Source organism: Stenotrophomonas sp. 1337 (assembly GCF_031455455.1).
In the GTDB taxonomy this organism is placed as follows: Bacteria; Pseudomonadota; Gammaproteobacteria; order Xanthomonadales; family Xanthomonadaceae; genus Stenotrophomonas; species Stenotrophomonas indicatrix.
Genome location: NZ_JAVDSR010000005.1, coordinates 168,105 through 224,048, shown reverse-complemented (window position 1 = coordinate 224,048; position 55,944 = coordinate 168,105). Strand labels below are relative to the sequence as shown.

General features: G+C 66.4%; 54 protein-coding genes and 1 tRNA gene (2 of these 55 running past the window's edge). 32 read left to right on the top strand and 23 right to left on the bottom strand.

Annotated features, from left to right (window positions below):
* Positions 1-305: the final stretch of a cell division protein ZipA gene (gene zipA, locus J2X70_RS09955; protein ID WP_025876911.1), read on the top strand. Its footprint begins 433 nt before the window's first position; only the last 305 of its 738 coding nucleotides appear in the window; the start codon falls outside the window, past its left edge; the stop codon is at positions 303-305.
* Between the two features lie 129 nt (positions 306-434).
* On the opposite strand, the gene J2X70_RS09950 is transcribed toward zipA, so the two are convergent.
* Positions 435-1,559, bottom strand: a complete 1,125-nt coding sequence (locus J2X70_RS09950) for a pyridoxal phosphate-dependent aminotransferase (RefSeq protein WP_309910168.1) — start codon at positions 1,557-1,559, stop codon at positions 435-437.
* A gap of 180 nt (positions 1,560-1,739) precedes the next feature.
* Here J2X70_RS09950 and ligA point away from each other — a divergent pair, with 180 nt between their 5' ends.
* From ligA to J2X70_RS09900, 10 genes are all read left to right on the top strand, one after another.
* Complete coding sequence (gene ligA, locus J2X70_RS09945) at positions 1,740-4,211, top strand: NAD-dependent DNA ligase LigA (RefSeq protein ID WP_025876915.1); 2,472 nt, start codon at positions 1,740-1,742, stop codon at positions 4,209-4,211.
* A gap of 51 nt (positions 4,212-4,262) precedes the next feature.
* Positions 4,263-4,748, top strand: a complete 486-nt coding sequence (locus J2X70_RS09940; protein ID WP_025876917.1) for a GNAT family N-acetyltransferase — start codon at positions 4,263-4,265, stop codon at positions 4,746-4,748.
* On the top strand, positions 4,745-5,701 hold the full coding sequence (gene epmA, locus J2X70_RS09935) for an EF-P lysine aminoacylase EpmA (protein WP_025876919.1): 957 nt from the start codon (positions 4,745-4,747) through the stop codon (positions 5,699-5,701). Before J2X70_RS09940 ends, epmA begins: the two co-directional genes overlap by 4 nt.
* Positions 5,702-5,835: 134 nt before the next feature.
* The gene (locus tag J2X70_RS09930; protein ID WP_105165029.1) at positions 5,836-6,567 is read left to right on the top strand and encodes a DUF3011 domain-containing protein; all 732 of its coding nucleotides are present in this window, start codon (positions 5,836-5,838) and stop codon (positions 6,565-6,567) included.
* Positions 6,568-6,614: 47 nt separating this feature from the next.
* Positions 6,615-7,679, top strand: a complete 1,065-nt coding sequence (gene mtnA, locus J2X70_RS09925) for an S-methyl-5-thioribose-1-phosphate isomerase (protein WP_059064602.1) — start codon at positions 6,615-6,617, stop codon at positions 7,677-7,679.
* A gap of 233 nt (positions 7,680-7,912) precedes the next feature.
* Positions 7,913-10,627, top strand: coding sequence for a DNA gyrase subunit A (gyrA, locus tag J2X70_RS09920; protein WP_309910165.1), 2,715 nt, complete (start codon positions 7,913-7,915; stop codon positions 10,625-10,627).
* A 130-nt stretch (positions 10,628-10,757) separates the two neighbouring features.
* Positions 10,758-13,283 (top strand): membrane-bound PQQ-dependent dehydrogenase, glucose/quinate/shikimate family, encoded by a 2,526-nt coding sequence (locus J2X70_RS09915; protein WP_309910164.1) that lies wholly within the window; start codon positions 10,758-10,760, stop codon positions 13,281-13,283.
* A gap of 13 nt (positions 13,284-13,296) precedes the next feature.
* Complete coding sequence (locus tag J2X70_RS09910; RefSeq protein WP_309910162.1) at positions 13,297-14,796, top strand: serine hydrolase domain-containing protein; 1,500 nt, start codon at positions 13,297-13,299, stop codon at positions 14,794-14,796.
* 77 nt (positions 14,797-14,873) lie between these two features.
* A complete protein-coding gene (locus J2X70_RS09905) occupies positions 14,874-15,329 on the top strand; it encodes a DUF4952 domain-containing protein (protein ID WP_309910160.1) in 456 nt (151 codons plus the stop codon).
* 46 nt (positions 15,330-15,375) lie between these two features.
* A complete protein-coding gene (locus J2X70_RS09900; RefSeq protein WP_032976288.1) occupies positions 15,376-15,759 on the top strand; it encodes an energy transducer TonB in 384 nt (127 codons plus the stop codon).
* A 4-nt stretch (positions 15,760-15,763) separates the two neighbouring features.
* On the opposite strand, the gene J2X70_RS09895 is transcribed toward J2X70_RS09900, so the two are convergent.
* From J2X70_RS09895 to J2X70_RS09880, 4 genes are all read right to left on the bottom strand, one after another.
* The gene (locus tag J2X70_RS09895; protein WP_263929197.1) at positions 15,764-16,156 is read right to left on the bottom strand and encodes a DUF3037 domain-containing protein; all 393 of its coding nucleotides are present in this window, start codon (positions 16,154-16,156) and stop codon (positions 15,764-15,766) included.
* On the bottom strand, positions 16,134-16,910 hold the full coding sequence (locus J2X70_RS09890; protein WP_032976287.1) for a HipA family kinase: 777 nt from the start codon (positions 16,908-16,910) through the stop codon (positions 16,134-16,136). Before J2X70_RS09890 ends, J2X70_RS09895 begins: the two co-directional genes overlap by 23 nt.
* 64 nt (positions 16,911-16,974) lie before the next feature.
* Positions 16,975-18,405: an XVIPCD domain-containing protein gene (locus tag J2X70_RS09885; RefSeq protein WP_309910156.1), complete on the bottom strand. Its 1,431-nt coding sequence runs from the start codon at positions 18,403-18,405 to the stop codon at positions 16,975-16,977.
* A gap of 13 nt (positions 18,406-18,418) precedes the next feature.
* A complete protein-coding gene (locus tag J2X70_RS09880) occupies positions 18,419-18,925 on the bottom strand; it encodes a hypothetical protein (protein ID WP_240332269.1) in 507 nt (168 codons plus the stop codon).
* Between the two features lie 760 nt (positions 18,926-19,685).
* Between J2X70_RS09880 and J2X70_RS09875 the strand changes: the two genes are divergently transcribed.
* The 3 genes from J2X70_RS09875 to J2X70_RS09865 all read left to right on the top strand — a co-directional run bounded on the left by J2X70_RS09875 (position 19,686) and on the right by J2X70_RS09865 (position 23,131).
* A complete protein-coding gene (locus J2X70_RS09875; protein WP_025876944.1) occupies positions 19,686-20,021 on the top strand; it encodes a hypothetical protein in 336 nt (111 codons plus the stop codon).
* Positions 20,022-20,176: 155 nt separating this feature from the next.
* A complete protein-coding gene (locus J2X70_RS09870; protein ID WP_032976283.1) occupies positions 20,177-22,639 on the top strand; it encodes a prolyl oligopeptidase family serine peptidase in 2,463 nt (820 codons plus the stop codon).
* Between the two features lie 168 nt (positions 22,640-22,807).
* On the top strand, positions 22,808-23,131 hold the full coding sequence (locus tag J2X70_RS09865; protein WP_279209063.1) for a hypothetical protein: 324 nt from the start codon (positions 22,808-22,810) through the stop codon (positions 23,129-23,131).
* Positions 23,132-23,144: 13 nt separating this feature from the next.
* Here the strand turns inward: J2X70_RS09865 and J2X70_RS09860 are convergent, their stop codons facing one another.
* Positions 23,145-24,128, bottom strand: a complete 984-nt coding sequence (locus J2X70_RS09860) for a hypothetical protein (protein ID WP_309910152.1) — start codon at positions 24,126-24,128, stop codon at positions 23,145-23,147.
* Between the two features lie 140 nt (positions 24,129-24,268).
* On the opposite strand from J2X70_RS09860, the gene J2X70_RS09855 reads away from it, so the two are divergent.
* The 3 genes from J2X70_RS09855 to J2X70_RS09845 all read left to right on the top strand — a co-directional run bounded on the left by J2X70_RS09855 (position 24,269) and on the right by J2X70_RS09845 (position 27,000).
* A complete protein-coding gene (locus J2X70_RS09855) occupies positions 24,269-25,237 on the top strand; it encodes a DUF2268 domain-containing putative Zn-dependent protease (protein WP_059064593.1) in 969 nt (322 codons plus the stop codon).
* A gap of 94 nt (positions 25,238-25,331) precedes the next feature.
* A complete protein-coding gene (locus J2X70_RS09850) occupies positions 25,332-26,078 on the top strand; it encodes an SGNH/GDSL hydrolase family protein (RefSeq protein WP_309910203.1) in 747 nt (248 codons plus the stop codon).
* A gap of 202 nt (positions 26,079-26,280) precedes the next feature.
* Positions 26,281-27,000: a hypothetical protein gene (locus J2X70_RS09845; protein ID WP_223482891.1), complete on the top strand. Its 720-nt coding sequence runs from the start codon at positions 26,281-26,283 to the stop codon at positions 26,998-27,000.
* 15 nt (positions 27,001-27,015) lie between these two features.
* On the opposite strand, the gene J2X70_RS09840 is transcribed toward J2X70_RS09845, so the two are convergent.
* On the bottom strand, positions 27,016-27,561 hold the full coding sequence (locus J2X70_RS09840; RefSeq protein WP_127563592.1) for a thioesterase family protein: 546 nt from the start codon (positions 27,559-27,561) through the stop codon (positions 27,016-27,018).
* Between the two features lie 69 nt (positions 27,562-27,630).
* Between J2X70_RS09840 and J2X70_RS09835 the strand changes: the two genes are divergently transcribed.
* Positions 27,631-28,209, top strand: a complete 579-nt coding sequence (locus tag J2X70_RS09835) for a TetR/AcrR family transcriptional regulator (protein WP_032976272.1) — start codon at positions 27,631-27,633, stop codon at positions 28,207-28,209.
* A gap of 12 nt (positions 28,210-28,221) precedes the next feature.
* Here J2X70_RS09835 and J2X70_RS09830 read toward each other — a convergent pair whose 3' ends face one another.
* Complete coding sequence (locus tag J2X70_RS09830) at positions 28,222-28,530, bottom strand: hypothetical protein (RefSeq protein ID WP_223482893.1); 309 nt, start codon at positions 28,528-28,530, stop codon at positions 28,222-28,224.
* 166 nt (positions 28,531-28,696) lie between these two features.
* Here J2X70_RS09830 and J2X70_RS09825 point away from each other — a divergent pair, with 166 nt between their 5' ends.
* From J2X70_RS09825 to J2X70_RS09815, 3 genes are read left to right on the top strand one after another with little or no spacing between them, the layout of a single operon-like run.
* Positions 28,697-29,074 carry a VOC family protein gene (locus J2X70_RS09825; protein WP_059064590.1) on the top strand — a complete coding sequence of 126 codons (378 nt, stop codon included), beginning with the start codon at positions 28,697-28,699 and terminating at the stop codon, positions 29,072-29,074.
* Positions 29,071-29,820 (top strand): hypothetical protein, encoded by a 750-nt coding sequence (locus J2X70_RS09820; protein WP_218787718.1) that lies wholly within the window; start codon positions 29,071-29,073, stop codon positions 29,818-29,820. Before J2X70_RS09825 ends, J2X70_RS09820 begins: the two co-directional genes overlap by 4 nt.
* Before the next feature lie 48 nt (positions 29,821-29,868).
* On the top strand, positions 29,869-30,384 hold the full coding sequence (locus J2X70_RS09815; protein WP_223482895.1) for a hypothetical protein: 516 nt from the start codon (positions 29,869-29,871) through the stop codon (positions 30,382-30,384).
* A 41-nt stretch (positions 30,385-30,425) separates the two neighbouring features.
* On the opposite strand, the gene J2X70_RS09810 is transcribed toward J2X70_RS09815, so the two are convergent.
* The 6 genes from J2X70_RS09810 to hutI form a co-directional block, all read right to left on the bottom strand.
* The gene (locus J2X70_RS09810) at positions 30,426-32,534 is read right to left on the bottom strand and encodes a TonB-dependent receptor (protein ID WP_309910144.1); all 2,109 of its coding nucleotides are present in this window, start codon (positions 32,532-32,534) and stop codon (positions 30,426-30,428) included.
* Between the two features lie 116 nt (positions 32,535-32,650).
* Entirely contained in the window at positions 32,651-34,087 is a 1,437-nt protein-coding gene (locus J2X70_RS09805; RefSeq protein WP_309910142.1) for a serine hydrolase domain-containing protein, read from the bottom strand.
* 151 nt (positions 34,088-34,238) lie between these two features.
* Positions 34,239-35,906, bottom strand: coding sequence for a urocanate hydratase (hutU, locus tag J2X70_RS09800; RefSeq protein WP_033831466.1), 1,668 nt, complete (start codon positions 35,904-35,906; stop codon positions 34,239-34,241).
* Positions 35,903-36,757: an N-formylglutamate deformylase gene (hutG, locus tag J2X70_RS09795; RefSeq protein ID WP_080148481.1), complete on the bottom strand. Its 855-nt coding sequence runs from the start codon at positions 36,755-36,757 to the stop codon at positions 35,903-35,905. Before hutG ends, hutU begins: the two co-directional genes overlap by 4 nt.
* Positions 36,754-38,295 (bottom strand): histidine ammonia-lyase, encoded by a 1,542-nt coding sequence (gene hutH / locus J2X70_RS09790; RefSeq protein WP_025876974.1) that lies wholly within the window; start codon positions 38,293-38,295, stop codon positions 36,754-36,756. The genes hutG and hutH overlap by 4 nt, the downstream gene beginning before the upstream one ends.
* Positions 38,292-39,515, bottom strand: coding sequence for an imidazolonepropionase (gene hutI / locus J2X70_RS09785; protein ID WP_309910139.1), 1,224 nt, complete (start codon positions 39,513-39,515; stop codon positions 38,292-38,294). Before hutI ends, hutH begins: the two co-directional genes overlap by 4 nt.
* A 67-nt stretch (positions 39,516-39,582) precedes the next feature.
* Between hutI and J2X70_RS09780 the strand changes: the two genes are divergently transcribed.
* The 4 genes from J2X70_RS09780 to J2X70_RS09765 all read left to right on the top strand — a co-directional run bounded on the left by J2X70_RS09780 (position 39,583) and on the right by J2X70_RS09765 (position 42,381).
* Entirely contained in the window at positions 39,583-40,953 is a 1,371-nt protein-coding gene (locus tag J2X70_RS09780; protein ID WP_309910137.1) for a formimidoylglutamate deiminase, read from the top strand.
* Between the two features lie 28 nt (positions 40,954-40,981).
* The gene (gene hutC / locus J2X70_RS09775) at positions 40,982-41,710 is read left to right on the top strand and encodes a histidine utilization repressor (protein ID WP_059064582.1); all 729 of its coding nucleotides are present in this window, start codon (positions 40,982-40,984) and stop codon (positions 41,708-41,710) included.
* 86 nt (positions 41,711-41,796) lie between these two features.
* Positions 41,797-41,979: a type II toxin-antitoxin system HicA family toxin gene (locus tag J2X70_RS09770; protein ID WP_080278327.1), complete on the top strand. Its 183-nt coding sequence runs from the start codon at positions 41,797-41,799 to the stop codon at positions 41,977-41,979.
* Positions 41,980-41,988: 9 nt separating this feature from the next.
* Entirely contained in the window at positions 41,989-42,381 is a 393-nt protein-coding gene (locus tag J2X70_RS09765) for a type II toxin-antitoxin system HicB family antitoxin (RefSeq protein WP_025876982.1), read from the top strand.
* 46 nt (positions 42,382-42,427) lie between these two features.
* On the opposite strand, the gene J2X70_RS09760 is transcribed toward J2X70_RS09765, so the two are convergent.
* From J2X70_RS09760 to J2X70_RS09750, 3 genes are all read right to left on the bottom strand, one after another.
* Complete coding sequence (locus J2X70_RS09760; RefSeq protein ID WP_309910133.1) at positions 42,428-43,444, bottom strand: restriction endonuclease; 1,017 nt, start codon at positions 43,442-43,444, stop codon at positions 42,428-42,430.
* Between the two features lie 238 nt (positions 43,445-43,682).
* On the bottom strand, positions 43,683-44,174 hold the full coding sequence (locus J2X70_RS09755; RefSeq protein WP_025876984.1) for a phasin family protein: 492 nt from the start codon (positions 44,172-44,174) through the stop codon (positions 43,683-43,685).
* An 81-nt stretch (positions 44,175-44,255) separates the two neighbouring features.
* Complete coding sequence (locus J2X70_RS09750) at positions 44,256-44,531, bottom strand: polyhydroxyalkanoic acid system family protein (RefSeq protein WP_025876985.1); 276 nt, start codon at positions 44,529-44,531, stop codon at positions 44,256-44,258.
* Positions 44,532-44,656: 125 nt separating this feature from the next.
* Here J2X70_RS09750 and J2X70_RS09745 point away from each other — a divergent pair, with 125 nt between their 5' ends.
* From J2X70_RS09745 to aroA, 4 genes are all read left to right on the top strand, one after another.
* Positions 44,657-45,466 (top strand): FHA domain-containing protein, encoded by an 810-nt coding sequence (locus J2X70_RS09745; RefSeq protein WP_134832778.1) that lies wholly within the window; start codon positions 44,657-44,659, stop codon positions 45,464-45,466.
* A 235-nt stretch (positions 45,467-45,701) separates the two neighbouring features.
* Positions 45,702-46,787, top strand: a complete 1,086-nt coding sequence (gene serC, locus J2X70_RS09740; protein ID WP_025878758.1) for a 3-phosphoserine/phosphohydroxythreonine transaminase — start codon at positions 45,702-45,704, stop codon at positions 46,785-46,787.
* A 51-nt stretch (positions 46,788-46,838) separates the two neighbouring features.
* Entirely contained in the window at positions 46,839-48,029 is a 1,191-nt protein-coding gene (gene pheA / locus J2X70_RS09735; RefSeq protein ID WP_025878757.1) for a prephenate dehydratase, read from the top strand.
* Positions 48,030-48,103: 74 nt separating this feature from the next.
* Entirely contained in the window at positions 48,104-49,411 is a 1,308-nt protein-coding gene (aroA, locus tag J2X70_RS09730; protein ID WP_088100318.1) for a 3-phosphoshikimate 1-carboxyvinyltransferase, read from the top strand.
* 112 nt (positions 49,412-49,523) lie between these two features.
* On the opposite strand, the gene J2X70_RS09725 is transcribed toward aroA, so the two are convergent.
* Together J2X70_RS09725 and J2X70_RS09720 are read right to left on the bottom strand one after the other, a co-directional pair.
* The gene (locus J2X70_RS09725) at positions 49,524-50,093 is read right to left on the bottom strand and encodes an energy transducer TonB (protein WP_309910126.1); all 570 of its coding nucleotides are present in this window, start codon (positions 50,091-50,093) and stop codon (positions 49,524-49,526) included.
* A 118-nt stretch (positions 50,094-50,211) separates the two neighbouring features.
* The gene (locus tag J2X70_RS09720) at positions 50,212-50,856 is read right to left on the bottom strand and encodes an energy transducer TonB (protein ID WP_309910124.1); all 645 of its coding nucleotides are present in this window, start codon (positions 50,854-50,856) and stop codon (positions 50,212-50,214) included.
* 113 nt (positions 50,857-50,969) lie between these two features.
* On the opposite strand from J2X70_RS09720, the gene serS reads away from it, so the two are divergent.
* The gene (gene serS / locus J2X70_RS09715) at positions 50,970-52,250 is read left to right on the top strand and encodes a serine--tRNA ligase (protein WP_025878753.1); all 1,281 of its coding nucleotides are present in this window, start codon (positions 50,970-50,972) and stop codon (positions 52,248-52,250) included.
* Positions 52,251-52,488: 238 nt separating this feature from the next.
* Here the strand turns inward: serS and J2X70_RS09710 are convergent, their stop codons facing one another.
* Both J2X70_RS09710 and J2X70_RS09705 read right to left on the bottom strand, forming a co-directional pair.
* Positions 52,489-52,839, bottom strand: a complete 351-nt coding sequence (locus tag J2X70_RS09710; RefSeq protein ID WP_154880808.1) for a ligand-binding protein SH3 — start codon at positions 52,837-52,839, stop codon at positions 52,489-52,491.
* A gap of 130 nt (positions 52,840-52,969) precedes the next feature.
* Positions 52,970-53,557, bottom strand: a complete 588-nt coding sequence (locus J2X70_RS09705) for an NAD(P)H-dependent oxidoreductase (RefSeq protein WP_059064575.1) — start codon at positions 53,555-53,557, stop codon at positions 52,970-52,972.
* A gap of 122 nt (positions 53,558-53,679) precedes the next feature.
* Here J2X70_RS09705 and J2X70_RS09700 point away from each other — a divergent pair, with 122 nt between their 5' ends.
* Together J2X70_RS09700 and J2X70_RS09695 are read left to right on the top strand one after the other, a co-directional pair.
* Complete coding sequence (locus J2X70_RS09700) at positions 53,680-54,672, top strand: LysR family transcriptional regulator (RefSeq protein ID WP_025878750.1); 993 nt, start codon at positions 53,680-53,682, stop codon at positions 54,670-54,672.
* An 84-nt stretch (positions 54,673-54,756) separates the two neighbouring features.
* Positions 54,757-54,846 (top strand) — tRNA-Ser (locus tag J2X70_RS09695).
* Between the two features lie 59 nt (positions 54,847-54,905).
* On the opposite strand, the gene J2X70_RS09690 is transcribed toward J2X70_RS09695, so the two are convergent.
* Together J2X70_RS09690 and J2X70_RS09685 are read right to left on the bottom strand one after the other, a co-directional pair.
* The gene (locus tag J2X70_RS09690; RefSeq protein ID WP_309910121.1) at positions 54,906-55,154 is read right to left on the bottom strand and encodes a hypothetical protein; all 249 of its coding nucleotides are present in this window, start codon (positions 55,152-55,154) and stop codon (positions 54,906-54,908) included.
* 274 nt (positions 55,155-55,428) lie between these two features.
* On the bottom strand, positions 55,429-55,944 hold the 3' portion of the coding sequence (locus J2X70_RS09685) for an XVIPCD domain-containing protein (RefSeq protein ID WP_309910119.1). 957 nt of this gene lie beyond the right edge of the window; 516 of the gene's 1,473 nt are visible here — the last part of the coding sequence; the start codon falls outside the window, past its right edge; the stop codon is at positions 55,429-55,431.

Genomic DNA, 55,944 nt, shown 5'->3' with positions numbered 1-55,944 from the left:
GAGGCCCGATTTTCTCGATGGCCAGCATCATGAAGCCGGGCAGTTTCGACATGGGCAACATCCGCGCCATGGAAACGCCGGCCATCGCCTTCTTCCTGACCCTGCCGGCACCGCTGACCGCGCTGGACGCCTGGGAGAAGATGCTGCCGACCGTGCAGCGCATGGCTGAACTGCTCGATGGCGTGGTGCTGGATGACAGCCGCAACGCGCTCGGCCGCCAGCGCATCGCCCACATCCGTGATGAGCTGCGCGCCTATGATCGCCAGCACCAGGCGCCGCCGCTGACCAAGACCCCGCGCTGGTAAGCGCGGCAGGTCCTGGCGTGCCGACCAACGGTCGGCACCCACAACAGTAGATCCACGCCATGCGTGGATGCGGCGAACCAGGGTTCGCCCCCCACCAGACCAGTAGATCCACGCCATGCGTGGGTAGGGTCAGGCCGGTACGCCGGCTACCTTCGCGAACGCGCTGCGGAAGCGCGCCATCTCTTCCTCGGTGCCCACGGTCACGCGCACGCGCTGCGGCCAGATCGGCCAGCTGCGGCCGATCACCACGCCGTTGTCCGCCATCGCCTTGGCAAAGGCCGCGCCGTCGCGCTGCACATCCACCACGAAGCAGTTCGCTTCGGTCGGCAGGCAGTCAAAGCCACGCTTGCCCAGCCAGGCGATGGTGGCCTGCCGGACTTTGGCGTTCTGCAGACGTCGCTGCGGGATCAACTGCGGGTCGCGCAGGCTGGCCAGTGCCGCTGCAAGGGCGGGCACCGGCAGCGGGTTCTCGCCCAGGCTCGCCAGCTCGCGCAGGCGCTCCGGATGCGCTGCAGCCACGCCAAGACGCAGGCCGGCCATGCCGTACAGCTTGGAGAAGGTGCGCAGCACGATCAGGTCATCGCGCTGGGCCACCTGTGCAATCAGGCTGGGCTGTTCGCTGTACTGCAGATAGGCCTCGTCCAGCAGCACCCGGGTACCTGCGGGCTTGTTGGCCAGCAGCCAGGCCAGCTCGTTGGCCGGACTGATCGAGCCGGTGGGGTTGTTGGGATTGCACACGTACAGCAGGCCGGTCGGCCGCGCGTGCGCGGCGGCCACCATCGCGCGCAGGTCGTGCGCGCCATCGCTGCGCAGCGGCACCTTCTGCACGTGGGCACCACGCGAGGCAGCCATCTCGCCCAGCGTCTCGAAGGTCGGGTCGGCCACCACCAGGCCCGCCTGCGGGCCGGTCCACAGTGTCGCCGCACGGTTCAGCGGTTCGCTGGAGCCCGGATACAGGCGCACGTGGTCGGCGGGAATGCCGGCCTGGGCGATGAATGCGTCGCGCACTTCACCGGCCAGGGCGAAGCGGTAACGGCCGCAGCTGGAGATGCTGTCGCGCGCCGCCTGCTGGGCGGCCGGCGAGGGGCCATAGGGGCATTCGTTGAAGTTCAGCAGCACCGCGCCCGCATCGGCGGGTGGCGGCGCAACGATCGCCGGCTGTGCCTGGGCCGACCGGGGCAGGCCGCTGCTGGCGAGGGCGAGACCGGCACCGGCCAGCTGCAGGAAGTGGCGACGGGAGGCAGGCAAGGTCACAGGGGACGGTTCCGGAAGGGCGACCGACGCACGCTAGCGCTGGTGGTCAGCGCGGGCAAGGGGGTGCGCAGCGTCTCCAATCATGCGCGACCGTTGCTCGCCGCCAGTCCCGCATGGCCCGGCTCTACAAGGTGCTGCGCGCAGGCGCGGTAGAATTCACGGCCATCCCAGAACCCGCGGATTCCGATGAGCCCCAGCCCCGCCGAACGTGCCGAAGACCTGCGCCGGCAGATCGCCCAGGCCAATCGCGCCTATCACGAGCTGGATGCGCCGGAGATCCCCGACGTCGACTACGACCGCCTGGTGCGTGAGCTGGAGGCGCTGGAGCGCGAGCATCCTGATCTCGCCCGTGCCGACAGCCCGACCCAGCAGGTCGGGGCACGCCCGTCCGGCCGCTTCGCCGAAGTCACCCATGCAGTACCGATGCTGTCGCTGTCCAATGCCTTCAGCGATGAGGAAGTGGCCGACTTCGTGCGCCGCATCGATGAGCGCCTGCGCCGCGGCACCCTGCGTTTTTCCGCCGAACCGAAGATGGACGGCCTGGCGATCAGCCTGCGTTATGAGGACGGTCATTTCGTGCTGGGCGCCACCCGGGGCGATGGCAGCACCGGTGAGGACGTGACCGCCAACCTGCGCGAGATCGGCGACATTCCCAAGCGCCTGAAAGGCAGGGACTGGCCGGATGTGCTGGAAGTGCGCGGTGAGGTCTACATGGCCCGCGCCGACTTCGAGGCCTACAACGAGCGCGCGCGCCTGCACGGTGGCAAGGTGCTGGCCAATCCGCGCAATGCCGCGGCCGGTTCGCTGCGCCAGCTTGACCCGAAGATCAGCGCGCAGCGCAGGCTCAGTTTCTTCACCTACGGTACCGGTGAAGTGCAGGGCGGTGAGTTGCCCGATACGCACTCGGGCACGCTGGCGCAGCTGCGCGACTGGGGTTTCCCGGTCAGCGACCTGTGCAAGGTGGTGGAAGGCAGCGACGGCCTGCTGGCGTACTACCGTGACATCGGCGAGCGTCGCGACGGCCTGGCATTCGACATTGATGGCGTGGTCTACAAGCTCGATGACCGCGCCGGCCAGCAGGCCATGGGCTTCGTGTCGCGCGCACCACGCTGGGCCATCGCGCACAAGTTCCCTGCGCAGGAACAGAGCACTACGCTGGAGGCCATCGAAATCCAGATCGGCCGTACCGGTGCCGCCACTCCGGTGGCGCGCCTTGCGCCGGTCGCGGTGGCCGGTGTGATCGTCTCCAATGCCACCCTGCACAACGCCGACCAGATCGCGCGCCTGGATGTGCGCGTGGGCGACAGCGTGATCGTGCGCCGTGCCGGCGATGTGATTCCGGAAGTGGTCAGCGTCATTCTCGACCGTCGTCCCGCCGGCACCACGCCCTGGCAGATGCCGACCACCTGCCCGGTGTGCGGCTCGGAGATCGTGCGCGAGGAAGGGGCTGCTGCCTGGCGCTGCTCGGGCGAGCTGTCCTGCCCGGCGCAGCGCAAGGAGGCCATCGCCCACTTCGCTTCGCGACGGGCGATGGATATCGACGGTCTCGGCGACAAGTACATCGAAACCCTGGTGGACGCCGGCATCGTCAGGAGCGTGGCCGATCTGTACCGCCTCACCCGCGACCAGCTGCTGCACCTGAAGCTGGTGCTGGATGCTGAAGATCCTTCCGCGCTCGCGGCCAGCCTGAAACTGCACCTGCCGGCCGAAGGCAGCGGCGCGGTGCTCAACGCTGTGTTGAAGCTGGATGGCAACGACGCGGGGTGGCGCGCGCAGGCATTGGCGCAGCCGGCAGCGTTCGAATGGAACACAAAGAAGATCGCGACCAAATGGGCTGACAACCTGATCGCTGCGATCGACGCCAGCCGTGATGCGACGCTGGAGCGACTGCTGTTCGCACTGGGCATCGAGCACGTCGGCGAGAGCACCGCCAAGGCACTGGCACAGTGGTTTGGCGATCTGGCGTTGATCCGCCGCCTGCCGTGGCCGTTGTTCAAGCGCGTGCCCGACATCGGTGGCGAAGTGGCGCGCTCGCTGGGCCACTTCTTCGAACAGGAAGGCAACCAACAGGCCATCGACGCGCTGCTGCAGGTGGGGCAGGTCCGCATCAGCGACGTGCACCCGCCAAGTGCGAAGCTGCGCGAGGGGCTGGACCTTGCCCAGCTGCTGGTCGAAGCGGAGATTCCCGGCATTACCCGCCTGCGCGCGGAGAAGCTGGTGGCCGCACTGCCCAGCGCGCAGGCGGTGCTGGACGCCGAGCACGGCCAGTTCGTCAACGCCGGTCTGCCCGATGACACCGCGCGCGGCGTCGCTGACTGGCTGGACAGCGAGGGCCATGGCGCGATGCTGCTGGCCGCCGAAGTGGAGATGAAGCACATCCTGGCCAGTGCGCCGGCCCTGGCCGAAGTGGTGGCCGGCCCGCTGGACGGGCAGACGGTGGTGCTTACCGGCACGCTGGCCCAGCTCAATCGCGATACCGCCAAGGAGCGTCTGGAGGCGCTGGGCGCCAAGGTATCCGGCAGCGTGTCGAAGAAGACCAGTTTCGTGGTGGCCGGCACCGAAGCGGGTTCAAAGCTGGACAAGGCGCAATCGCTGGGCGTTCCGGTGTGGGATGAAGAGCGCCTGCTGGCCTACCTGGCCGAACACGAGTGATGAACCGGCCGGGTGCGCAGGCACCCGGCACGCAACCGCAAAGGAACACTGATGCAGACCGCTCCGCTGGATTTCCGCCTGGCCACCCGTGCCGACGAGGAACTGCTGATCGCGCTGATGCGCGATTTCTACGCCGAAGACAAGATCGAATTCGACGATGCGCGCGTGCGCCGTGGTGTCGATGCGCTGCTGGCCGATCCGCGCAACGGGGAAGTGCTGCTGTGGCTGGACGAGGCCGCGGCCGTCGTTGGCTATGCGGTGATCGCGATGGGGTTCAGCCTGGAGCAGGGCGGCCATTTCATGCTGCTCGACGAGCTCTACCTCAGCCACCGCGCGCGTGGCCGTGGCCGTGGCAAGCGGGCACTGGCCATCTGCGAACAACGCGCACGCGGGCGCGGGGTCAGCCGGCTGCGGCTGGAGGTGAACCATCACAACGAACTGGCGCGCCGCCTGTACCTGGCCAGTGGCTACATCGATGACACGCGCGATCTGCTGACCCTGCCGCTGGACCATCCGCGCCCGGAGGGCATCCTGTGAGCGAGGCACTGCTGCGCAGCCTGCAACAGCGTGCCAGCCTCAATGCGCTGGTGCGACGCTTCTTTGCCGAGCGTGGCGTGCTGGAAGTGGAAACGCCGATCCTTTCCGTGGCCGGCAACACCGAGCCGAACATCGACAGCTTCCACACCGATTTCAGCGGCCACGTCGATGCGGGCGGACGCCGCCGCTGGCTGCGCACCTCGCCGGAGTTCCCGCTCAAGCGCCTGCTCGCTGCCGGCGTGGGCGACTGCTATGAGCTGGGCCGGGTGTTCCGCAATGGCGAAGCCGGTGGCCGCCACAATCCCGAGTTCACCATGCTGGAGTGGTATCGGGTTGGCTGGGACCACCATCGGTTGCTGCAGGAAACCGCGGAACTGGTGGGGCAGGCGTTGGCGCTGGTTGGCCGCAGCGCGACGCTGCGCGTGCTGAGCTATCGCGAACTGTTCCAGCAACAGGCCGGCGTGGACCCGTTCGATGCCGATGAGGGCCAACTGCGCGCCGCGCTGGGCGAGGTGCACATCGATCCGGTAGGCCTGACCCGCGATGATTGGCTGGATCTGTTGATGACCCACCGTATCCAACCGCACTTCGATGACACGGTCATGACCGTGGTCCACGACTGGCCCGCCAGCCAGGCGGCACTGGCGCGCATCCGCCCCGGTACACCGCCGCTGGCCGAGCGTTTCGAGCTGTACCTGGGCGCGGTGGAACTGGCCAATGGCTATAACGAACTGAACGATGCGGCTGAACAGCGCGCGCGTTTCCAGCATGACCTGCAGCGTCGCCATGCACGGGGGCAGGTACAGCCCGCGCTGGATGAAGCGTTGTTGCATGCGCTGCCTGCAATGCCCGCCTGTGCCGGTGTTGCCGTTGGCATTGATCGCCTGCTGATGGCGATGCACCGCACACCGCGCATCGCCGACGTGCTTGCATTCGATTTCGCCCACGCATGAGCCGATTTCCCCTGCACCTGGCAGGCTGAACGAAAACACGCGTCTGCGCGCTTGATTCAGCAAGCACGATGATGCTCTTATCACAGCCGATACCGCACACTTGCGTCGTGGTTCATCCATTCATGGGGAAGGCTTTGGTCAAGTGGTTTGCGGTCGTAGCGGCACCGATGTACTCCGTGGCGATATGGGGTGGCCTGCTTCCGTCGACCGCATCGGCGCAGTCGCTTGGCTATGACAGCGAAGTGGTGACCTGCGAATCCCGCGACATGGGTTGGGTGCATTGCGACATCGATGTCAGCAACGGCGTTGACCTGATCCGCCAGTTGTCCAACAACAGCTGCATCCGTGGCAGCGAGTGGGGCACCGACCGCAGTGGCGTGTGGGTGACCTTGGGCTGCCGCGCCGAGTTCCGCGCGCGCGGTGCAGAGACTGATGCCGTGCCCGCGGCCGAGGGCCGCAAGCGACTGGTGCGGCGGGTAGTGCGTTGTGAGTCCAATGGCCGCCCGCAGAGCTGCCCGGTACGCCTGGACGGTGCGCCGGTAAGGTTGCTGCGGCAGCTGTCGGTGCTGCCGTGCCGGGAAGGGCAGGGCTGGGGCTACAAGCGCAATGAGGTGTGGACCACCCGGGGGTGCCAGGGTGATTTCGAGGTGGCCGACGAGCAGGGCCGTTTCGTCGACATGCCGCGCCGGCTGACCTGCGAATCCAAGTCCAAAAAGCGCCGCTTCTGTGGCGCCAGCATCTCCACCAGCGCCACCCTGTCCAACCAGCTTTCCAGCACCCCATGCGAGGAAGGCAGCACCTGGGGCTGGAACCGCAACGGCATCTGGGTCGACGGCGGCTGCCGCGCCGAATTCTCGGTGAACTGACCCCGGACAGGGTCCATCCGTGCGTGGCGTGGCCCTACAATGGGGCCATGAATACCGCCACCGACCTCGACTACGCCCGTTACGACCACATCCGCCCGATCCTGTGGACCGGCGATGCCCTGCAACTGCTCGACCAGCGCAAGCTGCCGTTCGTGGTCGAGCATGTGGCCTGCCATGACAGCGATGAGGTGGCCGCGGCCATCCACGCCCTGACCGTGCGCGGTGCGCCGGCCATCGGCATCGCTGCCGCCTGGGGTGTGGTGCTGGCCGCACGTGATGTGCAGGCGGCCGATGGCGCGCATGCCCTGCAGCAGCTGGAACCGGCGCTGCAGCGGTTGAATGCCTCTCGCCCGACCGCGGTGAACCTGGCCTGGGCGCTGGCACGCATGCGACGTTGCCTGAGCGCTGCCGGTGCCGACTGGAAGGCGCTGCTGGAGGCTGAAGCGCAAGCGATCGCCGAAGAAGACCTGGCCGCGAACCGCCACATGGGCGCACTCGGTGCCGGCCTGATCGAGGCCGGCAGCGGCGTGTTGACCCATTGCAATACCGGCTCGCTGGCCACCGCCGGCTTCGGTACGGCGCTGGGCGTGATCCGCGCCGGCATGGCCCAGGACCGCATCGCCCGTGTGTTTGCAGGTGAGACCCGGCCGTGGTTGCAGGGTGCGCGCCTGACCGTATGGGAGCTGCAGCAGGACGGCATCGACGCGACGCTGATCGCCGACTCGGCCGCCTCGCACCTGATGAAGACCGGTGCGGTGCAGTGGGTGATCGTGGGCGCCGACCGCATCTGCGCCAATGGCGATACGGCCAACAAGATCGGCACCTACCAGCTGGCCATCGCGGCCCGCCACCACGGGGTGAAGTTCATGGTCGTGGCGCCGTCCTCGACGGTGGACATGGATACCGTGGACGGCAGCCAGATCGAGATCGAGCAGCGCGACCCGGGCGAACTGTACGGCGTGGGCGGCACCCGCACCGTGGCCGAGGGCATCGCCGCCTGGAACCCGGTGTTCGATGTCACCCCGGGCGAGCTGATCGATGCCATTGTGACCGAGCGGGGGGTGATCCTGAACCCGACCGCGGAGAACATGCGTACCGCCTTCGGCGGTTGACGCGGGCAGGGGCGGGTGCCTTTCCGCTGGAAAGGGCTCCGACCCCGGCGTCCAGTAGTGCCGGCCGCTGGCCGGCAACCCCCTAAGTTCCTGATTTGTGCCGGTAAAATCACCGTAAAGGCAGGCGGAAAACGGCCCCGTGTGGTAGAATCCAGCGGTTGAATCGAGGTTCCGGCACGACCACCCCCGGGTGGATGCGCCGGACTGGACCGCTACCAGACAACGGAACCCGAATGGCAGAAACCGCCAAGGAAATCATCCAGGTCAACCTGGAAGACGAGATGCGCAAGAGCTACCTCGATTACGCCATGAGCGTGATCGTGGGGCGCGCGCTGCCAGATGCGCGCGATGGCCTCAAGCCGGTGCATCGTCGTGTGCTGTTTGCGATGAATGAACTCAACGCGCACAGCAACAAGCCCTACTTCAAGTCGGCACGTATCGTCGGTGACGTCATCGGTAAGTACCACCCGCATGGCGACCAGTCGGTGTACGACACGCTGGTGCGATTGGCACAGCCGTTCTCGCTGCGCTACATGCTGGTCGATGGCCAGGGTAACTTCGGTTCGGTCGACGGCGACTCCGCCGCGGCGATGCGATACACCGAGGCGCGCATGTCGCGGCTTGCGCATGAGCTGATGGCGGACATCGACAAGGAAACCGTCGATTTCCAGCCCAACTACGACGAAAAGGAACTGGAGCCGACGGTCATGCCGACCCGGTTCCCGAACCTGCTGGTCAATGGTTCGGCCGGTATCGCGGTGGGCATGGCGACCAACATTCCGCCGCACAACCTCACCGAATCGATCAATGCCTGCATCGCGCTGATCGACAATCCGGAAATCGATATCGACGGCCTGATGGAGTTCATCCCGGGCCCGGATTTCCCGACTGCGGGCATCATCAACGGCACCGCCGGCATCATCGCCGGTTACCGCACCGGCCGTGGCCGCGTGCGCATCCGTGCCAAGGCGGATGTCGAAGTGGCCGACAACGGCCGCGAATCGATCATCGTCACTGAAATTCCTTACCAGGTGAACAAGGCGCGTCTGATCGAGAAGATCGCCGAGCTGGTCAAGGAAAAGAAGATCGAAGGCATCAGCGAGCTGCGCGATGAGTCCGACAAGGACGGCATGCGCATCTACATCGAAATCAAGCGCGGCGAGTCGGCCGAGGTTGTGCTCAACAACCTCTACCAGCAGACCCAGATGGAGTCGGTGTTCGGCATCAACATGGTGGCGCTGGTCGACGGCCGCCCGCAGTTGATGAACCTCAAGCAGATGCTGGAGGCCTTCGTCCGCCACCGTCGCGAAGTGGTTACCCGCCGCACCGTGTTCGAGCTGCGCAAGGCGCGCGCCCGTGCCCACGTGCTGGAAGGCCTGACCGTTGCGCTGGCCAACATCGACGAGATGATCGAACTGATCAAGACCTCGCCGAACCCCACCGAGGCACGCGAGCGCATGCTTGCGCGCCTGTGGGAACCGGGCCTGGTCGGTTCGATGCTCGGCGCCGCCGGTGCCGAAGCCTCGCGTCCCGATGACCTGCCCAAGGGCGTGGGCCTGATCGAAGGCGGCTACCAGCTGACCGAGATCCAGGCGACGCAGATCCTGGAAATGCGCCTGCATCGCCTGACCGGGCTGGAGCAGGACCGCTTGACCGAGGAATACAAGCAGCTGCTGGAAGTGATCGCCGGGCTCATCCATATCCTGGAAGATCCCGATCGCCTGCTGCAGGTGATCCGCGAAGAGCTGATCAACGTGCGCGCAGAGTTCGGCGACGAGCGCCGTACCGAGATCCGCCACAGCGAAGAAGACCTGGACATCCTCGACCTGATCGCCCCGGAAGACGTGGTGGTCACCCTGTCGCATGCCGGTTACGTGAAGCGCCAGCCGGTCAGCGCCTATCGCGCCCAGCGTCGAGGCGGCCGTGGCCGCAGCGCGGCGTCGACCAAGGAAGAGGATTTCATCGAGCAGCTGTGGCTGGTCAACACGCACGACACGCTGCTGACCTTCACCAGTTCGGGCAAGGTGTTCTGGCTGCCGGTGTACCAGCTGCCTGAAGCCGGTTCCAATGCCCGCGGTCGTCCGATCATCAACTGGATCCCGCTGGAGCCGGGCGAACGCGTGCAGGCCGTGCTGCCGGTGCGCGAGTACGCCGATGGCCAGTTCGTGTTCTTCGCCACCAAGAACGGTACGGTCAAGAAGACCCCGCTGGGCGAGTTCGCCTTCCGTCTGGCCCGCGGCAAGATCGCGATCAACCTCGACGAGGGCGATGCCCTGGTCGGCGTCGGCCTGACCGATGGCGAGCGCGACATCCTGCTGTTCGCCTCCAACGGCAAGACCGTGCGCTTCGGTGAAGACAAGGTCCGCTCGATGGGGCGTACCGCTACCGGCGTGCGCGGCATCAGGATGCCGGCCGGCGAGGAAGTGGTCAGCCTGATCGTGGCCGAGAGTGCTGGCGGCATCGAGGACGAGAACGAGGACGACAACGGTGTCGAGGAGGCCATCGCCACGGGCGATGCGCTGATCGAAGGTGCCGACGACGCCAACCTGCGTTACATCCTCACCGCCACCGAAAACGGCTACGGCAAGCGCACCCCGCTGCCGGACTACCCGCGCAAGGGTCGTGGCACGCAGGGCGTCATCGGCATCCAGACCACCGAGCGCAATGGCAAGCTGGTTGCCGCGGTGCTGATGGGTACCGACGATGAAGTCCTGCTGATCTCCGACGGCGGCACCCTGGTGCGTACCCGTGGCTCGGAAATCAGCCGCGTCGGCCGCAACACCCAGGGCGTGACCCTGATCCGCCTGTCCAAGGACGAGAAGCTGCAGGCGGTGGAGCGCATGGATGCCTCGATCGACGAGGACGAGGACGAGGTGGCCGCCGCCGCCCCGGCCGCGACCGACGGCGCACCGGCTGCTGCCAGCAGCGAGGACGCCGCGCAGGAGTGATCCTGCCGCGATGCTGAGGTACCCGACGACGCCGGCCTTGTGCCGGCGTCGTCGTGTCTGCAGTCGAAAATACGCACGCACTTCACGGTGACGGTGGCATAAGGGCGCATGCTGCCCCCGGAGATCGACGATGTCCGCCACGCCGCAGTCTGGTTCCGCGCCTCCGCCCCGCCATCCTCTCGTTACCGTGCTGGCCCTGTTGCTGATCGTGCTCGGCCTGGTCATCGGCGGCCTTGGTGCGTGGCTGCTCAGCCTCGGTGGCTCCTGGTACTATGCCATCGCCGGCTTGGGCCTGCTGGTCTGCGGCATCCTGTTGTGGGGCAATCGGCGTAGCGGTGCACTGCTGTACGCACTGGTGTTCATCGGCAGCCTGCTGTGGACCTGGTGGGAGTCGGGCAGCGATTACTGGCGCTGGGTACCACGGCTGGGCTTGGTGACCGCCCTCGGCATCGTCCTGGCATTGCTGGCGCCGACCCTGCAGGCGCCGGTGCCCAGGCGGCTGTCGCGCAGCGTGGCCGCTGTACTGATGCTGGTCTTCGTGGCCGCCTTCGGCCTCGCGTTCACCCCGCATGGCGTGGTCGACGGGCATCAGCCGTTCCCGGAGCCGGCGGTCAGCGCCGGGCTTGATCCCACCCGTGACACCACCGGCCTGCAGCCTGCCGACCAGCCGGCCGAGGGTGACTGGCCGGCATGGGGGCGCAGCAATGCCGCCACCCGCTATTCGCCGCTGCAGCAGGTCACCCCGGAAAACGTGGGAACCCTGCAACTGGCGTGGCAGTTCCGCACGGGCGACCTGCCGAAGAAGCGCTGGGGTGCGGAAACCACGCCACTGAAGATCGGTGATCGGTTGTACCTGTGCACCGCACGCAATCAGTTGATCGCCCTCGATGCCGGCAGCGGCAAGGAGCTATGGCGTTTCGACCCGAAGGTGAAAGATGCGTCGATCCCGTACACGGCCGCCTGCCGTGGCGTGTCCTATTACGAGCTGCCCAGCGCGCCGACCCTCGCCGATGCCGCACTGGCTGACGTGGCTGCCGATCTCGCGCTGCCCGCACCGCCGCCGACCCGCACCCACCGGAGCGCGGCGCCAGGGAGCCGCTCAGCCTGCAGCGCACGCATCATCGAAGGCACGCTGGACGGTCGCCTGATCGCGGTGGACGCCGACAGCGGTCGCCCCTGCGCGAATTTCGGCAACAACGGCCAGGTCGACATCACCCTGGGCATGGGCGAGGTGCCGCCGGGTTACGTATCGATCACCTCGCCGCCGGCGATCGTCCGCGGTGTCATCGTCACCGGCCACCAGGTACTGGACGGCCAGCGCCGCGACGCGCCCTCCGGCGTCATCCAGGCCTACGACGCGATCAGCGGCAAGCTGCGCTGGGCGTGGGACATGGACCAGCCCGAGCGCAGCGGCCTGCCACCGCGCGAGCAGACCTACACACGTGGCACACCGAACATGTGGACCACCGCTACCGGCGATGAAGCACTGGGCCTGGTGTACCTGCCGATGGGCAATTCCGCAGGCGACTACTGGAGTGGCTCGCGCACCGAAAACCAGAACAGGTACGCGACCTCGCTGGTCGCCATCGATGTGGCTACCGGCAAGCCGGTCTGGCACTTCCAGGCCGTGCGCAAGGACGTCTGGGACTACGACCTGGGTTCGCAGGCCAGCCTGATCGACTACCCGACGGCATCGGGAAAGGTGCCGGCGATCCTGCTGCCCACCAAGCAGGGCGACATGTACATCCTCGACCGTCGCAACGGCCAGCTGCTGACCCCGGCCGAGGAGCGCAAGGTGCCACAGGGCGGCGTGGAGCCCGAGCAGCGCGCCGCCACCCAGCTGTTCTCGCTGTACCACACGCTGCGGCGCGACGACGCGCTGACCGAGCGCGACATGTGGGGTATCACCCCCATCGACCAGCTGGTCTGCCGAATCCAGTTCCGCAAGGCACATTACGAAGGGTTCTACACACCGCCCAGCAGCGATCACCACTCCATCGAATACCCCGGCTACAACGGTGGCTCGGACTGGGGCAGCGTGGCCATCGATACGCGGCGTGGCGTGATCGTGGCCAACTACAACGACATGCCCAACTACAACCGGCTGGTGCCGCGCGCCGAAGCCGACCGCAAGGGCTGGCTGCCGCGCGAGCAGATGCGCGCCGACAAGGGCGGTGCCGAAGGGGCAGGGGATCCGCAGGTCGGCACGCCCTATGGCATCGACGTCAACGCCGGTTGGCGGCTGCCGTTCACCGGCTTGCTGTGCAAGCAGCCGCCCTATGGCGGTATCCGTGCGATCGACCTGCGCAGCGGCAAGCTGCTGTGGGACCGGCCGTTCGGCAGCGCGCGTGGCAACGGCCCCTTCGGCATCCGCTCCGGCCTGCCCATTGAAATCGGCACGCCGAACAATGGCGGTTCGGTGGTGACCGCCAGCGGCCTGATCTTCATCGCCGCAGCGACCGACGACCTGCTGCGTGCCATCGACCTGAAGACCGGCAGGGAGCTGTGGCACACCAAACTGCCAGCCGGTGGCCAGGCCAACCCGATGGTGTACGAGCAGGGCGGGCGGCAATACGTGGTCATCATGGCTGGCGGGCACCATTTCATGGAGACGCCGGCCGGGGATTACGTGATGGCGTATGCGTTGCCGGAATAGCCCAAGGGTGTGAGTGCGGCTGCAGTGCATGGACTCTGTGCGATTGTCCTCTAGGATGGCGCTACGTTCTGCCTGCGAAGGATTCGCCATGTCCGTGTACCGTCAACGTGCCTTGCTGTTGGCGTTCGCCTTGCTGCCGGCATTGTCATCCAGTGTTGGTGCGGCCGAAGCACCTGCCGGATCGAGCGGTCCGCGCGCACAGGATGCCGTGGATGAATGGTTGGCTGCCTTCAATGCGGGCAGCCTCGATGGATTGCAGGCGTTCGCCGACAGGTACGCAAAGAAGGCGGGCAGCGGCCCGCAGGATTACCTGGAGTTCCGTGCGTCCAGTGGGCCGATGAAGGTGCTCGACGTCCGCTCGAGCACGCCGGAGAAGGTCGAAGTGCTGGTGCTGGGCGAGAACAGTGAACGGGCGATGCTGTTGACTGCGGAAATGGACCCTGCCGCTCCACGCCACGTGAAGCTGTTCCAGTTGGAAGGTGTGCCGACGCCGCAACAGTTCCAGCCCGCACGAATGGAGCTGCCGGCACTTCTGGGCGAAATCACGGCACGGCTCAACGCGCTGCAGGCGGCCGACGCACTCTCTGGCGCCGTGCTGGTCGCGCACGATGGCAAGGTGCTGATGCAGTGGCAGGGAGGGCTCGCCAACCGTGAGCAGCGCGTGCCCGTCGATGCGCAGACGCAGTTCCGCCTTGCCTCTTCCAACAAGATGTTCACCGCAGTGGCGATCCTGCAACTGGCTGAGGCCGGCCGTCTTGCCCTGGATGACACCATCGGCAAGCGCCTGGCGGACTATCCCAACGAAGGGGTGGCAGGTACGGTCACGATCCGGCAACTGCTCAACCACACCAGTGGGCTCGGTGATTTCTTCGGTGATGATTTCGAGCACTACGCGGCGTCACTTAGAACGCACGACGATTATGTGCAACGCTTCGCCAAGGATCCCCCGCAGTTTGCCGCAGGCAGCCAGGATGGCTACTCCAACTACGGGTTCATTGTGCTCGGTAGGATCATCGAGGTGGTGTCCGGGCAGACGTACTACCGCTATGTCAACGACCATATTCTCCGCGCAGCGGGCATGACGGCAACCGGCTTTGAGCCGGAATTGGTGGACGTTCCACATCGTGCACCCGGCTATACCCGGGTGAAAGGACAGTGGCTCAGCGAAACCAGATCCCTGCCATGGCGCGGGACTGCGGCCGGTGGCGGTTACAGCACCGTGGGTGACATGTTGAAGTTCGCCGAGGCCCTGCGTGCCGGCACCCTGGTTTCGCCGGCGTGGCTACAGCAGGCCACGCGTCCGCAGAACAACAAGGGCTGGTACGGCTACGGGTTCATGGTGCAGGGAGACGGCAGGCAGCGCCAGTTCGGCCATGAGGGCGGGGCGCCCGGCTCGAACAGCGCCATTGTGGTGATGCCTGAGCAGGGATATGTACTGATCGGCCTGGCCAACGTCGATCCGGATGCAATGGGCAATGTGATCAACTACATCGCCCGCCGCGTGCCCCTGTGATGCACGGCGCCGGCAGCAACGACCGACAGCAGAGCGGCAAGAGGGGCCTGATTGGACTGCAATGGTCATCGCTGTGCATGGCTTTCCTTCTTGCCGGCACAGCACAGGCACATCGTCCCGACACCGCGATCGCAGAATGGGAACTGCACGGCCGCTCCGAAGGCCTGGCCCGCCCCGACACCGTCTGCCAGGATTTCCTGCAGGCGATGGGACGCAAACCAACCGAGCTGGAATACGTAGGCTGCACGCAGGACGACGATTCCTACATCCAGCCGATGGAAGCGCGGTATCGCGTCAGCGGTGCCTCGGCGGCGAAGATCGAAGCCTATCTGCAGCAGACCTTTGGCATGCCGTCATTGACATATGTATGTTGTGGCTGGAGCAGCGGCGCGCCTTATTTCTGGCATGAGCAGCCGGGCAGCGTGAAGTACCAGATCGGCATGGGCGTGGAATCGCTGCACCATCCGCGCACGCAGTGGAGCGCGATTCCCTACTTCACGGTAACCGTTGCGGTGAACCGCAAAGGCCCCTGATGGCGTACGCTTGAAACCAACCACTGGCGTACAAGGAATGACAACCATGCCCCCGATGCTGCTCCGTGTTGCTGCCATCACGCTTGCCCTGGCACTGAGCCAGGTCGCCACCGCCGCATCTCCCGAGCCGCTGCAGCTGCCGCAGGCCGAAGCGCTGACGTACTGGAAGCCGGTGGAGGGCACCTTCCGCCCACAACTCAATGTCGACCCCGGCCGTGTGCCGTTCGCGGAGGAGGTGACCGTGGCCTATTCGGTCAACAAGCGCGGCCGGACGTATGACGTAAAGGTGGTGGAGGCCAAGCCGTCGACGGCCTTCAGTGGCTGGGCGTTGAATGCGGTCAAGGCGATGCGCTTCACGGCAACGGACAGCAACACCGAGCGCACGCCGATCCGCAGCGAAATGACTGCACGCTGGGGCGGCGGCAAGTAGTGCGCTAGGCAGGTACCCGAACCATCTTTGCCATCAGGTGTTCGACCACGCCCGCCGGGTCCGCCGTGCGGCCTACGTGTGTGCTGGACATCTGCACCACCGAGCTGCGCTTGGCGGTCAGGAAATGGAAGCGCGCGCGCGGAGGCAGCTGGGCGATCGGGCCGGCGCCGGCATCGCCCCGGCAGATCGCCACGATGGCATCCAGCCACGGCTGCAGCGCTTCAATATCCAGCGCCGGCGCGAAGGCGTGCAGGCGCGCGGCATCGATCTCGATTGCCGCTTCCAGGTGCCGGGCGCCCGGGCAGGACACGATCACGCCGACGTTGATGAACTCCTCGCGCTCCACCCGCGGTACCACGCGGATGACGGCATAGTCATACGTGTGCAGCGTGGGCACGGATGGCCTCCTGCACGAACACCGCACGGACCTTCAGGCGATGCTTCAGGTAGTTGATGTAGCCCTGCCGGTAAGCCTGGGGGCTGTCGAAGGCCGGCTCATCGACCAGCCAGCTGTCCGGCACCAGGCCGACGATGCGCTCGATCTCCGCATCAGGCAGGCGCGCGGCCAGCTCGGCATCCACCTCGGCGATGCGGCTGGCGAATGACAGCAGCACGTGGTCACGGATCAGTACGAACGGCTTCTCGCAGGCATCGCCGGCGTTGGCCCAGTCGTGATGGAAGTACATCGCCGCACCGTGGTCGATCAGGTACAGCTTGCGGTGCCACACCATCAGGTTCGGATTGCGCGTGGTGCGGTCGACGTTGCTGGTGAACGCATCGAACCAGACGATGCGCGAGGCCAGGTCAGCGTCCACCGGCATCGCCGCCGGGTCGTAGTTGATCGCGCCGGGCAGGTAATCCAGACCCAGGTTCAGGCCCTCGCTGGCGCGGATCAGGTCCTGGATCTCCGGGTCGGGCTCGGTGCGGGCGAATTCGCTGTCCAGTTCGACGAACAGGATCTCCGGAATCGGCAGGCCCACCGCGCGCGCCATCTCACCTGCGATCAGCTCGGCGATCAGCGCCTTCGGCCCTTGGCCGGCACCACGGAACTTGAGCACCGCCATACCGTCGTCGTCGGTCTCGACCACGGCAGGCAGTGAGCCACCTTCCCGCAAGGGGGTGATGTAGCGGAGGGCATGGACGGTACGCATGGGTGCATTCTAGCGTGGCCCATGCTTGGGTTGCGCCGGGTGGTGCCCGGCGCTGTCCCTGACGTCAGTGCGACAATGCGCTGCGCTGCTGTTCCTGCACCTGCTGGCGCGTCTGTTCCTGCGAGGCGTGGTCGGCCTGGCGCTGGTTGACGATAGCGAGGCTGTCCAGGCTTTCCTGCACCGGCCGCTGCGCGGCTTCAGCCGTGGCTGCCGATGCACGCAGCGACGCAGGATCATCCAGCGCGCCCTTCACCACGAACACGTTCTGCGCCGCAGCGACATCGCCTGCCTGCCGGCTGAGCACCACATGATCCACGCGGTCCAGGCCGTTCTCGCGGGCCAGTACCAGCAGGCTTGCGCTCAGGCGTTCACTGGAGGCGTCGAAGCTGCGGCCGTTGGCGGCATCCAGCTCTGCCACCTTGCTGCGGATCTGATCGTGCAGGGCACGGTCGTTGCCACCCGCCAACGGCGCAGCCTGCGCTTCGGTCGGCACGGGTGTGGTTGCCTGTGCAGTGATGGGCACGTGGGCGTAGGTGCCCTCGGTGTGGTCGAAATAGTGCAGCGTGGACGGCGAGGTGCTGGTGTCGAAGTAGGGCTGCCGTGGTGGCGTGCCTTTACCCAGAGAGAGGCCGTTCTGTTCCAGCAGGCTTTCCTGCAGGCCGAGCTGTGCCATGTTCACCGACATCCGGCTGATGCCATCGGGTGCGGGGTTCTTGGCTTCTTCCTTGCAGGCGCGGCCGATGGCATCGGTGGCGTAGTAGTTCTGGTAATCCGAATTGCCGTTGGGACCCAGCCGCGACGACACACCTTCGTCGTAGTAGTGCTTGCCCATGCCCTCGATGTTGGCGGCAGTGGCGGTCATGCTCAGGTCTGCATTGAGCGTCAGGTCCGGATGCGCGGCATAGGTCATCGGCGGGCCGGGCTGCACGCGCACGAACTCCTCTGCACGGGTACTTGCTTTGTAGAGATCTTCCAGCGTGGCGTCCGGTTTGGCGGTCTTGACCATGCCGACCAGCGCATTCCAGCCCTCGATGTTCGCCGATGCCTCGTCGCGCCGGTTGGCTGCGAGCAGGGTGCCGATGGCCTGGGTGTAGTCGTGGGTCGAATCGCGTGCGGCAATGTCTGCAATATCGGAGTCAAACTGCTTATAGGCCCGTTCGGTCGCTGCATCATTGAACCCATGCTGCAGCTCATGGCCCAGTACGAAGGTCAGCTCTGCAGCGTCGTGCCTGTCCCCCGCTGGTGTGGACAGACTGGATGCCGGCAGGCTGATCGTCTTTGCGCCGCCGTCGTACTCGCCGCCCACATTGCTGTCGGCAGGCAGCAGCTCAAAGCGCTGCAGATGACCGGCAGCGATGGCCGAGTCGACCTGGGTTGCCAGCGCCGGAGAGTTGGCGATGGCCTTGCGAAGGTTGTCGACCTGATCGGTCGTTACATCGGGTTTTCCTGCAAATTCGGTCAGCAGGCGTTCCGTATCCGCTGAAAGCGTAGGCATGGTGCGCTGCTCCTTACTGCACGGTGACAAGGCGGACGCAGGCATGCGCCGGCTCGCCAGACGGGGTCGGATTCTCAGCCATCGTGTCGACCTTGATGCTCAGGTTCGGGCGATCGAAACGGTCATGGATGACGCGGCCGTGCTCGCCTCGGATGGTTTCACGCTTGAAGCCCGCAGCCTGCAGACCCGAGGCGAACTGATCGAAGTCGACCTGGCAGATCGCCGATGCGTTGGCTTTGCGCTCGGCGGTGGTGTCGATGAAATTGAGATCCAGGCGCGCATCGGCGGCGCCAGCCGTCTTGATTTCCAGGCCGTAGCTCCATTCCGGCGTCAGCGTGCCGCCGTAGCCGAAATGACCCGGGCCGAAACTCTGCGCGGGCGCCTGCATGGCCTGCGATACCCGTTCAAGGGTCAGTTCACGGGTGGAGGTGGTGTCCTTGATCAGATCCAGCAGGCGCAACAGGAGTTGATCTGCGGTGAGCGCAGACGGCGTTGCGGCGTCGGAGGCAGTCGATGCCATGGTAGCGGGTCCTTGAGAAGTCGACGAATGGTCAGTCGCGTGTGCGCAGGCGCAGAGCGAGGCCGCACTTAGGACGATTGTCCACGGCCGTGTGAATGCGTACCCAAGCATAAGCGCTCCCTGCATGTTGAGCGCTGACCCTAAAGTGGGCCAGGTGAATCACAGGTTAAATGCAATTGACGATTGCTGGCACCGGGGCCGGGCGCTTCGGACCTCAGGTGTTTGCTGCAAGCGGAGTTGCCAGCGCCGGGCTCTCCCTGGCGGCGCGCAGTCGGCTCTGGATGCCATGGAATTTTCTTCACTTCCTCATTCCGTGAGAGGTGGCAGCATCCAGCCGTGTGTCGATCAAGCACTAGCGTGGTCTTGAATCGCAGGCCTCCCTGCCGCTTTCCCGCGACCGACACCCGCCAGCTTGTTTCCGGCACGTTTGCGCAGCGTTGAACGTGGTCCTGCGAGGCCACTCCCCTCGGCAAGGAGGCCCGCGATGCACAGTCCTGTTCACGCGTATACCTACCGCATCAGCAACCAGCCTGTCGCGCAGGCAGCGCGCGCTGGTGTTGGCAGACATGCTGAAGACGTTGCTGCGGTTCATGCAGCCTCAGACAGAATTCTTCCGTGAGTTGAGCACCGATGGTTGGCTCTGCATCCCGCAATGCGCAGAGCCACTACATGCATGCGAGTCGCCCCATGGCGCTGCTTCGTTCGCAGCACTGGGCGCGCATCTCGTCCACGATGTCCACGCAGGCTTCCGAGGTGCACGATGAGCAACGAATCGAGAGGAGCCCTGCCGCCCCTGGATCTGGATGATGCCAAGGCCGCGCAGATGATTGGCAAGCTGGTGCTGGTGGGCGTTACCCGTTTTGGCGGCGATGGCCAGGTGCAGGGGCTGGAGCAGTTTGCCGGCACCGTGCTGAGGGTCAGTGCCGAAGAAGGACTGGTGCTGGCCGATGGCGATGACGGCCATGAGCGCTACCTGCCGCCCATGCTGGACCAGTACCTGCCGGCCGCGCCAGGCGAGTACCAGTTGCGGTCCAGCGGGGTGACGGTGATCGATCCCGATTATCTGTCCACCTGGGAACTGCACGCGCGGCAGTAGGCGAAGGGCATCCAGAGAGGGGCCGGTCCAGGCAGGGCCACGCTTTGCAGGATGGGGCGACTAGCCCTTCCGGCCCATTTCCCGGTGGGCAGGGGGTGTTAGATTCGGCCCATGCCCGCCGTGCGGGTACCCAACTCACACCCCAGGGGAAAAGGATGCTCATCCGTCGTACCTCTCTGGCGGCGGCCGTTGCCGTTGCCACGCTCGGCCTGTTGGCCGCCGGCCCGGCCTTCGCCGACTACGCCAAGCCGCCGGAACACCTGCTCAAGGTGCTCAAGGCGCCGCCGCCGCCGGCACCGAACATCGACCCCAGCGGCCAGCGCCTGCTGCTGACCACCGCACAGACCTATCCGTCCATCACCCGCGTCGCCCAGCCGTACCTGAAGCTGGCTGGCGTGCGCCTGGAACCGAAGAACCGCAGCCGCCACGACACCCCCGGTGGCTATGGCATTCCGGCCTGTGTGGCCGACTTCACCCTGGTCGAGATCGTCAGCGGCAAGAGCACCAAGGTGAACCTGCCGCAGGGGTGCGCAGGTGGCGCACAGTGGTCGGCTGATGGCAGCCGTTTCGCCTTCCAGAATGCCGTCGATACCAGCGTGCAGCTGTGGGTGGGCGACGCCGCCACCGGCCAGGTGAAGCAGGTGCCGAACGTGCAGTTGAACCCCATCTTCGGCAGCACGGTGCAGTGGCTGGGCGGCAGCCAGAACCTGCTGGTGAAGCTGGTGCCGGCCAACCAGGGGCCGGCGCCGTCCAACGGCGGTACGCCCACCGGTCCGGACGCGCAGGAGTCGCTGGGCAGCAGTGGCGAGAGCAGCACCTATGAAGCGCGCGACACGCTGACCAGCGTGCACGACGAAAAGCTGTTCGCCTATTACGGTGCCTCGCAGCTGGCGGTGGTCGATGCCGCTGCCGGCAGCGTGCGCCCGGTTGGCCAGCCGGCGCTGTACAACGACGTCAACGCCGCGCCCGATGGCGTGCATGTGCTGACCGAGACCCTGAAGGCGCCGTTCTCGCATGCGGTGACCTACCAGCGTTTCGCCAATGATGTGGCGGTGCTGGACCTGGCCAATGGCCGCAATACGGTTCTGGCGAGCCTGCCGCTGGCCGATCGCGTGCCGGTACACGGTGTGCCGGAAGGTCCGCGGGGTTACGACTGGCGCTCCACCGATCCGGCCACCCTGGTCTATGCCGAAGCGCTGGACAAGGGCGACTGGAAGGTGAGCGTGCCGCATCGCGATCGCGTGCTGATGCTGAAGGCCCCGTTCACCGGCAAGCCGGTGGAAATCGCCCGCACTGCACAGCGCTTCGAGGGGTTTGCGTGGTCGGCCGACCCGGCCGTGTCGTTCCAGTTCGAGAACGACGAGAACCGGCACTGGATGCAGGCCCGCATCGTCGATGTGGACCAGCCGAAGAAGGAAGGTCGCCTGCTGTGGGACATGTCCAGCGATGAGCTGTACGGCAACCCGGGCAACCTGGTGTTCAAGCGCCTGCCCAGCGGTGCGCCGGTGGTGCGCCAGGAGGGCAACACCGTGTTCCTGCGCGGGCAGGGGGCCTCGCCGCAGGGCGACCGTCCGTTCCTGGATGCGCTTGATCTGGCAACGTTGAAGAGCGAACGCCTGTTCCGCAGTGATGCCGATGCGTACGAGCAGTTCCTGGGGTTCAGCAATACACCGGGTCGCTTCCTGACCTGGCACCAGTCGGTGATGGACCCGCCGAACGCATTCGTGCGTCTGCTCGGTGAGCGCATCAACGATGCCAAGGCCGGCGAGGCACAGTTCCAGTCCAAGCCTGCTGCGTTGACCAAGCTGGTCGACCCGACCCCGGAAGTGCGGCAGATCCAGAAGCGCCTGGTGACCTACAAGCGCGCCGATGGCGTGGACCTGTCGTTCACCCTGTACACGCCGCCGGGCTACAAGGAAGGCCAGCGCGTGCCGGCGATCCTGTATGCCTACCCAGCCGACTTCGCCAATGCCGCACAGGCCGGCCAGGTCTCCGGGTCGCAGCAGACGTTCACCCGTCTGCAGCCGTACCGCCTGATGCTGCTGGCCGGCTACGCGATCATCGACAACGCCTCGTTCCCGATCGTGGGTGACCCGAAGAACGCCTACGACACCTATCTGGAACAGCTGGAAGCCGACGCCAAGGCGGCGGTGGACAAGGCCGTGGAGCTGGGCGTGGTCGACCGCAACCGCATCGGCGTGACCGGCCACAGCCATGGTGGCCTGATGACCGCCAACCTGATCGCCCACACCAACCTGTTCAAGGCCGGCGTGGCGACCAGTGGCTCGTACAACAAGACCTTCACCCCGTTCGGCTTCCAGAACGAGCGTCGCTCGGTATGGCAGGCGCAGGATGTGTACCTGAAGGCCTCGCCGTTCTTCTACGCCGACAAGATCAAGCTGCCGCTGCTGCTGGTCCACGGCGAGGACGACGCCAACCCGGGCACCGAGCCGTTCCAGTCGCGCAAGCTGTACCAGGCGATCCGCGGCAATGGTGGTACCACCCGCCTGGTGATGCTGCCCAACGAGCCGCACTGGTATACCGCGCTGGAATCGAACGAGCAGCTGGTGTCGGAAATGCTCAACTGGTTCGACACCTACGTGAAGAACGCGAAGTAATCCGGCAAGGCCGCCCTCCGGGGCGGCCTTTCTGGTTCAGGCGTCCAGTCCAGGTATCCAGTCCAGGTATCCCCCTGTGGGTGTTGCGTAACCATCTGTGATGCAGGCATGGATCGGCCACAAAGCTGCGGTACGCTGCGCATCTGATGTCCGCTACGGGTTCGCTTCATGAAGGCCTTCATCCTCGCCGTATCGCTGTCGATTTCCGTTGTCCCGGGCATTGCATTCGCCCAGCCGCTGCCGGCAGAACTGGCAGCATTGGGCATCACTGCCGGCATGCCCTACAGCAAGGCCAAGCGCATTCTTGATGCCGCGGGATGGCAGGCCAGCCCGCCACGCGATGCACCCGAAGTGTTGGACGGTTTCCCGGAAGTGGGCTGCCAGAAGGGCGGCAACAATTGCAGCAGCACTTTCGCCAAGGATGGGCAGCAGGTCGCTCTGCAGGTGGGAACCACGCTGGCGGGCCAACCCTTCGTGCAGGGCGGTCGCTGAGCACGACGGGCACTCAGCCCAGCGGCAGGTTCTCCAGCGCACGCGACATCCGATCATGCAGGTCGCGCACACGTTCGGCCTTGGCATGCACGCGGCGCTCATCGCCGAAGCTGCGGACATAGGCGCATGCAGCGAAGCCGGCGCTTTCCCTTTCGTACTCGGCGACCCACGCCAGGCGGTCGGGGTTGCTGGCCTGCTCGGCCGAGCAGGCTGCCACCGGCGGACGGATGTGCGCGATGATGCCAAGCCGCCACGGTTTGGGTGTCAGCCGCGCACGGAAGCAATGCTGCAGCGTGCACATGCGTGCATACAACGTGTCGGTGCCCAATGCCTTGAAGAAGGCATGCACCTGCGCATCCTGTGGTTCGAACGTGGCATGCATCGCCAGTATGCGCAGCCCGGCCGGGGTGCGGTAAGCGCGCAGGTGCCAGTCGGGGTGGCGCTCGACGAATGCCTGCACGCGCTGCAGTGCGATGCCCTCGACGCCGCCGGACCGGGCCAGCCGTCGATTGCGCCGCCACGACAGGACCTGGTTGACCACCACCATCGTAATGCCGCCGGCGGCCAGGCCGATGTTGAAGTTGCCCAGCGCACCGCCGATCAGCGCACCGGCCGCCAGCAGCCCCAGCGCACCGAGCAGCGGCAATGCGCAGCCTGACGGAGTGGACACGTGGTCGATATCCGCAAACAGTACGTCCGGGGTGTTCAGGCACAGCGCGCCGTAGCTGTTGCGGGTAACGATGACGTCATCGCTGCGCTGCACGATCTGCTCGCGGATCGGGATGCCTTCGACACCGTAGTTGGTCCGTCGCTCGCGACGCGGCACGGACTGGCCACTGAGGATGGCATCAAGCGCTTCGCGTGCACGTGCATCGGCGTGGGCCTGCGCGGCGTCCTGGTCGTCGTCGGACCAGCCGAACCGGCGTACCACCAGCGGGCGTCCCTTGTACCTGTCCTGCAGGCGGGCTTCGGCCCAGTACGCTGGAACGATCATCATCCTGTATTCCCCTCGCTTCCCTGGCAGCCGGTCGGCACGAGTCTGGCACAGCCGCAGAGTGCGTTGCACGATACGGCAGCGCATGCGCCAACGCGGTGGTAGATTGCGCGCTTCGCGTGCACTCCACCAAGGACGGAGCCATGTTCGTGTCATTGCGTTGCCTGCTTGTCCTGGCCCTCGGCGGGGTGATCGGCACTGCCCAGGCGGCCGCGCCGGGACCGGAAATCCTGACCGCTGATGCCACCCGTTTCTACGCGCTGTACGAGGCCGCTGGCGGCAAGCCCAGCGTGGCCCAGCTTGAGCAGTACCTGGCACAGGGCACGCCGAGCCTGGCCCAGTTCGCCAAGCTGCGCCGGGTGACCGCCCAGCGCATGGCCGAAGCGATGGCGCGCGACCCTGCGCTGTACGCCAATGGACGGGCCTGCCTGGCGGAGTTGCCGGCGGTGCGGCAGCGACTGGTGCAGGTGTTCGCTAATCTGCAGGCGATCTATCCGCAGGCGAAGTTTCCGCCGGTGGCGATCGTGGTGGGGCGCGGCAAGCCGGTGGGCATGACGTACCCCGATGGCGTGGTGATCGGCCTGGAAGCACTGTGCGCGGCCGATTTCATGAACGCCAACGCGCAGGACCGCTTCGTGCACGTGATCGCGCATGAGTACGTGCATATCCAGCAGACCGGCGTGAGCGAGTACGAAGCAGGCGACCCGCGGGCGACGGTGCTGCGCGAGTCGCTGGGCGAGGGGATCGCCGAGTTCATCGCCGAGCTGATTTCCGGCAACGTTGGCAACGGGCGGCATGCCGGTTGGACGCGGGGCAGGGAAGTGCATATCGAAAGCGCCTTCGCGCTGGACGTGGACAGCACCGATCTGACGCCCTGGCTGTACAACTACACGCCGGGTTCGCAGGAGCCCTACGATCTGGGTTACTGGGTGGGCTACCGCATCGCCAAGGCGTATTACCTGCAGGCCGGCAACAAGCGCGATGCCGTGCGCGCGCTGATCCAGCAGGACAACCCGAAGGCGATCCTGCAGGCCAGCGGCTGGACGCCAGGGATGTGGATGCCGGCGAAGGTGACGGGTGTGGCGGCAAGGGCGGCTGCATCGGCCAAGTGACCATTGGCAGGCCGCGCTAGACTGCCCAGGTCGACAACGGAGGATGCTCATGCGCAGGAGGACTTCACTGGCCTGGCTGCTGGCCGGATCGCTCATGGCGGGGCTGGCCACGCCAGTGTTGGTGCAGGCGGCCAGCAATCCATTGCTGACCAAGCCAGTGGAGCAGGTGCAGCCAGACGAAGTGCGCTTCATGCAGCAGCGTCTGTCCGATTGGCCGCAACTGCAGAAGTACCGCGCAGCCAATGCTGCTTTGCCCGCGCCACGGGCCGGCCAGTCACGCGTGGTGTTCTTCGGCGATTCGATCACCGAAGGCTGGGGCAAGGAAGGCAGCAGCACGTTCTTCCCCGGCAAGGGTTACCTCAATCGCGGCATCAGTGGGCAGACCACCGCACAGATGCTGGTGCGCTTTTCGCAGGATGTGCTGGCGCTGCGCCCGAATGTGGTGGTGATCCTGGCCGGCACCAATGACATCGCCGGGAACACCGGCCCGACCACGCAGGCGATGATCGAGGACAACCTGCGGGCCATGCTGGATCTGGCCAAAGCGCATGGCATTGCGGTGGTGCTGGCGTCGGTGTTGCCGGTCAGCGAGTACCCGTGGATGCCGGGCATAGCACCTGCGCCCAAGGTGCGTGCATTGAATGCTGCGTTGAAGCGGCAGGCCGATGCGCGCGGGCTGGTCTATCTGGACTACCACACGCCGATGGCCAACCGTGCCGGCGGACTGGATGCGCAGTTGGCAACCGATGGCGTGCATCCGACGGCGAAGGGTTATGCGCTGATGGCGCCGCTGGCCGAGGCGGCGATCAAGCGCGCGCAGGCGAACGCGCCCAAGCGCTGAGATTGGGTTAGTGCCGGCCGCTGGCCGGCAACCTCGATCTGCATGCCGAACGGATTGCCGGCCAGCGGCCGGCACTACCCTATCGCCAGTTCCGCCAGAAGCCACTCACAGAAACGCATCACCAACGGACGCGGCGCCGCTGCGATAGAGTGTCCACCGAGCCGGCCGCGCACGGTGGCCGCCAGGGACGACGAGGCAGGGAATGCAGAACGGAATCGGCAGCAGGCTGCGCTTGGCCGGCGTGGCCACGGTACTGATGTTTGCAGGTCAGGCGAGCGCCATTGCCGCGCCTGCAGCGTCACCGGTCACACGTGAGGCGGTGGCCGGCATTTCCCTGAGCGAATGGACAGCGCGTTGGTGGCGCTGGGCTGACGAGCAGAGAGTTGCGCCTTACCTGGATCCCGATGGTCGCCTGTGCGAACTGGGCCAGGAGGGGCCGGTCTGGAACCTGGCAGGAACCAATGGCCGCTTCCAGCCACGCAGGCAGTGCGTGGTGCCCGAAGGCAGGCACCTGTTGCTGCCCATCATCAACATGGCCAGCTACCAGACCGGGGAAGACGTCTCCTGCGAGGAGCTGCAGGCCGGCGCGGCGATCAACAACGACCATCTTGTCAGCGCTGTGGTGCTGCTGGACGGGCAGCCGTTGGGTGACATGCGCCTGCACCGGGTGAAGAGCGAAGGTTGCTTCCGCATGGATCCGGATGACGACGACTCGAGATTGGCTGCAGCCGACGGCTACTGGCTGATGCTCAAGCCACTGACGCCCGGTCGGCACACCGTGAGCGTCGGCGCCAACTATGGCGCGCCCGAAGGTGGCGCGTACAGCCAGATGCGGCAGACCTTCGAGTATGTGCTGCATGTGGGTGGCCGCACGCAGATCACCTTCGTGACCCCCATGATGGTGGAGGCGTCTGCCCCCTGATCTGCGTGGCAGGGGTCAATCATGGTCCTGCTTCAACGCCAGATCGGCAGCCAGCAGCGCCTCGGCTGCCGCACTCAGGGCCGGCGAGGGCGGAGCAACCACGCCGATCGATTCCATCATCTGTGGCATGCCGACGAACTGACGTGCGCGGCGATCGTAGATGCCGGTGATCAGCAGTGCACGCGTGGCGGTTTTCTGCTCCGGGCCGATCAGTACGCGCTGCTCCATGATGCCGCGTGTGCCGACCCAGCCGACCAGTCGCGTTTCCAGGGTGAAGCGCTGGAACGGCTTCAGCTCGCGCCGGAACTGGATGGTGCCGGCGCCAACAATCGGCGCCCACTTCTCACGCAGCGCCACCTTGCCCAGGCCCATGCGCAGGATCAGGTCCAGCCGGCCCAGGTCGAAGATGTTCCAGTAGCGGCCGTTGGTCATGTGCAGGTTGCTGTCCAGGTCGTTGGGCAGCACCCGGAACTGCAGGCGGGAGACGCCGAACGGGGCGTCCAGCTTCGGCCGGAACAGGCTGCACAGCAGCAGGTGGAGCAGGCGGAACCAGAGATTCATGGTTATGACGACTGTTATAGAACGGGCGATACGCTAGTCTATGACGACTGTCTTAGCAAGGAGCCGGCCGTGAGCCCGCGATCGTCCGATGCCCCCCAGCGTGTGATCGATGCCGCAGCGCAGATGCTCGCGCGGGTGGGCCTCAACGCGACCAGCATCCGCGAAGTGACCAAACTGGCTGATGCGCCGCTCGGGTCCACGTATCACCACTTCCCGGGCGGCAAGCAGGAATTGTTGGCACGGGCCACCACGATGGCCGGCGACAAGGTGGAGGCGCTGCTGATCGAACTGCTGAAGGGCGGCGCGGTGCAGGGGTTGCAGCAGTTCCTGGCGCTGTGGCGCGAGCGCCTGCTGCGCACCGGTTTTCGTGCCGGCTGCCCGGTGCTGGCGGCAGCCGTCGAGGAGCCGGTGGAGGCCCTGCCGAGCCAGCCACGTGCGGCGGCCGCCGAGGTGTTTGCCCGCTGGCAGGGGCACCTGGCTGAGGCGTTCGTCGCCGATGGGCACGCGCCTGCCCAGGCGACCGGCCTGGCCAGCCTGGTGATTGCCAGTGTGGAAGGCGCAGTGGCGATGAGCCGCGCACTGCAGGACATCGCCCCGTTCGACCAGGTGGCTGCGCAGCTGTTGAAGGCAGCCGCACCGCCTGCTTGAGCGGCGCGCGGACTACTTGAAGAACATGTAGACCCACCCGGCAAACATGGGCACCATCACAGCGATACTGGATGCCACCAGCCAGCGTACATAGCGGCTGGCCGCATCGGCCCCTTGCCGTTTCAGTGTCCAGGCATGCAGAGGCAAGACCAGCAGGGCCTGCAGGAACAAGGCCGCCATTGCGCCAAGCCAAAGCGCAAACACGCCCAGGCAGCCGTCACTCATGCAATAGGTCGCGAACCACGACCCCCAGCCTGCCAGGCCGATCATCGGCAGGAACATGACGATGGCAACAGGGCGGGTGAACTGGGACGCTTGCATGCAGGAGCCGATCCGTTCCGTGGCTGCCCAGAATATAGGATCCACACCGGACTGCGGTTGCCGTGGATCGGCCGGGAACTGGACGGGACGTGACCTGTAGACGCGGCGCCACGGCAGGGTAGAATCCGGCCAGCGCAGCCCGCGCGTGCTTGGCAAGGATGTCTGCATGCTGCACCACCTCTCGTTGGGTGTCCGCGATCTCGAGCGTGCAGGTCGCTTTTACGATGCCGTTCTTGCAGCACTCGGTTACCGCCGCGTTTTCGAAGACGACACTGCGATCGGCTATGGCCTGGTCGAGGATGAAGACCTGTTGTGCCTGAAGCTGCGCGACGATGCGGTTGCGCCGGGACCTGGCTTCCATCTGGCGTTGACGGCAACTACGCGCGACGCCGTTGATACCTTCCATCGTGCTGCCTTGGCCACCGGAGGCCAGGACAACGGACCTGCCGGTCTGCGCCCGGACTACGGCGAGCGCTACTACGCTGCGTTCGTGATCGATCCAGATGGCCATCGCATCGAGGCGGTGACCAAGGCGGCGGCATGAAACACGCACGCCAGCCCGTTTCAATGCCGGGCAGCCGCAGCGGCGAAGCGATGCGTGCACGTCGGCAGCTGCAGCATCGTGGCTGGCCGCGGCTGCAGATGGCCGTGATTGTCGTGCTGACCGGTGCCGCCGGATTCCTCGCCTCGCACGTGCTGCGCCTGGCAGGCATGGACGCGATGCTGCTGCGCTATCCGCTGGCCGTGCTGATCGCCTATGGCGTGTTCCTGCTGCTGATGTGGGTCTGGATCCGGTGGCGCTGGGATGCGGTGGCCGATGGCTTGGGTTCCGCGCCCGGCGGCGGTGACAGCCAGGCATCGCCGTGGACCGGCAGCGGCGGGCATTCCGGCGGTGGTGGCGCGTCCGCTTCCTGGGGTGAAGCCGCAGCGTCCTCCAGCGCGAGCGCCGACAGCGCATCGTTGCTGGACGTGGCCGACGGCGAGGCAGGCCTGCCGTTGCTGGCCATTCTCGGCATCATGGCGCTGGTGGCTACAGTGCTCGTGGCCAGTGCCTGGGTGGTCTGGTCGGCGCCGGTGCTGATGGCCGAGCTGCTGGTGGATGCGGCCATCGCCGGGGGGCTGTACAAGCGGATGCAGGGCATGCAGGCGCAGGGGTGGTGGCGGCTGTGCCTGTCCCATACGATCTGGCCGCTGCTGGGCCTGCTGGTGTTTTTCGCCGGGCTGGGCTGGCTTGCCCAGCAGTTGGCGCCGGATGCGGTCAGCCTGATGCAGGTATTCAAGGCGTTGTAACAGGATCTGCCACGACGTTTAATATCAATCACACGCAAGGAGAAGCGCATGGATGTCGCTGCACGCAGGAACAGGAAGTTCGTTCGTTGGCTGATGGTGGCGATGTTCGCCCTGTTGATGCCCTTCGCGGTGCTGGCCCAGTCCGGGCCTACGGCCACCCCGCCTACAACAGATGCGGCCGCCGAAGAAGCCCAGTGCCGCGCCTGCACCTATGAACGCATCGGGCACAAGGTCGACATCGGCCTGGTGGCCTTGGTGTCGCTGCTGGTGGTCGGCCTGCTGGTGGCCATTTCCCGCGAATGGGGGACGACCTCGCAGCGCTGGACCTGCCGCACGATGGCCCTGCTGCTGGTGGGCATCGGGGTGGCCCTGCTGTGGTGGGCGGGCAGCATCATCTACCTGGGCTATAACCCGTGGCAGGAGCACGCCGCTCCGCTGGATGCCGCGTTGGCCTCTACCCTGCTCAGCACGTCGCCGAAGTGGCTGGCAGGGCTGTTGATGATTGGTTTCGCGCCAACCGTGTGGCGGCGCAGCGAGCGCCTGCCGTCCTGGCGCATTGCATGATCCATGGGGCGCCGGGCGATGCCCGGCGCTCCCCTTATCAATCAGTCGAAGCGCCAGCGCACGCCTGCATACACGCCGCGGCCTTCACCGGGCGTCGAGCGCGCCACGTCCTTGCCGGCATCGTTGTAACCGGGGGTGACGGTGGCGGCGTAATGGCGGTCAGCGATGTTGCGCATCTCCGCCCACAGCTGCCAGCGGCCGCCCGGTGCGTCGTAACCAATGCGACTGCCGAAGATGACGTGGCTGTCCGCCCAATAGCTGTTGGCGTAGTCCACCGCGATGCGTGAGGCGTACCCGGTGTTCAGTGCGGCATACAGGCCCGAGGCGTGGTCGAAGCGCAGTTCGGCTTGGTAAGCGTGGCGCGGCAGGCCGGGCAGGCGGTTGCTGCCAAAACGTGCATCGTGGCGGTAGCGGAAGTCGCTGAAGGTATACGCCTGGCGCAGCGACAAACGACCCGGTGCGGCCTGCCACAAGGTGCTGTCCAACCCGGCCTCGATGCCACGGTGCACGGTGGGGCTGGCGTTGTTCTCAGCGATGAACAGGTTCGGCACCGGCTGCAGTTCCACGCTCAGCAGCTCGTGGTTCACGTGCGCGTAGTAGCCGGTCAATTCCCAACGACCCAGCGCCGCTTCACCGCGTGCGCCCAGTTCCAGCGTGGTGGCGGTCTGGTTCTGCATCGGCACCGGCGCGCGCTGGCGGCCGGTGGACGGACCATTGCCCGCGCCGAAGTACTGGTTCGAGCCCCAGATCATCGACCACGGGTGCGGCGCTTCCACTGAGCGGCTGAGGTTGCCGAACCACTGCGTCTGCGGCGTCTGCTGCCAGGTGAAGCCCAGCCGCGGCGCGTAGTCCCAGTCGTGGTCGCGCAGGCGGCCGCCGCTGCTCGGCCACGTGACCTGCACATCGCGGCGGGTGTTGATCAGTGCAAAACCGGTCTGTACGCGCAGGCGATCATTCACGGCCAGGTTGTTGCCGATGTGCAGCGTGCTGTCGGTGCCGTGGTGGCGGAAGTCGCGCGTGCGGGTGCCGGCGGCATAACCGTTGTTGGCAAAGCGCAGCGACTCGCGCACATCGGCATCCAGGTCGTGGGTAATGCGCAGCCCGATGGTGGTCTCGCTGTCCAAACCGAACAGCGTGTGCCGGCGACGGTAGTCCAGCGTGGCATTGAGGTTGGCGTAGTCCAGCTGCTGGCGGTACAGGCTCTCGTTCAAGTCCATCGGGTATTTGTGATAGACCAGCCCGGCCTGCAGCGAGGAATCCTCGTCGATCTGCAGGGTGGTGAGATTGCCCACCCAGGTGCTGCCCGGCTGCGGACGGCGCGCATCGATAGCCAGGTTGGCCGCGTTCGCCGCGCGCGGATCATTGCGGATCTGCTCGCGGGTCAGGCGCCCGGGTGTCTCGTGGTTGGTTTCGCGGTAGCGCACGAAGAAGCGGGTCTGCAGATCGGGGGTGATCTGCCAGCCGATGTTGGCCATCGCGCCCTTGCCATCGCCGGCCGCATGGCGCTGGTAGCCATCGAATCCGGTATCGGTATAGGCCAGGAAGTAATCGACATCGCCGCTGACGCCGCCCCAGCTGATCCCGCGCTTCTGGTAGCCGCGGCTGCCGGCTTCGTAGTGCAGCTGCACGCCCGCCGAGTCGCGACCGCTGCGGCTGATGTAGTCGATGGCTCCGCCCAGTGCCAGCGCGCCGCGTTCGAAGCCGTTGGCACCGCGCAGCACTTCCACGCGCGACAGCCACAACGGTTCCAGCAGTTCGTAAGGTGTGCCGCCCGGGCCGGTCAGTGGAAGGCCGTCGATCGACACCGCGATGCCGGAAGCGTGTGCACCCGGGCCGCGGTTGATGCCCGAGCCGCGGATCGACACCTTGGTGCCTTCGTTGCCCGGCGACTGCGCGCTGATGCCGGGCTGGTAGGCCAATACGTCGGCGCTGCTGGCCAGGCGGCTGTCCGCCTTGGCCACGTCGATCACGTTGCTGGCGCCCGGCACGCGCTTCAGCGCCTCGCGCGCCTGCATGCTGGCATCAGCGGCAGTGACCTGCACCGCGTCCAGCGTGGTGGCCTGTGGGGCGGCGTGGGCGGTGGTGGAAAGGCCAAGCAGGATGGCCAGCGACATCGGGGAGGGGGCGGGTCGATACGGCAGGAAGGGCATGCGGACAGTCTGTAAACCAAAAATCAGGCGCGAAAGTTAACAGGTCGAGTGCGGTACGTCACCTACCGGGTGCGTATGGGCTCACCCCGGTGCGTGGCGTGGATTCACAGAAGAATCTACGGCGAGGGTTTCGCCAGCCCCTTCGACTTCGCATACAGCCGACCAGCGGTCTCCTTCTCGCCCAGCGCAGCATGGCATTCGGCAAGGCTGTCCCAGGCATTGGCCGAGGTGGGATACAGGGCAGTATTGAGGGCGAAGACCTTGAGCGCGGGCCGGTTGCCCAGATTGTTGCGGATCGCGTAGCCGGTTGCATTGATGGCCCGCTCCAGTTCGTTGGATGCAATGCCACTGTTTTCGCTCAGCCACGCGCGCAGGCTGCTTTCACTGCTGCTGTCGCCGGTCAAGGCATAGCCGGTCAAACGTTCGGACAGTGCTGCATGCGGAAACTCGCCTGGCGCAGCCACTGCCATCGTGCTTTCCACCAGCGTGCTCGACCAGGCATTGCGGGCGCTGCCATTGGTCAGGTACACGAACACCCAGTAGCCGCTGGCCAGCGTGCCCTTGTAGGCCAGCCGCGCACGTACGCGGGTGCCACCATCGTGGCCGACCTGAGTGTAGCCATCGCTGCGGGTCGTATCCCAGCCGGTGGAGAAGAAGTTGCTGCCACCGCCGGTCAGTGTCTGTGGCTGCCACAGCGCTTCCAGCGTGGCAGTGCGCACCAGCTTGCCGGTCGCCAGTGCCTGCAGGAAACGGTTCATGTCGCCCACGGTGGTCTGCAGATCGGCGTGGCCCCAACCGTAGTTCGGCCATGGATCTTCATTGGCCGGCTGCAGCTGGCCGTCCTTGCCGATGTACGGCATTGCCGCGCGCTGCGCCGGCACGCTGGCTGCTCCCCACGAGGTGCTGGTCATTTTCAGCGGCTGCAGGATGCGTTCGCGTGCAATGACCGGATAGGGCTGGCGGTACTGCGCCTCCAGCAACGCAGTCAGCACCAGGTAGTTGGCCTGCGTGTACTGCACGCGGCTGCCGGTTCTGAACTGCAGCGGCGCCGAACCGGCCACCTTCAACGCAGCAGCAAGATCGGGTGCCACGCCCGGGTAGCCTTTGCTCACCCAGCGGTTGTCCACGCGGTCGTAGTATTCGCCGATGCCAGAGCTGTGGTTGAGGAAGTCACGCACGTGGATGGCCTGCCACGCGGTCGGCAGGTCCGGCAGATAACGACTGGCGGGGGCATCCAGATCCACCTTGCCCTGGTCGACCAGCTGCATCACCAGCGTGCTGGTCAGAAGCTTGGCCATCGACTGAGCAGCGAAGATGGTATCGACGGTGGTGGGCGCGTGGGTGGCCGGGTCGCGCTCACCGCTGGCGCCTTGGTAGAGCACCTGGCCGTTGTGTGCGACAAGCACCGCCTGGCCGGCGATGCCGTAGCGTTCGCGATTGGCCTGGAGCTGGCCGTTGAGCTGGGAAGCAAGATCTGGCGGAACATCCCGCGCCGAAGCGAACGGGGTGGCGAACAGGGCGCAGAGCAATGCAGCAGCGAGCGTGCGGTACATCGCGGTGATCCGTCAGCGGCGATGGCGCATCTTGGTCACGGCGGGGGATAGGGTCAAGCCAGGAGGGTTGTGCCGACCAAGGTCGGCATCTACCAGAGCCAAAGCGCATCGGGCGGTGCCGGCCAGCGGCCGGCACTACCCGGGTGCTGGGTCAGCCGAGGATTCCCGGCAGATCCAGACCCTTCTCCTTCGCGCACTCAATCGCGATCTCATACCCCGCATCGGCATGGCGCATCACGCCGGTGGCCGGGTCATTCCACAGCACGCGTGCAATGCGCTTGGCCGCCGCTTCAGTGCCATCGCAGACGATCACCATGCCGGCGTGCTGCGAGAAGCCCATGCCCACACCGCCGCCGTGGTGCAGCGACACCCACGTCGCGCCACTGGCGGTGTTGAGCAGGGCATTCAGCAGCGGCCAGTCGGACACAGCATCGGAGCCGTCGGCCATCGCTTCGGTTTCGCGGTTCGGCGAGGCCACGCTGCCGCTGTCCAGATGGTCGCGACCGATGACCACTGGCGCCTTCAGTTCACCGTTGGCCACCATCTCGTTGAAGGCCAGGCCCAGTCGATCACGATCGCCCAGACCGACCCAGCAGATGCGCGCCGGCAGGCCTTGGAACTTGATCTTCTCGGCGGCCATGTCCAGCCAGCGGTGCAGGTGCGGGTTGTCCGGAATCAGCTCCTTCACCTTGGCATCGGTCTTGGCGATGTCTTCCGGGTCGCCGCTCAGCGCCGCCCAACGGAACGGGCCGATGCCACGGCAGAACAGCGGCCGGATGTAGGCCGGCACGAAACCCGGGAAATCGAACGCATCCTCGACGCCTTCTTCCAGCGCCATCTGCCGCAGGTTGTTGCCGTAATCCACGGTAGGCACGCCCAGCGAGTGGAAACCGAGCATGGCGCGGATGTGGTTGGCCATCGACGCACGCGCGGCCTTTTCCACTTCCTTCGGGGCGGTCACGCGCTTGGCATCCCATTCTTCCACCGTCCAGCCCTGCGGCAGGTAACCGTTCACCGGGTCGTGGGCGGAGGTCTGGTCGGTCAGCAGGTCCGGCTTCACGCCGCGGATCAGCAGTTCGTCCAGCACGTCGGCAACGTTACCGAGCAGGCCCACCGACAGCGGCTTTTTGGCGGTGCACGATTCTTCGATCAGGCGCAGGGCCTCATCCAGATCGTCGGTCCAGGTATCCAGGTAGCCGGTGCGCAGGCGCATCTCGATGCTGCTCTTGCGGCATTCCACCGCCAGGCAGGAGGCGCCGGCCATCACCGCGGCCAGCGGCTGCGCGCCACCCATGCCGCCCAGCCCGCCGGTGAACAGCCACTTGCCGGCCAGGCTGCCGTTGTAATGCTGGCGGCCCATTTCCACGAAGGTTTCGTAGGTGCCCTGGACGATGCCCTGCGCGCCGATGTAGATCCAGCTGCCGGCAGTCATCTGGCCATACATCGCCAGGCCTTTCTTATCCAGCTCGTTGAAGTGATCCCAGTTGGCCCAGCGCGGCACCAGGTTGGAGTTGGCGATCAGCACGCGCGGTGCATCGGCATGGGTGCGGAACACGCCCACCGGCTTGCCCGACTGCACCAGCAGCGTCTGGTCATCGTCCAGGCGCTTGAGGGTTTCGACGATGGCGTCGAAGCTCTCCCAATCGCGTGCGGCACGGCCGATGCCGCCGTACACCACCAGCTCCTGCGGCCGCTCGGCCACGTCCGGGTGCAGGTTGTTCATCAGCATGCGCAGCGGCGCTTCGGTGAGCCAGCTCTTGGCGGTGAGCGTGGTGCCGGTCGGTGCGGCAATGGTGCGGGACGGGTCGTTGCGGGTCATGCGGCGCTCCGGTTCGTAGCGAATTCAAGGCAGGCATTGAGCACCTGAGCCAGGGTGTGGCGCAGCGGTGCGGCGTGTTCGGGGTCGAGCGGGGTGGGCCAGCTGTGCTCGTCCACCTGGTCGGGTAGTGGTTCGTGCATGTAGCCGCGGCAGGCCAGTTCCATCTGCAGGCTGTGCACACCACCGGCAATGCTGCTGTAGTGGCGGGTGATCCAGCCGCCCTTGAAGCGGCCGTTGCGCACCTGGCTCATGCCGCTGAGCGCCAGCAGGTTCTCCACCACATCGCTCAGTGCGTTGTCGCAGGAGGTGTCCGGTGCACCGGACGGCCCGGCGGTGCCGAGATTGAACTGCGGCAACTCGCCATCGAACAGGTGCGGGATGTGCGAACGGATCGAATGCGCGTCGTACACCACCACGGTGCCGTGGCGTGCACGCAGGCGTGCGATCTGCGTGGCCAGTGCGTTGTGGTACGGCGCGAAATACGTGTCGCGGCGCCGGGCAATCTCAGCGTCGTCCGGCTCGCGACCGGCGTGGTACAGCGGCTGGTTGTCGAAGGTGGTCAGCGGGCACAGGCCGGTGGTGTTTTGCCCCGGGTACAGCGACACGCCGCTGGGGTCGCGGTTGAGGTCGATCACCGAACGCGAGATTGCCGAGCGCACGGTGGTCGCGCCCATGCCGCGTGCGAAGTCGTACAGCTCATGCACCCACCAGTCGGCATCGCGGCGCGCCAGCCACGGCGAGTGGAAATCGCCGATCAGGTCATGCGGCAGCTCGCTGCCGGTGTGCGGGAAGCTGACGATCAGCGGCGCGTCGCCTTCGTGCACGGTCAGCCATTCGGGATGGCCGTTCATGCCTGCGGTTCCACCGTGGGCAACAGCTCGGCCAGACCCTTGGCCAATGCGCCGCTGCGGACCAGATCGGTTGCGATCACCATGTCCGGGTGGAAATAGCGGTCGTCCTGCAACATCGGCACCTGTGCACGCAGCGTGGCGCGCACGTTTTCCAGCGCCTTGCTGGAGCGCAGCGGCGCATGGAAGTCGCAGCCCTGCGCAGCGGCCAGCAGCTCGATACCGATTACGTTGGCTGCGTTCTCGGCCATCTGCATCAGGCGGCGCGCACCGTGCGCGGCCATCGACACGTGGTCTTCCTGGTTGGCCGAGGTGGGAATCGAATCGACGCTGGCGGGGTAGGCGCGCTGCTTGTTTTCCGAGACCAGCGCAGCGGCGGTCACCTGCGGAATCATGAAGCCGGAGTTCAAGCCCGGGCGCGGCGTCAGGAAGGCTGGCAGGCCGGACAGCGCAGGGTCGACCAGCATCGCCAGGCGGCGTTCGCTGATCGAACCGATTTCGCACACAGCCATCGCCAGCATGTCGGCGGCGAAGGCCACCGGCTCGGCGTGGAAGTTGCCGCCGGACAGCGCCTCACCGGTGTCGGTGAACACCAGCGGGTTGTCGGACACGCCGTTGGCTTCGATTTCCAGCGTGGTAGCAGCCTGGCGCAGGATGTCCAGCGCCGCGCCCATCACCTGCGGCTGGCAGCGCAGGCAGTACGGGTCCTGCACGCGCACGTCGTTGTCGCGGTGCGATTCGCGGATACCCGAATCCTGCATCAGCGTGCGCAGGGTGGCGGCGGTGGCGATCTGCCCACGCTGGCCACGCAGCGCATGGATACGCGGATCGAACGGCGTATCCGAGCCCTTGGCCGCTTCCACCGACAGCGCGCCGGTGACCAGTGCGGCCTGGAACACCGTTTCAATTTCAAACAGGCCGGCCAGTGCGTACGCGGTGGAGAACTGGGTGCCGTTGAGCAGGGCCAGGCCTTCCTTCGCGCCCAGTTCCACCGGCTGCAGGCCGGCGCGTGCCAGTGCGTCCACGGCGGGCAGGCGTTCTTCGCCGACGAAGGCCTCGCCGACGCCGATCATCACGCTGGCCAGATGCGAGAGCGGTGCCAGGTCGCCCGAGGCACCGACCGAGCCCTGCGCCGGCACCACCGGCAGCACGCCCTTCACCAGCATTGCTTCCAGCAGCAGCAGCGTTTCCTCGCGCACGCCGGAAGCACCCTGGGCCAGGCTGACCAGCTTCAACGCCATCATCAGCCGCACCACATTCGCCGGCATCGGCTCGCCCACGCCCGCGGCATGCGAGAGCACGATGTTCCGCTGCAGGGTGGCCAGGTCCTCGCGTTCGATGCGCACGCTGGCCAGCTTGCCGAAACCGGTGTTGATGCCATACACCGGTGCGCCCTTGGCGACGATGGCAGCCACCGTTGCGGCACTGGCACGCACCGCCGGCAACGCGGCCGGGTCAAGCGACAGCGGCGCACCGCGATACGCCTGCCGCCACTGGGCGAGGGTGACATGGCCGGGGCGAAGAACCAGGGTGTTGCTCATGTGTTGCTCCAGGAGGCAGGCAGGTCGGGCTGTCCGCGCACCACGCGCGCGTGCAGCGGGTTGAATCCAATGCGATAGACCAGGTCGGCGGGGGCGTCGATGTCCCAGATCGCCAGGTCGCAGTCCATGCCGACGGCCAGGCGGCCGATGCGCTCGCCATGGCCCAGCGCACGCGCCGCTTCACGGGTGAAGCCGGCGATGCACTCGTCCACGGTCAGGCGGAACAGGGTGGCGCCCATGTTCATTGCCAGCAGCGGGCTGGTCAGCGGCGAAGTGCCGGGGTTGCTGTCGGTGGCCAGTGCCAACGGCACACCGGCCGCGCGCAGCGCAGCGATCGGCGGCAGGGTGGTATCGCGGGTGAAGTAGAACGCGCCCGGCAGCAATACGGCGACGGTACCGGCGGCGGCCATCGCGGCAATGCCGGCGTCGTCCAGGTGTTCGATATGGTCGGCCGACAGCGCACCGAAACCGGCCGCCAGTTCGGCGCCATGCTGGTTGCTCAGTTGTTCGGCATGGATCTTGATCGCCAGCCCATGCGCACGCGCAGCGTCGAATACCCGGCGGGCCTGCGCCGGCGAGAACGCGATGTTCTCGCAGAAGATGTCCACGGCCTCGGCCAGGCCTTCTGCAGCGATGGCCGGAATCATCACCTCGCACACCTCATCGGTGTATTCCTGCGCCTCGCGACCGGGCGGCACCGCGTGCGCACCGAGGAAGGTCGGCACCACGTTCACCCGGCATTCCTCGCCCAGCGCTCGTGCCACCTGCAACTGCTTGCGCTCGTCCTGCAGGGTCAGGCCGTAGCCGGACTTGATCTCGATGGTGGTTACGCCTTCGGCGCGCATCGCCAGCAGGCGCGGGCGGCTCTCGCGTGCCAACTGCTCTGGCGAGGCAGCACGAGTGGCGCGCACCGTAGAGACGATACCGCCACCGGCACGGGCGATCTCGGCATAGCTCACGCCCTGCAGGCGCTGCTCGAATTCGTTGGCGCGGTTGCCGGCGTAGACCAGGTGGGTGTGGCAATCGATCAGACCAGGCGAGATCCATCGGCCTTCGCCGTCGATGCGGGTGGTCGGCTGCAGATGGGCATCGCTGCCGGCGGGGCCGACGTGCACGATGCGGCCATCGGTGGCGGCCAGTACGGCATCGCGCAGGACACCCAGGCCCTCGCCATCGAGGGTCATCAGGTGGACGTTGGACCAGAGGGTATCGACGTGCATGGCATCCACAACGCAGCTGTGCTTATATGTCTATACAATATAGGCGTCCAATTCGGGTTGTCCAGCCATGTCTGATTCGCGTCCCGCGCACTCCTTCCATGCCGCCCATGCCCTGCTGGCCGACGGCTGGGCCGCCGACGTCCGCCTGCAGGTGCAGGACGGGCGCATCGCCGCGGTCACGCGTGGGCAGGCTGCGCAGCAAGGCGATACCCGCGTGGGCATCCTGGTGCCGGGCCTGCCGAATCTGCACAGCCACGCCTTCCAGCGCGGCATGGCCGGCCTGACCGAGATCGGTGGCGGCGACGGCGACAGTTTCTGGAGCTGGCGTGAACTGATGTACCGCTTCCTGGCCCATCTGCGCCCGGATGCAGTGCAGGCCATCGCCGCCCAGGCCTACATGGAGATGCTGGAAAGCGGCTTCACCCGTGTCGGCGAATTCCACTACCTGCACCACGATGCCGATGGCCGCCCCTACGCCAATCGCGCCGAGATGAGTGTGCAGATCGCTGCTGCGGCCGCGCAGACCGGCATCGGCCTGACCCTGCTGCCGGTGTTCTACGCCCACGCCGATTTCGGTGGCGCGCCGCCGAACCCGGCACAGCGCCGCCTCATCCATGATGTAGACGGGTTCGCGCAGCTGCTTGATGGCGCCCGCACCGCGCTGGCCACGCTGCCCGATGCGGTGCTCGGCATCGCCCCGCACAGCCTGCGCGCGGTGACGGGCGAGGAGCTGAGCGCACTGCTGCCGCTGACCGATGGCCCGATACACATCCATATTGCCGAGCAGGTGCGCGAGGTCGAGGCCTGCCTGGCGTGGAGTGGCCGGCGACCGGTGCAGTGGCTGTACGAGCATGCCCCTGTCGATGCGCGCTGGTGCCTGGTTCACGCCACCCACATCACCGACGACGAGCGCGCGCAGATGGTCGTCAGCAACGCCGTGGCCGGGCTGTGCCCGATCACCGAGGCCAACCTGGGCGACGGCTTGTTCCCGATGCAGGCCTTCGCGCGCGAGGGCGGGCGCTTCGGTGTCGGCTCCGATTCCAACGTGCTGATCGATGCCGCAGAAGAGCTGCGCCTGCTGGAATACGGCCAGCGCCTGACCCTGCGGGGTCGCAACGTGTTGGCCCCGGATGCCGGCCGCAGCACCGGGCGCTTCCTGTTTGAAGGGGCACTACAGGGCGGTGCCCAGGCGCTGGGTGTGGCCGCCGGCCTGCAGGTAGGTGCCAGCGCAGACATGGTTGAACTGGACGCCGCGCACCCCGCGTTGCAGGCGCGACACGGTGACGCATGGCTTGACAGCTGGGTATTCGCCGCACGTAATGGCGCGCTGCGATCGGTCTGGCGCCATGGCCGCCAGTGCGTGGCCGACGGCCGCCACCTGCAGCGCGAGGCCATCACCAGCGCCTTCGCCGCTGCCCTGCGTGGCGTGCTGGGCTGATCGCCTCCCACCATCGAGACTCCACCACGTGAAGGCCAGCAAGTCCGCCACGCTCAACCAGCGCATCCGCAGCGACCTGGAAAGCCGCATCCTCAGCGGAGAGTGGGCGCCGGGCTTCCGTATCCCGTACGAGCACGAACTGATGGAGCAGTACGGGTGCTCGCGCATGACGGTGAACAAGGTGCTGACCGCGTTGGCCGAGAGCGGCATGATCGAGCGCCGCCGCCGAGCGGGCTCCTTCGTGGCTCGGCAGCCACCGCACCTGGAGCAGGTGGCGCTGGAGATCCCGGACATCGCAATGGAGGTCGGCTCGCGCGGACATCAGTACGGCTACCGGCTGCTGCAGCGTGAACTGCGCCTGGCCGAGGCAGCCAATGCCGGCGAAGTGGAACTGGCCGGCAGTGAGCAGTTGCTGGCGATGCGCTGCCTGCATCTGGCCGATGGCCGGCCGCTGGCGCTGGAGCATCGCCTGATCAGCCCGGTCGGCGTGCCCGAGGTGCTGGAGGTGGATTTCAGCACCACCGCGCCGGGCAGCTGGTTGCTGCAGAACGTGTCGTGGACGCGCGCCCAGCACCGCATCAGCGCCTGGGGCGCCGATGCGCCCACCGCCAAGCTGCTGGACGTGAAGCCCGGTACCGCCTGCCTGGTGATCGAGCGCCTGACCTGGCGCGGCGAACAGCCGATCACCCGCGTGCGACAGATGTTCCTAGGCGATGCCTGGGATCTGGTCGCCCGTTTCGCGCCTGGGGCGCGATAGGGGCGGACATCCCATTCGCCGTGGCGTTGCAGGCTCTGTCGTCTTGCGCTCTGTCGGCGCGTGTGTACGATGTGTATGGTTCCTGCATGAAAAGCAGGGACCTCATCCGGGAGCTGGAAGCGGCGGGCTGGTACTGCAACCGGATCCGCGGATCCCATCATGTATTCGTGCATCCGTACCGGCCTCACATCATCACCGTTCCTCATCCCAAAAAGGATCTGGGAAGAGGGTTGGTGCAGGCACTGCGGAAGCTTGCGGGACTGACGTAGGAGGCCCTCATGCGATATCCAGTCTTGATCGAGGCCGGTGATGAACGCACCGCGTGGAGCGTGATCGTGCCGGACCTGCCTGGCTGCTTCTCGGCTGCCGACACACTCGACGATGCATTGACGTCTGCCGAAGAGGCGGCACTGGCATGGATCGATGCCGCGCTGGATGCCGGCCGCTCGATTCCACGCCCTTCATCGCCACAGAAGGTGGTAGCCGAGGCCGGAGATGCAGCAGGATGGATCCTCGCTTACATCTGCATCGACCCTTCATTGCTGGATGACACCATTGAGCGCGTCAACATCAGCTTGCCGCGCCGTATCCTTGCTCGCCTGGATGCGCAGGCCAAGGCGGCCGGCGAGTCGCGCTCCAGTTACATCGCGCACCTGGCGTCACGGGGCTGACGATACGGCGACCGGGCACGCCCCCGGCGCTACACCCGGCAGCCCATCAATACGTCGCGCACTGCCGCCAGCGCACCGGCTCATCCACGCCGGGGCGGGCGTTGAGCTGCACGCGCACGTTGCGCAGGGCGGGGTAGCGCAGCACTTCCTGGCACACGCGTGGCCACACCGTTTCCAGTTCACCGGTGCGGTTGATGGCCAGCGTCTGCCGGGTCAGCCAGACGCCGCTGGCGATACCGGATTGCCCCGCCAGCGCGCGGGCCAGTTCGGCCTGGTAGCGGTCCAGCGTGGCAGCGTCCGGGTTGGGATTGCTGCGCGTGTCGTCGCCATTCTGCGGCGCGGCTGCGGCGACCACTGGAGCGGGCGCATTCGCGGCGCTGTCCGGCGCGGCGGGCGTCGGCACAGGACGTGCAGCCGGCGGTGCGACAGGTGCAACGGCCGGTGCCGGGATCGGGTCCGCCTGTTCCGGGCGCAGGCCCTGCAGGCCAAGCCCGACCAGCAGGCCCAGCGTCACTGAGGCCAGTGCGGCAATGGCGATGCGGCGCAGCGCCTCATGGCGGGCGATCGCTCGCACGCGGGTGTCAACATCGACCGGCAGGTAGGGCTGCAGCAGTGGCCACAGGCGCGGACCATCGATTACTTCCACTGCCTGCTTTTCCGCCGCGCCCAGGCCATCGCGTTCAACCCGGCCTTCGGTGATCAGCATGCCGCCCTTGGCGCCTGCCAGTCGCGCGGCAGCACCCAGTTCGTTCACCGCAGCGGTGCCGATGCGATAGGCCAGGCCGTGCTTGCACGACACCCGCCAGGTGTTCGGTCCATCGCTGAGCAGGAAATCGCTGCTCGGCTCGCGGCTTTCCTCGCTCGGATCCTGTAGTTCACGCAGGCCGCGCTGCTCGCGCAGCATGCGCTTGATCAGCGTGGAAAACTCACGCCAGTGCATGCCCGCCAGAGCCTGCAGGCCCAGTTGCATTTCGGTACGTCGACGCTTGAACCACCACAGGTACACGGTGGCCAGGGTGCAGGTAAGCAGGGCCGACAGCAGGGCCAGAATCCAGGGAAGCATGCAGGGCGACGACGGAAGGGGCGAAAACGGAAGCCCACAGTGTAAAGGGCCGACCGGTTGATTGCGTCAGGGTGTTCCCGACAACAACCGTGATGCAGCCCGCAGATCCGCACGCGCCAGACACGAAAAAACCCGCCAATCCTGAAGCCGTGAGGGGAGGGAACAAACGGCAGCCGAAGCGATTGGCGGGTTCTACGCGATTGTCAACGAAAATTTATTGCGTTGCAACAAAGGCGGTTCAGGGCGTGCTGCCCGGCGACTGGTGGCTGCCCGGTGAGGGGGCGTCCACGTCGGTGGAGGCACGGTGTTCGAGCTTGGCCAGGCGTGCGGTCAGGGCATCGATGCGGGCTTCCAGCGCGGTCACCTGATCGGCGGTCGGCACGTGCAGTCGCTTGAGTACGCCCTGCACCTGGTCATCGAAGGCCTTGTTGACCTTGTCCCAGGTTCCGGACGCCTTCTCGCGGGCTTCGTCCAGCGAGTGCTCGACGTTGTCGCGCCAGCCCGGTTCCTGCTCGCCGCTGCGTTCACGGCGGCGGGCTTCCCAGGCTTCGCCTTCCTTCACCAGGCCATCGAAGAAACGGCCTCCCTCTGCCTGCGCGCGCCCCAGGGCGCCCAGACCAGCCAGCCAGACCTGCTGTGCCGAATCGCTCAGCTTGCGCGAAAAGCGCTCTGCCTGGTCGCCGAAGCCGGCATCGTCGTCGCGGCGATCGTCATTCTCGTAACGGTTCATTGCATTCCCCGTGGGAGTTGGGCCTATCCCCGAGAGTAGCGCGGCGCGCCGTTGCTGGGCCGTGATGGCCGCAGCGCAGGTTCAGCCCAGCTTTTCCTTCAACACGCGCTGGATCTCGCTTTCCACCATGCCCTTCATTGCCGACAGCAGGAAGCCCAGCTTGGCCGTGACCCGCACCGCGCCCGGCTGCAGTTCGATCGCACCGTCCACGCCACTGCCGGAGAAATTCAGCACGTCGGCGGCCCACGACGACTTCAGGCCGAAGCGTTCGCCCAGCTTGGCGGCAACCTGCTCGATCGCTTCACGTGCCTGGGTGTCGGGCAGGGTGTGGGCGTGGCGGACATCGATGGTGGACATGCAGGCTCCTGGCGCAGGGCGGGGATCAATTGAGAGGGCGAGCATTGTGCGCATCGACGGCGCCCACGCCAAGCGCTCATCGCAGGTTCTTCTTCGTGGGCGGCCAACCTGCTAGTCTGCGCCGCGTGCAGAACCTGCTAGTTCACTTCAGTCAACAACAACAGCCCGACCAGCCGCTGCGGCCCGGGGTGCAGCGCATCGTGCGCCAGGCAAACGGCAGCGTGCGCCTCGGTGATGCCGGCAACGGCGCGCTGCTGCTTGCGCAGTTCTGCATGGACGACCGCGGCCTCTGGCTGCAGGTCGGCAACGGTATCCGTGGCATCCATGTGAATGGTCGCCCGGTGCGGCGCATGGCCCTGCTGAGGGCGGGCGACGCGGTCTACGTCGATGGCGTGGAAATGGTCCTGCAGGGCGAGGTCGACACCCTGCTGCAGGCACCGGCGCCGGCAGCCAGCGTCGAAGGCAGCGGTGACGAGCAGCGCCTGCTGCGCGGTGTGGGCGGCCTGCACCACGGCCGCAGCTACCCCTTGTCGCGCGCGCGGGTGATCGGCCGTGGCAACGATGTCGACATCGAGATCGATGAGCCCGCCTTCGCCGAACAGCACGCCCGGGTGGAAGTCCATGGCGAGCGGGTACTGCTGCGCGACCTGGGCAGTGCCGATGGCACCCGGGTCAACGGCGTTGCCGTACGCCACTGCTGGCTGCAGGCCGGCGACCAGGTCGTGTTCGACGGTCAGCACCGGTTCGTGCTGGAAGTGCCGCACGACCCGCGCCGGCGACCGCCACTGGCCGATGACGAAGGCAGCGACGAAGCCGAACAGGCACCGGTGGTGCCGGTCGCCCCGCGTCGGGTGCGGCGCTGGCCGTGGCTGCTGGGCAGTGCATTGCTGCTGGCAGCCGTGCTCAGCCTGCTGCTCTGGTTCGGCGCGCGCTGAATTGGTTCCGCCGGGCATGGCCCGGCGCTACCGCCCGGACCAACCCGCTTTGGGTAGTGCCGGCCGCTGGCCGGCAACCTCGGTGAACCAAGGTGATTGCAGTTGCCGGCCAGCGGCCGGCACTACCAGTGCCGCCGCGGCAATGGATACGGATGCAACCAAATTTCCCTTGCGCCACAAGGCCGCAAGGCTGGTGCAGTGCGGCATACTAGGGGTCTTGCCCCACAGGTGTGCCATGACGCGCGCGTTCAACTTCAGTGCCGGCCCTGCAACGTTGCCGGAATCGGTCCTGCGCCAGGCGCAGGCGGAAATGCTGGACTGGCACGGTAGCGGTGCCTCCATCGTGGAAATGAGCCATCGCGGTCCGGAGTTCATGTCCGTGGCCGCCGAGGCCGAGGCCGACCTGCGTCGCCTGCTCGACATTCCCGAGGACTATGCGGTGCTGTTCCTGCCCGGTGGTGCCACCACCCAGCAGGCGTTGATCCCGCTCAACTTCGCCAGCCCCGGCCAGCGTGCCGACTACGTGGTCACCGGCCACTGGGGCAAGACCGCGGTCAAGCAGGCCAGCCCCTATGTGGACGTCAACATCGCCGCCAGCAGCGAGGCCGAAGGGTATCGCCAGCTGCCCGAGCGCGCCGGTTGGCAGCTCTCTCCCGATGCCGCGTACGTGCACATCACTGCCAACGAGACCATCCACGGCGTCGAGTTCCGTGATGTGCCCGAGACCGGCAACGTGCCGCTGGTGGCCGACTTCAGTTCGTCCATCGCCAGCGAGCCGCTGGACGTGCGCCGCTACGGTGTCATCTATGCCGGTGCGCAGAAGAACCTGGGCCCGGTCGGCATCGCGGTGATGATCATCCGTCGCGACCTGCTGGAGCGTAGTGGCCAGCCACGCGCGGACATCTTCGATTACCGCTCGCACGTCGCCCGCGATTCCATGCTCAACACCCCGCCCACCTGGAACTGGTACCTGGCCGGTCTGGTGTTCAAGTGGATGCTGGCCGAAGGTGGCGTGGTCGAGTTCGCCAAGCGCAACGCCGCCAAGGCCGCGCTGGTGTACGGCGCCATCGATGCCTCCGGCGGCTTCTATCGCAACGAGGTCGCCCATTCGGCGCGCTCGCGGATGAACATCCCGTTCTTCCTGCCCAACACCGACCTCGATGCCCGTTTCGTCGCCGATGCCAAGGCCGCCGGCCTGCTGGCGCTGAAGGGTCACAAGGTGGTCGGTGGCATCCGCGCCTCGCTTTACAACGCCATGCCGCTGGCCGGGGCGGAGGCGCTTGTCGCCTTCATGGCCGATTTCCAGCAGCGTCACGGCTGAGCAATGAACGGCGCGCATCGTCGGGTGCGCGCCCCGCAACAAGGAATTCCGATGGCAAGCAAACCCAGCAAGAAGGCGTCGAAGAAGGCCGAGCCGGCCAAGGACAGCGCCACTTCCAAGCCCAAGGGCAAGTCGAAGGCAACCGCGGTGCCGACCCTGGCGCCACTGGCACTGGCCGATGTGCGTTCGAAGATCGACCAGATCGACCGTGACATCCAGAGCCTGATCGCCGAACGCGCGCAGTTCGCCCACCAGGTCGGCAAGGCCAAGGGCAAGCTCGCCGCCGCCGTCGACTACTACCGCCCCGAGCGCGAGGCGCAGGTGCTGCGCATGGTGGTGGATCGCAACGAAGGCCCGCTCAGCGATGAGCTGCTGGTGCACGTCTACCGCGAAATCATGTCGGCCTGCCTGGCCCAGCAGGAGCCGTTGAAGATCGGCTACCTCGGTCCGGAAGGTACCTTCAGCCAGCAGGCCGTGCTCAAGCACTTCGGCCGCTCGGCGCTGGGCCTGCCGATGGCCAGCATCGAAGAAGTGTTCCAGGAAGTGGAAGCGGGCAACGCCGATTTCGGCGTGGTGCCGGTGGAAAACTCGGGGCAGGGCACCATCCAGATCACCCTGGACATGTTCCTTACCTCCAACCTGAAGATCTGCGGCGAAGTGGAACTGCGCGTGCAGCAGTACCTGATGTCGCGCAGTGGCCGCATCGAGGACATCGAACGCGTCTACGGCCATCCGCAGTCGTTCATGCAGACCTCGGCATGGATGCGCGCCAACCTGCCCAAGGCCGAGAAGATCCCGGTGGCCAGCAACGCCGAAGGCGCGCGCCGTGCGCGCAATGCCGACGATGCCGCGGCCATTGGCGGCGAGAGCGCCGGCCATGTGTACGGCCTGAAGAAGGTCGTCACCAAGCCGATCCAGAACGATGCCGACAACACCACCCGTTTCCTGGTGGTGGGTCGCAACATCTTCCCGACCTCCGGCCATGACCGTACCTCGGTGCTGGTGTTCATCCATGACAAGCCCGGCGCGCTGTTCGATGTGCTCAGCCCGTTCGCGCGCCATGGCATCAGCATGAACCGCATCGAGTCGCGTCCCTCGCACCACGGCAAGTGGGAATACGGCTTCTTCATCGACCTGGCCGGTCACATCGACGACGCGCCGATGCAGGCCGCACTGGCCGAACTGGAAGCGCACTCGGCGCAGATCAAGGTGCTTGGCTCCTATCCGGTAGCCGTGCCCTGATCCCTGCTGCGGCGGCTGCGGCCGCCGCCCCTGATGCACCGCCGGCGAGCCGGCGTTTACGGAACCATTCAACGATGAGCAACGCGCAGCACTGGATCGCCCGCAAGGGCCAGCCCCTGCAGGGCAGCCTGACCATTCCCGGCGACAAGTCGGTCTCGCACCGCTCGGTGATGTTCGCCGCGCTGGCCGATGGCACCTCGCATATCGAAGGCTTCCTGGAAGGCGAAGACACCCGCGCCACCGCGCGCATCTTCAGCCAGCTGGGCGTGCGCATCGAAACCCCCAGTGCGTCGCAGCGCGTCGTGCACGGCGTCGGCATCGATGGCCTGCAGGCACCCAGCGCACCGCTCGACTGTGGCAATGCCGGCACCGGCATGCGCCTGCTGGCCGGCCTGCTGGCCGGTCAGGCATTCGACTGCACGCTGGTCGGCGACGAATCGCTGTCCGGCCGTCCGATGCGCCGCGTCACCGGTCCGCTGTCGCAGATGGGCGCGAAGATCGACACCGAGGAAGACGGCACGCCGCCGCTGCACGTGCATGGCGGGCAGACGCTGCACGGCATCGACTTTGCCTCGCCGGTGGCCAGTGCGCAGATCAAGTCCGCGGTGCTGCTGGCCGGCCTGTACGCGCACGGCGAAACCAGCGTGACCGAACCGCACCCGACCCGCGACTACACCGAGCGCATGCTGTCCGCGTTCGGCGTGGACATCGCGTTCTCGCCAGGCAAGGCCCGCCTGCGTGGTGGCCAGCGCCTGCGCGCGACCGATATCGTGGTGCCGGCCGACTTCTCCTCGGCCGCGTTTTTCCTGGTCGCGGCCAGCATCATTCCCGGCTCCGAACTGCGCCTGAAGCAGGTCGGCCTCAATCCGCGCCGTACCGGCCTGCTGCACGCGCTGCGCCTGATGGGCGCGGACATCACCGAACAGAACCCGGCAGAGCAGGGCGGCGAACCGGTGGCCGATCTGCTGGTGCGCTACGCGCCGCTGAAGGGTGCGCGCATTCCCGAGGAGCTGGTGCCGGACATGATCGACGAGTTCCCGGCATTGTTCGTGGCCGCTGCTGCTGCCGAAGGCCAGACCGTGGTGACCGGCGCCGCCGAACTGCGGGTGAAGGAATCCGATCGCCTGGCTGCGATGGCGACCGGCCTGCGCGCGCTGGGCATGCAGGTGGACGAAACCGAAGATGGCGCCACCCTGCACGGCGGCGTATCGCTGGGCAGTGGCACCATCGAAAGCCACGGTGATCATCGCATCGCGATGGCCTTCGCCATTGCCGGCCAGATCAGCCATGGCGAAGTGCGCATCAACGACATCGCCAACGTCGCAACGTCCTTCCCTGATTTCGACGGACTCGCACGCAGCGCCGGCTTCAACCTGGCCTGAGGTAGTCCCGGCGCCGCTGCGCGCGCCGGGCCATGCCCGGCGGAATCCCAACGCGCGCGCAAAAAAAACGGAGGCCGAGGCCTCCGTTTTCATTTCAGGCGTCAGCCGGCGATCAACGCTGTTCGGTACGGAAATCCACCGGCACGCGTACCACGCTCGCCACCGCACGGCCCTGGTGCATGGCCGGCTCGAACTTCCAACCCTGCACGGTGTTCAGCACGGCACGGTCCAGGTCGCGGCTGCGCTCACCACTGCGCGACACGATCGCAGCGTCGGTCACGTTGCCACGCGTATCCACGTTCAAGCTGGCAACCACGCTGCCCTGCACGCCACTGCGCAGCGCGACGGCCGGATAGCTGGGCTTGCTGTTGCTCGCCAGCGGACGCGCCTCACGGTTGCGTACGGCCGGGGCTGCCTTGCGCTCGCTCTGCGCGGGCACGGCCTGTCGCGCAGCCGGGGCGGGCGTGGCGGCAACCGGCGTTTCCGTGGCCGGCAGCATGCGCTCGCTTACCGGTGCAGGCGCAACGTCGTCATGGCTGGAGAAACGCAGCCAGACCAGTGCCGCGGCGAACATCGCCACGATCAAGGCCAGCCACAGCCAAGGGGAGGTCGAGCGCGGCTCGAGCGCGCCATCCTGCTGCAGTTGCGGCGAATGAAGGTTCTCGTGGGTGGTGGCAGTCATCGCAAACTCCTCACGTCAGTAACGACGCCCAGAGTGTTGCCCGAGGCGGCGTCGAAGCGTGTCAGCATTGCGTCAACGCAACCTGCAAGGTTCAGCTTTTCTGCGGGGAAGCGTTCAGTTACTGCGGCTTGAAGTCGAACGGCACTTCAATGCTGCCGGGTACCGGCTGGCCATTGCTGACTGCCGGGCTGAAGCGCCAGCGACGCACCGCGTCCGTCGCTGCACGGTCCAGCTCGCGCGAACCGCTGCGCTGGATCACAGTCACGTTGTTCGGGTAGCCGGTGGCGTCCACCTCCACTCGCACCACCACGCTGCCCGCTTCACCGCGTCGCAGGGCGGCGGCCGGGTAGGCTGGCGGCGGCGACTGGCCGGCAATCGGCATCGGCTGCGCATTGGCGGTAGCCGGTGCCGCAGTGCCCGGCGCGGCCGGAGCGGGTTCAACCGTGGCCGGTGGCGGGGGCGGGGCGGTTTCCACCAGCTTCGGCGCATCTTCTTCGTCCGGCACCGGGGCCGGCTTGGCGTCTGGCATGTCGCTGGAACCGGCCGCTGCGGCCAGGGGTTCGGGCAGCGGTTCCACCTGGGCAGTTTCCTGCGGCGTCTGCGCGGCCGGGTCGGCACGGAAGAATTCCTTGTCGCGTCCGGTCAGCCAGACCAGCACGAACAGCAGGATGCCCACGCCGAAGGCGATGCCGGCGATCTTCAGGGCGTTGCGCGGGATATTCACGGTGAACGACTTGGCAGGCGACGGACGGGGAGCAGACATGGACCAGACCAGTACGGAATGCCTCGATTCTGCCACGGCCGGAATGAACCGGGCGGCAGAATTCCGTATAACAGGCGATAATCCCGTTCCTGTTACCCACCACGACGCCTGCCATGCTTGATCCAGCCCTGCTCCGCCACCAGCCCGCCGACCTCGCCGAACGCCTGCGCACCAGCCGCGGCTTCGAGCTCGACGTGTCTGCCCTGGAGTCACTGGAGGCCGATCGCAAGCGCATCCAGGTGCGTACCCAGGAGCTGCAGAGCCTGCGCAACAGCCGTTCCAAGGCCATCGGCCAGGCCAAGGCCAAGGGCGAGGACGTTTCGGCCATCATGGCCGAGGTTGCCGCGTTCGCCGATGAGCTGAAGGCCTCGGAAGTGGCTCTGGACGAGCTGCGCGAGAAGATCGACACGATCTCCATGGGCATCCCGAACATTCCCGCCGATGACGTGCCGGCCGGCGCCGACGAGAGCGAGAACGTCGAGCAGTCGCGCTGGGGTACCCCGCGCCAGTTCGATTTCAAGGTGCTCGACCACGTCGAACTGGGCGCCCGCAACAAGTGGCTGGACGGCGAGACCGCCGCCAAGCTGTCCGGTTCGCGCTTCACCGTGCTGCGTGGCCCGATCGCCCGCCTGCATCGCGCCCTGGCCCAGTTCATGCTCGACCTGCACAGCGGCGAGCACGAGTACCAGGAAACCAACGTGCCGGTGATCGTCAACGCCGACAGCCTGTACGGCACCGGCCAGCTGCCCAAGTTCGAAGAGGACATGTTCATCACCCAGCTGGGTGAGCAGAAGCGTTACCTCATCTCGACCTCGGAAATCTCGCTGACCAACATCGCCCGCGACGAGATCCTCGACGCCGAGCGCCTGCCGCTGCGCATGACCGCCCATTCGCTGTGCTTCCGTTCCGAAGCCGGCAGCGGTGGCCGCGACGTGCGCGGCATGATCCGCCAGCATCAGTTCGAGAAGGTCGAGCTGGTTTCGATCTGCCGCCCGGAAGACAGCGACGCCGAACACCAGCGCATGACCCGCTGCGCCGAAGTGGTGCTGGAGAAGCTGGGCCTGCCGTACCGCAAGGTGCTGCTGTGCACCGGCGACATGGGCTTCTCGGCCATCAAGACCTACGACCTGGAAGTCTGGCTGCCGTCGCAGGAGACCTACCGCGAGATTTCCTCGTGCTCGAACTGCGGTGACTTCCAGGCCCGCCGCATGCAGGCCCGCTGGCGCAACCCGGCCACCGGCAAGCCGGAGCTGGCGCACACCCTGAACGGCTCGGGCGTGGCCGTAGGCCGCGCGATGATCGCGGTGATGGAGAACTACCAGAACGCCGACGGCAGCATCACCGTGCCAGAAGCCCTGCGCCCGTACATGGGCGGCATCGAAACCATCGGCTGATCAGCCGGTAGCGCCGGGCCATGCCCGGCGGCCTTTTGATGGGTGCCGGCCATGTCGGCACCGCATCCACGCATGGCGTGGATCTACTGACGCGGTGCTGCATCCACGCATGGCGTGGATCTACTGACGCGGCGTGGCATCCACGCATGGCGTGGATCTACTGACGCGATGCTGCATCCAGGCGCTGGGGCTTAGGGCTTTGCAGTAGATCCACGCCATGCGTGGATGCCGCAATCCATCAACCTGCTATGCGCAGCTTCTCCAGCGGTACCCAACCGGCCTCGCCAGCCGCCGGCACACACCACGCCCACCCATTGAGCGTGCGCACGCCGCGCAGGTGCTGCCCCGGGTCCACATCAAGCTCCCGTGCGCAGTAATCCTCCGTGGCAAACGCGCCACCCTGCGCATCGCGACCGATCACCGGCGCCGGCACGAACCCCGGCTGCTGTCCCTCGGCCTCGCACAGAAACCAGTCCTCCCAACCCTCGGGCCCCTCATAACGTTCGCCCACCACCAGTGCCTGGCCACGGTGCAGGGTGATCGGGTGCGGAAATTCGCTGCGGTGCGCAGCCATCACGATGTAGTTCATCGCCCCATGGTGGCAAAAAAAAACGGCCCCGCAAAAGCAGGGCCGCCAGGGTGGGCCGGGATGGGGGAGGGAATCCCGGCCCGCGTTCAGCGCCCAGACGAGGGAGAGAGGCGCCGAATGCTGGAACGCGTTACGCCGCAGCCACTTCTGCCGGCTCATGCGACGGCAGTGCTGCCAGTGCACCGGCAATGGCGTCTTCGCGATGCTGCGGCGAATAGGCGATGCCCTCGGCACGCACGAACTCGATGTCGTTGATGCCCCAGAAGGCAAACGTCTGGCGCAGGAAGGGCTCCTGGAAATCCGCCGGCGAATCGGTATAGATGCCGCCACGGCTGCTGACCACGATCACCCGCTTGCCACCGGCCAGGCCCACCGGGCCGTTCTCGGTGTACTTGAAGGTGCGCCCGGCCACCGCCACGCGGTCGATCCAGGCCTTCAGGGTGGAGGGCACGCTGAAGTTGTACATCGGCGCACCGATCACCACGATGTCTGCGGCCAGGAACTGCTCGAGCACCTGTTCAGCATCAGCGGCCTCGGCCGGGTCGGTCTTGGCCAGCGACCCGCTGCGCAGATGCGGTACCGGATTGGCGTCAAGATCGCGATAATCAACCTGCAGGCCGTCGATCTGCTGCTTGAACTGGGCCACCACGGCGGCGGTCAGGTGGCGGGAGACGGAGTTGTCGCCAAGCACGCTGGCGTCGATGTGCAGAAGCTTCATGGCAGTACCTATGTTCGGGAGAGGTGGCGGGCTTGCCGCCGACGGAGAGAACGATAGGTTGTTGCATCGACGGGATAAAGGTGGTTGAATGCCACGTATTGTTCTATCAATGGAACTCGGGTATGCATGACCTGAATGATCTGTACTACTTCGCGATGGTGGTCGACCACGGCGGTTTCGCCGCCGCCGAGCGCGCACTGGGCATCCCCAAGTCGCGCCTGAGCCGCCGTATCAGCCAGCTGGAAACCGACCTGGGCGTGCGCCTGCTGCAGCGCTCCACGCGCCGCTTCGCCGTTACCGACGTCGGTACCAGCGTGCACCGCCACGCCCAGACCATGCTGGCCGAGGCGCAGGCCGCGCGCGAGGTGGTGGACCGCCTAAGCGCCGAGCCGCGCGGCCTGGTGCGCGCCAGCGTGCCGGTGTCGCTGGCGCAGATGCAGCTGCCCAAGCTGCTGCCCAAGTTCCTCGAGCAGTACCCGAAGGTGCGGCTGCAGCTGAACATCAGCAACCGCCGCGTGGACATCATCAATGAAGGCTACGACGTGGCCCTGCGCGTGCGCTCGCGGCTGGATGACGACGGCAGCCTGGTGATGCGCAGCTTCGGCCAGGTGCAGGAACTGCTGGTGGCCAGCCCGAAATACCTGGACCGTGCGGGCCGCCCGAAGGACCCGGAAGAGCTGGCGAACCATGTCACCTTGAGCATCAGCGAGGACGAAGCGCGCCAGCGCTGGGAACTGCATGGGCCGGAAGGCGCGGTGCGCCGGGTGGACCTGCAGCCGCGCGTGGCCGGTTTCGACTTCCCGCTGCTGCAGAGCATGGTGAAGGACGGCTTCGGCATTACCATGCTGCCGGAAACCGTCTGCGCCGACGCCGTGCGCAACGGCGAGCTGGAAGTGGTGCTGCCGGACTGGTCGCTGCCCCAGGGCGTGTGCCATGCCGTGTTCGCCTCGCGTCGCGGCCTGCTGCCGGCGGTGCGGGTATTCATCGACTTCCTGGCCGAGCACCTGCCGCCGCAGCTGGAGGCCTCGCGCCTGGATTGCGGTGGCGCCTGCGAGAAAGCCAAGGAGCGGATCAAGGCCAGTGCGCTGGGTGCGTTGGCGGTGGACGCGGGCTGAGTCCAGGCCCGACGGAACAACGGTCTTGGGCAAATCGCCCGGCCGTGCGAGAATGCGTGCCCGGCCAGCAGGCTGGGCCGATACGGAGAGATGGCCGAGCGGTTTAAGGCACCGGTCTTGAAAACCGGCGAAGGGTTAAACCTTCCGTGGGTTCGAATCCCACTCTCTCCGCCAAGAATGCAAAAACGCCCCGAAAGGGGCGTTTGCATTTGTGCAGCAACGACACAATGTCGTCAGAACGCAGGCTCGATCACCGGAGAAGAATCAACCGTCGGATAGGAAAGCCGATACTTCCGCGTGGTGTCCACATCCACGAGGATCTCGATGGAGCGTTGCCTGGCGATCGCAGCCTTGGTCACGCCCAGCGCGCACAGGCCGGAGGCCTCAAGCACCGTTGCGGTCATCAGATGCCGACCTGGCTTCAAGGCAAACGTCACCGTTTCAGCAGTGTTGAGATGGGCGGTCATCTTTTCGTCAACCATGACGCCCACGGCGCGCATTCCGTTGATCGCACCTATGCGGTTCTGCGATACATGCTTCCCTCCCTGTAGAAAAGACCTGTCCCAGCGCGAAAGCTCGCTCTGTTGGCGCGACTTTACAGGAAGCTGAGGTACCCTCGTCCACGGCTCTACAGGAACGTCGGTTTTCGCCAGCAGGTCACCTTAAGTAACTCTGAGTTTGACTATCAGATGGGTGTTTCGCTGATGAATTCTGCCGGGAGGAGTATCGATCCACACCGCCTTCGAATGACTGCATTCAGCCCATGCGCATCGCTGCTTGCGTCTGCTCCTGGGCGTGGTCGTGCTGCGCGACCTGCTGAGCCTGCGAAACTTGCTCGACCTTGGCAAGCGAATGCTCTACGGGCGTGCTGACCGCCTCGCTGACCGCCACCGATGCGCGCAGGTGTGCCGGGTTGTTGAGTTCGCCCTGCACGACGAACATGCGCGGGCCAGACTCGTTGCTGGGCGGGTTGCCCAGTACCACATGATCCACGCGCTCCAGGCGGTTGCTCTTGGCCGTTGCCAGCAAGCTGGCTGTTACCCGCTCACTGGTTTCATCGAAGCTGCGCCCGTGCTTGGCATCCACGGCGGATACGCCGTCGCGAATCTGCCGGTAGAGCGAATGGTCGGGGTGGCCTTCCTTCCTGGGATCCAAGCCTGCCTTGTCCAAGGTGGATTCGATGCTTTGCTGCAACGGGCTCTTGGGAGAGAAGCCCGGATTGCTGAGAGAGGGAGAGCCCTTGTCAGTTGCGTCCTGTGCCATTCGCTCACC

What these genes read in the sequence shown, in the direction of transcription:
- J2X70_RS09940 (WP_025876917.1), top strand. Translation starts at nt 4,263, where the DNA reads ATGCAGACCGCTCCGCTGGATTTCCGCCTGGCCACCCGTGCCGACGAG.
- mtnA (WP_059064602.1), top strand. Translation starts at nt 6,615, where the DNA reads ATGAATACCGCCACCGACCTCGACTACGCCCGTTACGACCACATCCGC.
- gyrA (WP_309910165.1), top strand. Translation starts at nt 7,913, where the DNA reads ATGGCAGAAACCGCCAAGGAAATCATCCAGGTCAACCTGGAAGACGAG.
- J2X70_RS09915 (WP_309910164.1), top strand. Translation starts at nt 10,758, where the DNA reads ATGTCCGCCACGCCGCAGTCTGGTTCCGCGCCTCCGCCCCGCCATCCT.
- J2X70_RS09905 (WP_309910160.1), top strand. Translation starts at nt 14,874, where the DNA reads ATGGCTTTCCTTCTTGCCGGCACAGCACAGGCACATCGTCCCGACACC.
- J2X70_RS09900 (WP_032976288.1), top strand. Translation starts at nt 15,376, where the DNA reads ATGCCCCCGATGCTGCTCCGTGTTGCTGCCATCACGCTTGCCCTGGCA.
- J2X70_RS09890 (WP_032976287.1), bottom strand. Translation starts at nt 16,910, where the DNA reads ATGCGTACCGTCCATGCCCTCCGCTACATCACCCCCTTGCGGGAAGGT.
- J2X70_RS09885 (WP_309910156.1), bottom strand. Translation starts at nt 18,405, where the DNA reads ATGCCTACGCTTTCAGCGGATACGGAACGCCTGCTGACCGAATTTGCA.
- J2X70_RS09880 (WP_240332269.1), bottom strand. Translation starts at nt 18,925, where the DNA reads ATGGCATCGACTGCCTCCGACGCCGCAACGCCGTCTGCGCTCACCGCA.
- J2X70_RS09875 (WP_025876944.1), top strand. Translation starts at nt 19,686, where the DNA reads ATGAGCAACGAATCGAGAGGAGCCCTGCCGCCCCTGGATCTGGATGAT.
- J2X70_RS09870 (WP_032976283.1), top strand. Translation starts at nt 20,177, where the DNA reads ATGCTCATCCGTCGTACCTCTCTGGCGGCGGCCGTTGCCGTTGCCACG.
- J2X70_RS09865 (WP_279209063.1), top strand. Translation starts at nt 22,808, where the DNA reads ATGAAGGCCTTCATCCTCGCCGTATCGCTGTCGATTTCCGTTGTCCCG.
- J2X70_RS09860 (WP_309910152.1), bottom strand. Translation starts at nt 24,128, where the DNA reads ATGATGATCGTTCCAGCGTACTGGGCCGAAGCCCGCCTGCAGGACAGG.
- J2X70_RS09855 (WP_059064593.1), top strand. Translation starts at nt 24,269, where the DNA reads ATGTTCGTGTCATTGCGTTGCCTGCTTGTCCTGGCCCTCGGCGGGGTG.
- J2X70_RS09850 (WP_309910203.1), top strand. Translation starts at nt 25,332, where the DNA reads ATGGCGGGGCTGGCCACGCCAGTGTTGGTGCAGGCGGCCAGCAATCCA.
- J2X70_RS09845 (WP_223482891.1), top strand. Translation starts at nt 26,281, where the DNA reads ATGCAGAACGGAATCGGCAGCAGGCTGCGCTTGGCCGGCGTGGCCACG.
- J2X70_RS09840 (WP_127563592.1), bottom strand. Translation starts at nt 27,561, where the DNA reads ATGAATCTCTGGTTCCGCCTGCTCCACCTGCTGCTGTGCAGCCTGTTC.
- J2X70_RS09830 (WP_223482893.1), bottom strand. Translation starts at nt 28,530, where the DNA reads ATGCAAGCGTCCCAGTTCACCCGCCCTGTTGCCATCGTCATGTTCCTG.
- J2X70_RS09825 (WP_059064590.1), top strand. Translation starts at nt 28,697, where the DNA reads ATGCTGCACCACCTCTCGTTGGGTGTCCGCGATCTCGAGCGTGCAGGT.
- J2X70_RS09820 (WP_218787718.1), top strand. Translation starts at nt 29,071, where the DNA reads ATGAAACACGCACGCCAGCCCGTTTCAATGCCGGGCAGCCGCAGCGGC.
- J2X70_RS09815 (WP_223482895.1), top strand. Translation starts at nt 29,869, where the DNA reads ATGGATGTCGCTGCACGCAGGAACAGGAAGTTCGTTCGTTGGCTGATG.
- J2X70_RS09810 (WP_309910144.1), bottom strand. Translation starts at nt 32,534, where the DNA reads ATGCCCTTCCTGCCGTATCGACCCGCCCCCTCCCCGATGTCGCTGGCC.
- J2X70_RS09805 (WP_309910142.1), bottom strand. Translation starts at nt 34,087, where the DNA reads ATGTACCGCACGCTCGCTGCTGCATTGCTCTGCGCCCTGTTCGCCACC.
- hutU (WP_033831466.1), bottom strand. Translation starts at nt 35,906, where the DNA reads ATGACCCGCAACGACCCGTCCCGCACCATTGCCGCACCGACCGGCACC.
- hutG (WP_080148481.1), bottom strand. Translation starts at nt 36,757, where the DNA reads ATGAACGGCCATCCCGAATGGCTGACCGTGCACGAAGGCGACGCGCCG.
- hutH (WP_025876974.1), bottom strand. Translation starts at nt 38,295, where the DNA reads ATGAGCAACACCCTGGTTCTTCGCCCCGGCCATGTCACCCTCGCCCAG.
- hutI (WP_309910139.1), bottom strand. Translation starts at nt 39,515, where the DNA reads ATGCACGTCGATACCCTCTGGTCCAACGTCCACCTGATGACCCTCGAT.
- J2X70_RS09780 (WP_309910137.1), top strand. Translation starts at nt 39,583, where the DNA reads ATGTCTGATTCGCGTCCCGCGCACTCCTTCCATGCCGCCCATGCCCTG.
- J2X70_RS09770 (WP_080278327.1), top strand. Translation starts at nt 41,797, where the DNA reads ATGAAAAGCAGGGACCTCATCCGGGAGCTGGAAGCGGCGGGCTGGTAC.
- J2X70_RS09765 (WP_025876982.1), top strand. Translation starts at nt 41,989, where the DNA reads ATGCGATATCCAGTCTTGATCGAGGCCGGTGATGAACGCACCGCGTGG.
- J2X70_RS09760 (WP_309910133.1), bottom strand. Translation starts at nt 43,444, where the DNA reads ATGCTTCCCTGGATTCTGGCCCTGCTGTCGGCCCTGCTTACCTGCACC.
- J2X70_RS09755 (WP_025876984.1), bottom strand. Translation starts at nt 44,174, where the DNA reads ATGAACCGTTACGAGAATGACGATCGCCGCGACGACGATGCCGGCTTC.
- J2X70_RS09750 (WP_025876985.1), bottom strand. Translation starts at nt 44,531, where the DNA reads ATGTCCACCATCGATGTCCGCCACGCCCACACCCTGCCCGACACCCAG.
- serC (WP_025878758.1), top strand. Translation starts at nt 45,702, where the DNA reads ATGACGCGCGCGTTCAACTTCAGTGCCGGCCCTGCAACGTTGCCGGAA.
- pheA (WP_025878757.1), top strand. Translation starts at nt 46,839, where the DNA reads ATGGCAAGCAAACCCAGCAAGAAGGCGTCGAAGAAGGCCGAGCCGGCC.
- aroA (WP_088100318.1), top strand. Translation starts at nt 48,104, where the DNA reads ATGAGCAACGCGCAGCACTGGATCGCCCGCAAGGGCCAGCCCCTGCAG.
- J2X70_RS09725 (WP_309910126.1), bottom strand. Translation starts at nt 50,093, where the DNA reads ATGACTGCCACCACCCACGAGAACCTTCATTCGCCGCAACTGCAGCAG.
- J2X70_RS09720 (WP_309910124.1), bottom strand. Translation starts at nt 50,856, where the DNA reads ATGTCTGCTCCCCGTCCGTCGCCTGCCAAGTCGTTCACCGTGAATATC.
- serS (WP_025878753.1), top strand. Translation starts at nt 50,970, where the DNA reads ATGCTTGATCCAGCCCTGCTCCGCCACCAGCCCGCCGACCTCGCCGAA.
- J2X70_RS09710 (WP_154880808.1), bottom strand. Translation starts at nt 52,839, where the DNA reads ATGAACTACATCGTGATGGCTGCGCACCGCAGCGAATTTCCGCACCCG.
- J2X70_RS09705 (WP_059064575.1), bottom strand. Translation starts at nt 53,557, where the DNA reads ATGAAGCTTCTGCACATCGACGCCAGCGTGCTTGGCGACAACTCCGTC.
- J2X70_RS09700 (WP_025878750.1), top strand. Translation starts at nt 53,680, where the DNA reads ATGCATGACCTGAATGATCTGTACTACTTCGCGATGGTGGTCGACCAC.
- J2X70_RS09690 (WP_309910121.1), bottom strand. Translation starts at nt 55,154, where the DNA reads ATGGTTGACGAAAAGATGACCGCCCATCTCAACACTGCTGAAACGGTG.